We start from the raw sequence: 49,381 nt of genomic DNA, 5'->3' as shown, positions 1-49,381 counted from the left end.
CCACGGAAAATATTAGGTACGGCTTGATGAAATTGTTGTACCACATGTTTTTGCCATTCAAAGCTATAACGACGACGCGTACCAAAATCAGACACCAAAAATGGCGGATCTTCAGGATTTTGCTGCGCTTGATAGCTTTGCATTAAGGCGATTTTATTTTTTAAACGCAGCTGACCTTGTTCTAAGACAGATGCTGAACGGATCTTGTTAAAATATAACTCATTCACAATGGCCAGCACGAAGATTTCAAACATCATCGCCTGTACCATTGGTCCTTCGACCCAGATATCCAAACGACCTTCATGGTCAATACCCGCTTTAATAAAACGACGTTTGAGTTGGAACAATTCTAAATAATCAACAAAGTCGCTTTTAATAAAACGCAAACTACGTAAATAAGTCAGTTCATCTTCTTTAAATTTAAGTTCACATAAGTAGTCAAGCTGTTGTTGGAGTTCAGGCAAAATATCAACCAAAGGATATTCAGTCTGCTCCAAATTACGACAGCGAAAATGATAGACGCTATGCGTTTGAGGAAATTTGTGTAATACCACCTGTAGCATGGTAAATTTATACAGGTCAGTATCCAGCAAGGATTGAATGATGGGTTGCATATTCTGCTCGTGAAGAATTCCTATCTTCACTATAAAAACTTAATTGACAGTTGCAAATCAAAAAAAACGATTCTGGGGCATTTTTTACATTTTTAATGTATATCTGTCATCATTTGGCGCATAAAGTCATGTTAGTTTTTAATTAATCAGTTTAACTTCACTTAGCATTTAGACTGTTCTTATTATTTTTGATAACCACATCACAAAACATTAACATATTATGTTAATTTAATGATGATTAAATATTTTTTTAATTATATTTTATTGCAATAGATAAGCTTTTTAATTAGCATAGTTCTTAGCAAAAAATGTATTGTTTTGCTAAAAAAAGTAAAATCTTTACTCTATTTTTATACCACCCAGGGGACCCACCATGGCTAAATTGACTTTAGATGAATTAGCAGAAATTGACGGCTTTGTAGCAGCTGCACTTGTAGACAGCTCAAGTGGCCTTGCACTAGCAACTTTAGGTAGTGGTTTAGACTTAGAATTAGCAGCTGCTGGTAACACTGAAGTAATTCGTGCAAAAGTAAAAACTGCAAAAGCACTACAACTAAATGACAAAATTGAAGATATTTTAATTACTTTAGGTAAACAATATCACTTAATGCGTCCGCTTGACCGTAACGATGAGTTGTTCTTGTACCTTGTATTAGACCGTCAAAAATCAAACCTTGCAATGGCACGTCATGAATTACGTGGCTTTGAAAAAGGTCTAGATTTCGCTTAATTGTGAAATGACATAAAAAAATCTGTCAGCAATGACAGATTTTTTTTGCCTCGACAGCGCACTTATTCAGTACGTTCAGATGCATTGGATTGTTGTATTTTAGTGGCATAATCGACACCATGTTGCTTTAAATAATCCCGAATCAATTGACGCACCACTTGCGAAGGCTTGAGATCTTGCTGAGCACAGAGTTCTTCAAAAGCTTGCTTCTTTACAGGATCAATGAGTACAGTTAAGCGAGCAGTTTTATTTTCCATAATTCAAAATATATCGTAATTTTACATAAAATTATAATAGGATTAACATCTAATTTTCTCAAGTAGTTTATTGCTTGTTTTTTAACTTAAGCTTAAAAAGGGTCAACCTTAATTGACCTTCATCATTCTTTTAAAAGCTGTTGAAGCTTTTCATCTTGCCCAATGACTTTAGCAAATTCAGTCACAGTTTTGTGACCCGTTTGTTTGGCATTTACATCACAATCCACGTTTTTAAGTTGCTTTGCAATTGACCATTCCAATTTAAAAATTGCGCCCATTAACGCTGTATTGCCTTTATTATCGCGTAGACAACGATCAGCCCCTTGCTCAATTAAAGTGGTCACAATGTCTTGATGTCCATAATAGCTTGCCATCATTAAAGCTGTGTAACCATCGTGATTTTTAATATCAACGGGGAAGCCATGCTTTAAAAATTCTTGAATGACTTCATGCTTGCCTGTGCGAGCCGCGGCAAAATAAAGATCAATCAGTTCTTGCTGAGCAGGTTGTTTGACTGCTGTATGGATTGGTTGTGCTTGGCTTGATACAGCAAACAAGCCTAAAGCTACAGTCAGCAGCATGCTTTTAAATAAATTCATGGTTGTTCCTATAGATAGATTGAATGATGTCAAACCAATAGTGCCTGTAAAACTCCCCTAGGGTGCAGGAAAGGAATTGAGTTTTACAGGACTTAACGGAGGTGATTTCCGAGATGCACCAATCACCAATCTCAACGACTAATTAAAATTAGTCTTTTAATTGAGCAGCTTTTGCTTTTACAGTTGCAAGGTTACCCTTCACAGCTGCTGTTAAACGCGTACCGTAGTCAGCGTCAGCTTTGTAGAAGTAAGACAACATGATGTGCTTGGTTTCTGCATCTTTTACTGCGCCAAGGTCTGCAGCTAAGTTACGGATCAAGTCAGTTTTTTCTTGAGCTGAGTATGAACGGTATAACTCACCTGCTTGCTTAAATGGTTGTTCTTTCTTAATTGCTTGTTGAAGAACAGTACCGTCAAGTGGTGTGTTTACAGCTTTGGCTTTAGCTGTTGCAGGTTTTGGCTCCATACGGCTTGGTTCGTAATTTACATTAGAATCAGGCTCAGACATATTCATGAAACCTTCTTGATTGTTGTTGTTTACAGCAACAATTGGACGGTTTACAGGAAGTTGCTGATGGTTGGCACCTAAGCGGTACATTTGCGTATCTGAGTAAGAGAAGATACGACCTTGTAATAGACGGTCTTCTGATGGCTCGATACCCGGTACTAAGTTCGCAGGTGCTAAAGCTGATTGCTCAGTTTCATTGAAGAAGTTCTTCGGCATGCGATTAAGCGTTAAAGTACCTACTTTTGTTTCTGGTACTAAGTTTGTTGGCCAAATCTTAGTTGCATCAAGTGGGTTAAAATCAAACTTGTCTAAATCTTTTGGATCTAATACTTGGATGTAAAGATCCCATTTAGGAAATTTACCCGCGTTGATGTTGTTGTAAAGATCGTTAGTTAAGTGGTTGAAATCTTTACCTTGCATCATTGCAGCTTGTTCAAGGTTAAGACCTTTTACGCCTTGCTTAGAACGGAAGTTAAATTTCACATACTTGTATTCGCCTTTATCGTTGTAAAGTTTGAATGCATGTACGCCAAAACCGTCTTGTTCACGGTAGCTGGTTGGAATACCGTTGTTTGAGTAAACATAGGTCAACATGTTCACTGCCCACGGCTGACTTTGTAAGAAGTCAAATACGCGGTTTGGATCTTGAACATTGTTTACTGGAGATGGCTTCATTGCATGAATGAAATCAGGGAATTTGATTGCATCACGAATAAAGAATACAGGTAGGTTGTTACCCACTAAGTCCCAGTTACCTTCTTTGGTGTAGAATTTAACTGCAAAACCATGCGGGTCACGTAAAGTTTCTGGTGAACCTTTAGGGTGAATTACTGTAGAAAAACGTAAGAAAACAGGCGTTTTAGTCCCTGCTTTAAACATTGAAGCAACAGTTAAATCAGATAAATCTTTAGTGGTTACAAATTCACCGTAAGCACCTGTACCACGTGCGTGTACTACACGCTCAGGAATACGCTCACGACCAAAACGCTGTAATTTTTGTACTAATTGCACATCTTGTAGTAAAACTGAACCATATTCACCAGCGGTGATAGAGTTTTGGTTGTCGCCAACCGGTGCGCCATTGTCTTTAGTTAATGGCGCAGCTTGAACACCAGCAGTAACTGCTGCAAGCATAGCTACGAGCAAAGAACGCTTAAACATGAATGTCATCTCTCAATAAATACCTTTCCTGCAGAGCATAAGGTACTAAAATTTAGTTTAGAGGTAAAAATGATAATTTTTATTAGCTCCATCGTTTTCTCAAATTGATCTTTAATAAATCAAAAATATTTTTCTATCAAAGATTTAAAGGCTAATATTTTTTATCATTACGAGGGATTATGTAGTTTTGCTACAATTGAAAACAAGCTGAGAAATATATGATTTTGGTTAATTTATGCGCGCATTATTACAAAGAGTTTTAGAAGCAAAAGTTATAGTTGATGGTCAAATCACAGGTGAAATTGAACACGGTATTTTGGTTTTTTTAGGACTGGGCAAAGACGATAATTTAGACAAAGGCAAAAAGCTGATTGATAAGATTTTAAAGTATCGTTTTTTTGATGATGAGCAAGGCAAAATGGGTTGGAACATCAGCCAAGCCGGTGGTGGTTTGTTGTTGGTGTCACAATTTACCCTGATGGCGCAAACTCAAAAAGGTTTACGCCCTGATTTTGGGCCGGCAATGCCACCTCAAGAAGCTAAAATTTTATATGAACAATTGGTTGAATATGCCAAAAGCCAATTTTCGCATGTACAAACCGGTATTTTTGCCGCCGATATGAAAGTGCATTTGGTCAATGATGGACCGGTGACTTTTAACTTAGACATTGAATAAAAATAAAGCCCGCGATTGCGGGCTTTATCTTAACGACCCATTTTTTGCTGGATCAAACGGCGCACTTGCTTAACTTTAGTTTTCACTTGTTTAGGCACGACCAACTGTGCACTACGGCTAAGCCAAACCAACAAACTAAAATCACCTTCCATTTTAATCGAACCGTTTTGTACACCGCTCATAATGGCTGAAGTATCGCCTTTGATTAAAGTTTTTACCGCTTGTTCGCTGTTTTCAAATTCTAAAACAAAATCTGCGGCTGCTTGACGTCCTGAAACTGTTGAAACTCTGCCATGATCTACCACAATTTGACGGACCATGCCCTGCTGCGTTGCAATCTCTAAACGAAATTGACGCTCTTGAATCAGGTCAATAAATTTAGGATTGCTGCGGGCAAGTTGCTTCATGCGTAACACTAAACCACTGACCAATAAATCAAGCGGATCGGTACTGACATCAACCAGCGGTAACTTCACCACAGGGAGTTTTGGAAATTTCATGTAAACAGCCTATTTTTAATTGTTTATAAATTATGCATGCTAGCACAATTTAAATTTTATTTTGTATAACAAGCGCTAAGCGAGCGCCAAGACAATAAAAATCAAAACTTATGTGCAAGATAATGGCTGTCACTCTCTAAAGGCGTATGTTCAATAGGCTGCTGTGGCGACTTATTTTGTTGTTGTAAATGACGATCTTCACGCAACAATAATACAACTAAACCTAACATCAACAAGGCAAATCCTAAACCATAAGCCATCAAGCTAGATAAATTAAATAGCCACATCATGCTTAAGGTAAACAGTTCAATCATCAATAAAGTGAGTGCCGCCAACACATAACGGCGATCAGGCGCGGCAAAGTACAATACCACCACGTTTATCAACAGTAATACAATCATTCATCAGCTCCGCAATGTTCGCTTTCGCTAAATTCGTCGCTGCTATTATGCGCAATTGAAGCTATAAAAAAACGTAAGCGAGCACTCAAAACGACATACCTTGTCGTGAAAAAAACGCAGCCTTAAGCTGCGTTTTTTAATTGATGCTCAATAGTTATGCATCACGATTTAAGTCTTTATCATGCACGCCAAGCAAGTACAACACACCATCTAAACCAACGCTTGAAATGGCTTGTTTGGCATTTTCACGTACCAATGGCTTAGCACGGAAAGCCACACCTAAGCCTGCAATTGAAAGCATAGGTAAGTCGTTGGCACCATCGCCTACCGCAATGGCTTGCTCGAGTGAAATACCCATTTCATCAGCAATTTGCTTGAGTAATAAGGCTTTACGCGCGCCATCAACGATATGACCTTTGACTTCGCCTGTGACTACGCCATCTTGAATATCTAAGATATTGGCATGCACTTCATCAATGCCTAATTTTGCTTGTAGATATTCGGCAAAATATTGAAAACCACCCGATAAAATCGCAGTACGGTAACCCAGTGCTTTTAAGGTTGAAATCAGACGTTCTGCACCATCGGTAATGGTTAAACGCTCAGCAATCTTAGAAAGCACTGAAGCATCCATACCTTTGAGCAGCGCAACACGGGCACGGAAACTCTCTTGAAAATCAAGCTCCCCTTGCATAGCACGCTCGGTGATTTCAGCCACTTGCGCACCTACACCTGCTTCAATGGCAAGCTCATCAATCACTTCTTGCTCAATTAAAGTTGAATCCATATCAAAGCAGACTAAACGACGATTACGGCGGTAAGCATTGTCTTCTTGTACTGCAATATCCATATTGAGTTCATTAGACAAACTCAAACACGCTGCACGCATGGCTGCTGCATCGAGCATTTGGCCTTTTAAACCAAACTCAACACACGCACGTTTACTTTGTTCTGGCTCATTGAGTACTGGACGCCCTGAAAGACGGGTTACAGTTTCAATGTTAAAGCCTTGCTCTGAAACAATCTGAGTTACGGCTTGTAAATGAGAGGCTTCAAGCTCAGGGGCAAGCGCGGTGACAATATAACGTGTACGCCCACCTTCACTGACCCACTGCTCATATTGCACTTGAGTAATCGGTTTAAAGCGCACAGTTAAGCCAATTTCGTGTGCTAAAATCAGAATTTCCTTCATCGCAAGCGCGGTTGCGGTTTGGTCTTCTGAAGCAACCACAATGCCTAAAGTGAGCTGGTTGTGAATGACGGCTTGACCGACATCAAGAATTTGTAAGGAATGAACGGACAACACCTGCATTAATCGAGTAAACTGATTAGGTTGGTCTGGCCCTAAAAATGAAATAAGAATGATTTCTCGCATGAATTGACTCGGGTCTGAGCTACAACTATTGTTAGAATCATAATCGAAATTGAATCGAATTGCCTTGGAAGTTTACGTTGAATGCGCCTAGACAAGGGCTATTTGCTAGCCTACTCATTGTAAGTTTTGCCCTACACACCTTTTTATTGGTGTTAGCCACAACTCATCAACTGAATGAAAACCGTGCCAATCAAGGTCAGTTGATGACCAGCCAATTGGTTACAGACAGTTTAACTGAGCTTGAGCCCGCCAATACGGTGTCTTTAGCGTTGTTAGCGAATCGTTATGCCACCAATCCAAGTGTGGCTTCAATTCGTATTTTAGATGCCAATCAACAGGTCTTAGCCACAGGTGGCTTAGCCAAAACCCGTGAAGGTGAAGTCTTCGTTCGCGATGCCATCCAAAATGAACAAAAAATTGGCAGCATTGAAATTACCCTCGTGCAACCAAGTACAGGCGAGATTTTGCGTAACCAATGGCTCATGATTTTGGTGTCTTTAATTGCCCATAGCGTGTTGTGGCTGATTTACCGTGCCATTGCCCGCCCAAGCCGTAAAGAATATTTAGAACGTATTAATCACGAAGCGCGTCTAAAACATGAATTACAAACCCTAAGCCAAGCTTTAGAGCAAGAAAAGCACAATACAGCTTTAGCATTGGCACAAATTGAGCAACAAGCGCAAAACAAACCTAAGCTCAAAGAGATTAAACCTGTAGTGCTTGATCAATCTGCGGTGGCATTAAGTATTCAATATTATGACCCGAAACAATTACTCAATTCGGTCAGTCCAACTGTGGCGGTGCCATATTTTAATTTGTGTCAGTTGTTCTTAAACAAAAGTATCGACTTATGTTTACAGCATTACAAACTCAATAGTCCTGATGTGGTGTTGGTACAGAACTTTAATGAACACGGCGCGATGCTGAGCGTGTCTTCTGAAAAAGCCGATGCAGTGAAATGTTTGGTGATGATTAGCAACGTGTTCCAATTGCTGTCTGAGGTGCTGTATAAGCGTTACCGTGAGGATAAACGCTTTGTGCTACAAACACGCACCGCTTTATCGACTGCCGTGCCTGCTATGCACTTGTCTGCGGCACAAGCAGCAGAGCGTTTAGTGCAACAGCTAGTAGCCAAAGAAAGTGCCTTGCAATTGGCCAATGAATTACTCAAACAATTGAGTGATCATTACGAATTGGTGGCCCTGCCTAATCCAAGCAATGCCCTGACTCGTCATGCCTTTATGATCAGTGGTATGGACGCGCAAACTGCTGAAGTCGCTCAACAGATCCGTAGTGAGATTTTAAAGAGTAAATCTGCAAGCAATGCATAAGAATGAAGGGATGCATCGCATCCCTTTTTTTTAATCTTGATGACGACTCGCCCAATAGGTGGCAAGTGCAGGTCCTGAGATATTGTGCCATAAACTAAAAATCGCACTTGGTACAGCCGTAATTGGTGATGCAGCAAAATGCACCGCGGCTAAAGCTACTCCTAAACCTGAATTTTGCATTCCCACTTCAATGGCAATCGCTTTACCATCGGCATAAGGTAATTTAAACAGACGACTTGCCCAATAACCAAGTAAGTAGCCTAAACCATTATGCAGCATTACCACGGCTAAAATTAATAATCCTGACTCTAAGATTTGTCCCTTACTGCCAGCAATAATGGCTGCCACGATGGCTACAATCGCCACCACTGAAATCAATGGCATCGCCGGCATATAATATTGAATATTGTGTTTTAAAATACCACGTACAATAAGCCCCAATACAATCGGTAACAGCACCACTTGTAAAATTGAAGTCAGCATCGACCATGCATTAATTTCAATCCATTGACTGGCAAGCAAGTAAAAAATTGCTGGTGTCAGTAACGGTGCTAGTAAAGTCGACACCGACGTACATGCCACCGACAGCGCTGTATTGCCTTTTGCCATATAGGTGATGACATTAGATGCCGTACCACCGGGGCAGCAACCCACTAAAATTACCCCAATGGCAATTTCAGGCGCTAAATTAAACAGCTTACATAACATAAAAGCCAAACTTGGCATTACGATAAACTGTGCCGCCACCCCAATCAACACCGCTTTAGGACTTTGCATCACACCTTTAAAATCAGCCAAAGTCATGGTCATGCCCATACCAAACATAATAATGCCGAGCATCCACGGAATATAGCTTTTAAGCCATATAAAAGTATTTGGACTGAGCATTGCAAGTAAGGCAAAGAGCAGTACCCAAAGCGCAAACGTCTTTTGTATAAAATTAGAAAAACCTAAAAATTTATGCATGGTTTTGATCTGCATTTAGAATTTGCGCAACATCTGCTGCCTGAATTTTATGTACCCCTGCGTGTTGCATTGCTTGCCATGCTTGCGCCAGCGAACCATTTAGATCTATCCCTTGGCAGGCATCTTCAATCACGTAGGTTTCAAAGCCTAAATTGGCACTATCTATGGCACTCCACGCTACACAAAAGTCGGTGGCTATTCCCACTACAAATACACGTTGAATGCCACGTTCACGTAAGTATCCAGCCAAACCTGTCGTAGTCTTTCGATCTGCTTCTTGGAAGGCAGAATAGCTGTCAATGTGTGGATTAACGCCTTTACGAATAATCAGTTGGGCATGATTGATATTTAAATCGGGATGAAAATCGGCATCATGCGTGCCTTGTACACAATGTGTTGGCCATAGCACTTGATTGCCATAATCCAGTTGCACACTGTCATAAGCCTGTTTATCTGGGTGTTGTTCGGCAAAGGAAATATGATCAACAGGATGCCAATCTTGGGTCAGCACAACCTGTTGAAATTGCGCTGCCAATTGATTAACTAACGGAATAATTTGATCGGCAGCAGCCACTGCTAAATGACCACCCGGTGTAAAACCATTTTGTACATCAACCACCAATAAGACACTTTTGTTGTTCATGTTCGTTATCCATCAACATTGCATTTTGTTAGCATCCTAGCGGATCTATAGATGGTTAAGCTACGTTTTTTAGGCAAAAAAATAGCCCACATCATGTGGGCTATATCAAGGTTGAAACTTATTGCGCGTCTTGAGTTTGCATACGTTTCACTAAGATCAGCATAAATACTGCTGAAATAATAATACATGGGATAGCAGCTGAGATTACACCTGTAGCGCCAAAGCCTGCTGTCAATAATGAACCAGCGATGGCAGGTCCAAGCATTGCACCTACACGACCTACCGCAGAGGCAACACCAACACCGGTTGCACGTACTTCAGTTGGGTAAACAATACCACCAAAAGCATATAATACGCCTTGGCAACCAATCACGAACGCACCCACTAAAGCAGAAGCAAGATACATTTGTGTTAATGAACCTGCCGCATTTAAAGCGATAAGACCTGCTAAAATACCACCGTACATTAAGATAATAACGTAAGATTTTTTCCAACGGTCAGTTAACATACCAAGAATAATCGTACCAATCGTTGCAGTGACCATGAAGTAGAACTGTGCAGTTGCACCTTCTTTACGGCTAAAGCCAAGCTCTTGGAACAATGAAGGTAACCAACTTAACATGATGTAAACCACCATCAATGTAAAGAAGTAACTTACCCAAATAAATAAGGTACGCAGCAGATTTTGCGAGTTAAATAGATCTGCAAAAGATCCACCTTGAGCTGCTGAACCTACTGGCGCTTGTGCAGCTAAATCTTTGGCTTTTAAGTATTCCTTAGATTCAGGTAATAACCACATCATCACTGGAATTACAATAATCGGTAATAAACCACCTAGATAGAAAATATTTTTCCAATTCGCACCAAATTCTGTACTTGCAATTAACGATAAAATTGCAGCACCCACTGGCATACCACAGTACATAAGACCTACAGCACGACCACGGTTTTGTGGAGATACCGCTTCCGATGCAAGAGTAATTAAGATTGGCATCGCCGCACCTAAACCTGCACCTGCTAAGAAACGTACTGCAAGTAAACTGTTAAAGCTATTGACCCATACAGTACATAAAGTAAAGACAGCGAAAATTGCAGTCGACCAAATCAATACCGTCTTACGACCAATACGATCGGCAATACGACCACCAACAAGTGCACCGGGTAATAAACCCAGAATCCCTGCACTAAAGAACACACCGAGTTGAGAGCTATTTAAGCCGAAACTTTCACGAATACCGGCAGCTGCAATACCTGCAGCTTGAATATCTAGACCTTCAATCACGGCAATAAGGAAACAAATCGCGACTGTAGTCACCGCGTGTTTGTTATCTGATCTTTGCATTGGATACTCCTTTGTTGCAATCAGTGGCCAATTTAGCCAGCAATCATGGCGAAGAGTGCATCTCTATACGAGCTATCAATAAGTTTAAGAAAATGCGCATTTAGAAAGGGTATATTGATAATTTATTGGAAAGTTATTTTTTTTCTGAGTGATTTTGATAGTCTTAAAATCAATTAATATGATTTAATTTTAGTCAAAAAATCCGAGTAAATTAGTATTAATTACTCAAGTTATTGATTTTTACAAAAAAATCCCTAGAAAGCGATTAATAGTTAAAAGCAATTATTAACCTATTCTAAACAGATCATTTACAGTTATTTATTATCCGTTAAATATACATTATAGATATATGATAATCGCTATTTAATCTTAAATTGATTAAAAAACTAGCATAAAGCACCACAAAATAACTTTTTGCATGAGTTTTTATGGCTTAAGTCTTATATAAATATTCAGAAAATTACTAGTGTTTAATTACAATTTGCTTTACCTTTAACATGTCTAATGCAGAGAAAGTAAAAGTTTAACGACCCCATCTTTTCTCAACTTTAGCTATTGTTTTTATCGACGATGAAAAAAGTATATTGTTCTTATGCGTTTCATCAGTCATAATTTAGCTAAGTAGACTCAGCGTTCAAAAAATCACGTTGATTTACTTACAAATCAAAATACAAATCCATCCAAATTCATGTTTTTCTAACCGTAATCGGATGGACAAATAGGATATTTTTTCAAATGACTCAACAAGCACAGACCATTCAGGGTTCAATTGTCGCAATCGTCACCCCTATGTTTGAAGATGGCAGCGTAGATTGGAAGGGTCTTGAGAAGCTCGTTGAGTGGCACATTGAGCAAGGTACCAACAGTATCGTGGCAGTGGGTACAACGGGTGAAGCCTCAACCTTGAGCATGGCAGAACACACACAAGTAATTAAAGAAATTATTCGTGTTGCCAACAAGCGCATTCCAATTATTGCCGGAACGGGTGCAAATTCAACACATGAAGCAATTGAGCTGACAAAAGAAGCCAAAGCTTTAGGTGCAGATGCTGCATTATTGGTGACCCCTTATTATAATAAGCCAACCCAAGAAGGTTTATATCAACACTATAAAGCGATTGCTGAAGCTGTAGATTTACCTCAAATCCTTTATAACGTACCAGGTCGTACTGGCGTTGATATGCACAATGACACTGTGATTCGTCTTGCAGATATTCCACAAATTGTGGGTATTAAAGATGCAACAGGCGATGTTGCGCGTGGTACAGCATTACTTGCAGGTTTACAGGGAAAAAATATGTCTGTGTATTCAGGTGATGATGCCACAGCCTATCAACTGATTGAACAAGGTGCCTTAGGTAACATTTCTGTGACTGCTAACATTGCACCAAAAGCAATGAGTGAAATTTGTGCCGCAGGTTTGGCAGGTCAGCACCAAGAAGCTGCTGCTTTAAATGCAAAAATTGCAAATCTTCACAATATTTTATTTTGTGAATCAAACCCAATTCCTGTGAAATGGGCACTTCATGAAATGGGCTTGATTGAGTCAGGTATTCGTTTACCGTTAACTCCACTTGCCCCAGCATATCGCGCGCCACTTCGTGAAGCACTTAAGGAAGTGGGCCTCATTTAATAAGAGCAAATTATGATGCAGTTACGTTTTGGTTTTATTCTCGCATTTTCCGCGATCAGCTTAGTTGGTTGTAATTCGGTTGTACTTGACAATGGTTCATTAGACTATAAAAAAGCAACTGAACTGAGCCCTTTGCAATATCCTGAAGGTGCGATGGTACGCCCATCAACGCCGCTGTATCCTGCGCCAACAGTTGACCCTTTAGCCATTGAAAATGCACCTGCATTTGAAAATAGCAAAGGCAATCGTTTTGATTTGCCACGCCCACAGTTGGCTCAAGCAACGCCCGCTCAAACAATGACAACAACGACCTCACGCCCAACCCCGTTGGTCGATGGTAATCAAAATCCATTACTTAAAATGGAAGGTGAAAGCAATGAAGTTTGGCAGTATACCCTTGCCACTTTAAGTAGCCTTAATTACCCCGTGACAAGTTCAAGCAAATATCGTTATCAAGCCTCTGTCCAACTTGATGGCAAAGCTGTTGTCATCAAATTGACCTCTTTAGGTTCTACGCAAACTTTAGCTGTATTCAACACAGATGGCAGTTTTGCAAATCAAGAGCTTGCCGCGCAGTTGTTAACCCAGATTTACCAAAATTGGCCAGCCTAGTCGTACTAGGCATTTTTTATGCAAAAGGTTCCCCTCATGTTAAAACAAACCTTGCTCTATACTGGTAAAGCTAAATCTGTTTATGAAACAGATAGTGCTGATCACTTAGTCTTAGTCTTCCGCGATGATGCTTCTGCATTCAATGGTGAAAAGATTGAACAGCTCGCGCGTAAAGGTAAGGTGAACAACCGTTTTAACGCCTTTATTATGGAAAAGCTTGCTGCTGCCGGCATTGAAACTCACTTTGAAAAACTTCTTACGCCAACTGAAGTTTTAGTGAAAAAATTACAAATGATTCCTGTTGAATGTGTCATTCGTAACTATGCTGCAGGTTCGCTTTGCCGTCGTCTAGGTGTAGAAGAAGGTAAAGAGTTAACTCCGCCAACATTTGAATTATTCTTTAAAGATGATGCTCTTGGCGATCCAATGGTCAATGAATCTCAAGCGATTGCATTGGGTTGGGCAAATGCAGAGCAACTTGCTCGCATGAAAGAACTCACTTACCAAGTGAACGATGTTCTTAAAGCACTATTTGCTGAAGGTAACATGCTTCTTGTTGACTTTAAACTTGAATTTGGTGTGTTCCACGACCGTATCGTACTTGGTGACGAATTTTCTCCAGACGGCTGCCGTCTATGGGATAAAGACACTAAGAAAAAGCTTGATAAAGACCGTTTCCGTCAAGGTTTAGGCGGTGTGGTTGAGGCATACGAAGAAGTTGCTACACGTATTGGTATCGACTTATCTGATCTTTAATTCAGAGCAAGTTTAAAAAAACCGAAGCTGATGCTTCGGTTTTTTTTATAAAAATACTGTTCCTGGTTGATAGCCCACGTATTTGGCGTATAACAATAACAACCATATACACATAACCACACATAAAACTAATCGCGTAATAATATTTAAACAGAACATGCCTGTGCCGTTTTTTGACATCCTTGTCACCTCATTTTATTTATTGTTGTTCTTCACTCCAGCGTCTTTGCTGTAAACGCTCAGCTTCTACTTCGCGTTTATTACGAGCCGATGTATATAACTTAGTCCCTTTTAATTCAGGCGGCAAATAATCCTGTGTGACAAAATGTTCAGGATAATTGTGTGGATATAGGTAATCCACGCCATAGCCTTCTTGCTGCATCATTTTGGTTGGTGCATTGCGTAAATGCAAAGGCACACTTAAATTAGCAGTCTTTTCAGCCAATTCCATGGCCCGATTAATGGCTAAATAGGTACTGTTACTTTTGGCACTGGTGGCCAAATACACAGCCGTTTGCCCTAAAATAATTCTCGCTTCTGGCATACCAATCGCCTGTACCGAGCGAAAACATTCACCAGCCAATAGCAGAGCATTGGGATTGGAGTTACCAATGTCTTCAGATGCTGCAATTAACATACGCCGCGCAACAAACACTGGATCTTCACCGCCTTTAAGCATACGTGCTAGCCAATACAAACTGGCATCGGGATCACTGCCACGAATGGATTTAATCAAGGCTGAAACCAAATCATAATGCTGCTCACCAGATTGGTCATAGCGCGCAATATTTTGCTGCGCCACACGTACTACCACAGCATTATCAATCACATTTTCAACATCAGGTTCAAAAGTATTGGCAATTAAATCGAGTAAATTAAGTGCTTTACGTGCATCGCCTGCTGCAAATTGAATTAAAGCATCAAACTCGCCAATTTGAATATGGCGTTCTTTTAAAAACTGATCTTGCTGTAATGCATAACGTAATAGCTGTTCAATTGCCTGTTCATCTAAGGCATTTAAACGATACACCTGACAACGTGATAACAATGCATTATTGACTTCAAAAGATGGATTTTCTGTGGTCGCGCCAATTAAGGTAATTTTGCCCTTTTCAACCGCGCTCAATAAGGCATCTTGCTGTGATTTATTAAAGCGATGTATTTCATCAATAAATACCACAGGCGTCAGTAAATCACCGCTGTCGGCAATAATTTCACGCAACTCTTTTACCCCAGTATTGAGCGCGGATAAACTAATAAAAGGACGGTCTACCGCTTGCGCCAATAACAATGCAATGGTGGTTTTACCAACTCCTGGTGGCCCCCAAAAAATTAACGAAGGTAGATGACCTTGGTCAATCATTTGTCTTAAAGGTGCTTGCTCACCGAGCAAATGTGCTTGTCCAATAATTTGGCTTAAGTCGCGTGGTCTTAAGCGTTCAGGTAGTGGAATTAAAGTCTCTGACATCGTCATATTCTTGTAGTGATCTTAATTCAAAGTCTACTATGTAATTTTAAGCTATGGCTAGTTGTCGCTGAATATCACTAAAATACTTCGCTTACATACGATGATAATAAAATATTATTTTTGTTGAAGATGCGTAAAAATGGAAAGTTTCAATATTTAGCATTCAGATGTTTATTGCTATACTTCAAGCTTAGTCTGTGATCTCTTTCACGATTTAATATTTTTTCAAGAGTGTAATCAAGAAAAAAATGCAATCCTCGCTCAAAAATAAGCACTCCATTTCTCATGCTCAGGATTGCAGTATACCAACGCATATCTCGAGGCTTCTTGCCGCTTCTGCATCGGAACGTACTTTAAATATTTTAAACTTGATTCCGCAATTGCTGTGTATTAAGACCAAATCCCAACATTATTTTTGTAATACAGCCTTAAATCAATACTTAGGCAAAAATTTAAATCATTCTGCTCGTCAGCATATAGGCTATTTCATTCATCCTGAAGATCGTGAAAATCTAACTGCATTATGGGATGAAGCTTCTATTTTAAATCAAGATTTTCAAAAAGAATGTCGTATTAAAAACTTACAGCAGCGTTATCAATGGTTTCGTATTAATGTGCAATTTAAACCACATCCCGATCTGGATTGGATTGCCACTTTAGATTGCATCCACAATTATGTGGTAGAGCGAAAACTTTATAAGCAGCAACAGATTAACCAAAAAAAGTTTTTAGATAGTAGTGCCGACTGTATTAAAGTCTTTAGCCCAGATGGTCGAATCACCTATATTAATCAATTTGGTCGTAATGTGTTACTTGAGCCTGAACAAAAATTAAATAATTTATTTTGGCTAAACTTACTCGATAAAACGGTACAACCTCAAGGTGTAACAGCCTTAACCAAAGCCCAAAAAGGCCATCAAGCACGTTTTTCAAGTATGACACAACGTAGAGATGAACCTATTTATCACTGGGATAATCTGTTAACCCCTTTATTAGATGAAAAAGGGCAAGTCAAACATATCTTATGTATTTCAAGAGATACCAGTCAGCAGATTCTTGCCGAAAAACGTCTTGAACATGCCTATACCTTTGATGATCTCACGCAATTGTATAATCGACGTGCCTTTCATCAACTCCTTGAACAATCCATTGTACAAGCACAAGCTGATGCTATATCGGTAGGTTTGGTCATGCTAGATTTAGATTGTTTTAAAAATTTAAATGATACGCTGGGTCATATGGCAGGTGATCATTTACTCAAAGTGTTTGCCTATCGTTTAAAAAAAGCTTTTCCTGAGCCTATGGTAGTTGCACGTTTTGGTAGCGATGAGTTTGCGATTATTATTCCTGATTTAAAATCTAAACAGGAGTTAATTGATTACGCGCAGCGTGCCGCTGAACAACTTGACACCCCAATTTATTATGAATCACAATACATCAATGGTGGGATCAGTATTGGTTGTGCCAGTTACCCTGAAAATGCCAGTAGCGCTGCACATTTAGTTCGCTGTGCGGATACCGCCTTAAATGATCTTAAAAAAACCGGTGGCGGTGGGGTTTTACCTTTTAATCATGACATGCTGCAAGCGCTAGAGCGTACTGCACAGAAGCTTAACTTAGCGCGTAAAATTTTACTTCATGATAGTGTAGTACCGTATTACCAACCAAAAGTGAATTTAAAGACAGGAAAAATTGTCGGCTTTGAAGCTTTATTACGTTGGTATGATCAAGGCGGTGGAGTCCAATCTCCGGTAGATATAGAACCTGCTTTTGAAGACTTTGCTTTAGCCACGCGCATGAGCGAAGTAATGCAACGTAAGGTGTTTAGTGATATTCGCTACTGTCTAGAGCACAATATCCGCTTACATCCTGTGGCGATTAATGCAGCACCAGTTGAGTTTTTACGCGACAATTATGCCGAGAGTTTACTGGCTCATTTAGATGAATATAATATTGCACCACAATTCATAGAAATTGAAATCACTGAGCAAAGTTTAGAAGCGCGTGGTGCAAGTTATGTACTCAGAGCCTTAAAAAAGCTCAAACATGCTGGCATCCGTATCGCTCTTGATGACTTTGGTACTGGGCATTCTTCTCTAACGCGTCTTAAAGACTATCCAATTGATATTCTTAAAATTGATCGTAGTTTTATTGAAAAAATGCACACTGATCCAAGTATTTTAGCCATCGTGACTGCAATTGGACAACTCGGTCCATCTATGCAAATTGAAATCTTAGCTGAGGGCATAGAAACCGCAGAACATGTTGCCAGCTTAGAACAACGTCAATGCGTCACGGGGCAAGGCTTTTACTTCCACAAGCCAATGCCAATTGATGAAGTCGTTACTTTAATCAACAGCCTTTAACGCACCCACCGTACAATATAATCTTCAATATCATCTTCATGAATATCAAGCTCTGATACACAGCGCCCTGCCACAGATTTTCGCGCTTGAATGACATTATCACGCGAGCCTGTATTTAAATAATGCCATGTAGGCAGTGGTTTATTTTCATGTAAACGACGATAGGCACAGCTGTTAGGTAACCAATGAATCGTGTTTAATTTTTCTGGGCTTAATTGAATACAATCAGGTACATGTGCTAAACGATTGCTATAGTCGCTGCAATGCCCAGTTTGGCAGTCGAGTAATTTACATGCCACTTTGGTATAGGCAACCTCATTACTTTCATCGTCTTCAAGTTTAATCAAGCAGCATAAACCACAGCCATCACACAGTGCTTCCCACTCTGCACCAGTTAATTGATCAAGGCTATAATTTTTCCAAAACTCAGGACGTAATTCAGTGCTCATCACATAGATACTAATTATAAACGCGCGATTATAGCAGCTTCACATGCTAAATTTTGGGTCGTTCATCCAAGTTCTCCCTATGCTTTAATATGTAATTTGAACACTTTATCAACAAAAGCCTAACAATCTTGGCGCTACTGACTTCTATACTTTAATTGGTATAACAACAATATGAGGGAGAAAACCATGTTCCGTTGGGCGATTATTTTTGCCGTTATCGCTTTAATTGCCAGTTTGCTTGGCTTTGGTGGCGTAGCCGGTTTATCTAAAGATTTTGCCGTTATTTTATTGGTTGTGGCTGTAATTTTAGCCATTGTTGGTTTCTTTTCTCGCAAAGTCTAAAGCAACATAATCTGTATAAAAAAGAAGAAGCACGCTTCTTCTTTTTTTTTGCGTAATAAGGTACAACTAAAGCTAAAGAGAAACTTTTATAAAAAGGGATAAATTTTCATGGCCTTAAGCATTCAAACACGCGAAATTGAATATACTGCACCAGATGGCACTCAATTGATTGGCTACTTTGCAGCACCAGAACATGCACAAAATCTAGCAGGTGTTTTGGTTGCACCAGAATGGTGGGGACGCAACAGTTATACCGAACAACGCGCGCGTGAATTGGCACAACAAGGCTATGCAGCTTTCGCCATTGATATGTATGGCGATAAAAAATCAACCACAACTGCAAGTCAAGCCAATGAATGGATGACGCAAACCTTTCAAAATCCACATACCATTGTAGAGCGCGCCAATGCAGCTTTAGCCACTTTAGCCGCCCAAGACCAAGTGGATGCTAACAAATTAGGCGCAATTGGCTTTTGCTATGGCGGTAAGGTGGTACTTGATTTAGCCCGCTCAGGTGCAGCTCTTCAAGCAGTGGCCACTTTCCATGCCGCTCTTGCAGCCAATGCCCCAGCTGAAAAAGATAAAGTTCAAGCAGAAATTTTAGTGTTACACGGCGAGCTTGATAGCATGGTAAGCCTTGATGACGTGGCTAAATTTAGAGCAGAGATGCATAATGCCCAAGTTGAGCATCACGTCATGATCTTTAAAGACGCGAAGCATGGCTTTAGTAACCCACAAGCCGATGAGCGTGCCAAAGCCAACGGTGTCGATTTAGGCTATAACCCACAAGCCGAAGCTGAAAGCTTAGATGCGATGTATGCCCTACTGGCGCGCCGTTTAGCTTAAATTTTTCCCATTTTATAACAATAAGGAGCATCACCATGACATGTACTTACTGCGATTTTGACGAATACGACGTGATTGCTAAAAATGATTTTGGTGTGGTTTTACCTGAACCAAAACCTCTTTCTCAAGGTCACTGTGTGATTATTCCGCTGCGCCATGTGTCTTCTTTTTTTGAAGTCACGGACAAAGAGCGTAAAAGCCTGATGTCATTGCTTGAACTGGCGCGCAACGAATTGGTATTACGTCATCAACCGGCAGGTTTTCATGTGGGCTTTAATGATGGTGATATTTTTGGTCAACATGCTCAGCATCTGCATGTGCACATTATTCCACGTTATGAAGGTAAAAATTTGCAACTTGATGAACGTTGGGGCATGCAGGCTTCGGCTTAATACGACCTAATTTGACGCAATCAAGATGATGCTTCGGCATCATCTTTTTTTATGCGATATACTCATGCGCTCATTTTGAGTCTGAGTTGCTATGAGTGAATTTCGTTTTTCTGATGCGTTATTAAGCTGGTTTGATGTGCATGGTCGACATGATTTACCGTGGCAAGTGGCTGATGACCCTTATAAAGTTTGGGTCTCTGAAATTATGTTGCAACAGACTCAAGTGAAAACGGTATTGCAGTATTTTGAGCGTTTTATTCAACGCTTTGCAACGGTCAACGATTTAGGCACAGCAAATTGGGATGATGTCGCACCCTATTGGGCAGGGCTTGGCTATTATGCGCGTGCACGTAATTTACATAAAGCGGCAGGCATAGTAGCAAGCCAAGGACATTTTCCAACTGATTTAGAAGGTTGGATGGCACTGCCCGGTATTGGGCGCTCAACCGCAGGCGCTTTGATGTCGCTGGGTTTACGTCAATATGGCGTGATTATGGATGGTAATGTCAAACGTGTGTTGGCGCGTTTTTTTGCCATTGAAGATGATTTATCTAAACCAATACATGAACGCAACATGTGGAACATTGCAGAAGATCTGTGCCCCACCAAGCGTAATCATGACTATACCCAAGCAATTATGGATTTAGGTGCAACGGTATGTACACCTAAAAAGCCCTTGTGTTTATATTGCCCTATGCAGGCACATTGTCAGGCGCACCAACAAGGTTTAGAGCAGCAACTTCCGTTTAAAAAAACCAAGAAGCCCGTTCCCGTTAAATCAGCGCAAGTGTTACTCATTAAAGATCAACAACATTGGCTATGGCAACAACGTCCGCATAGTGGCTTATGGGGTGGCTTATGGTGCTTACCTATTATTGAAGAACCTGAGCAATTTGCAGATTTATGTCAAAATTTAGGTTTAAGTCAGGTCATTCAACGCGCTGAAATTACCCACAGCTTTACGCATTTTACTTGGCAACTTGAAGCCTTATGTTTTGAAGTGCCTGCTGATCAACAACAACAGATATTAAATCAGTTGGGTGGTCAGTGGTTAAAACCAGAAATGGCACATGACATGGGAATTCCCACTGCAATGAAGAAATTGATTTCAGCTGTTCAGGTATGACATAGTCATCCCCATAATAATAAAAACCCAAGGGGTGATCTATGCCGTATCAATTGCTTGTTTTAACACTGTTCAGCCTCATTTTAGTGGCGTGTACTACACGCCCACCTGCCCCGCCAGCGATTCCTCAAGATCCAAGTACACACCTGAAAAACACCCCTTTACCACAAAAATTTACCCTACCTGTTGTAGGTATTCAAAGCCATGAACTACGTGACACTTGGGGTGCGGCACGCGGTCAAGGACGTCGTCACGAAGGTATTGATATTATGGCGCCACGCGGTACAAAAGTATTAAGTGCCACAGAAGGTGTCATTGCCGACTTACGTAATAACAATTTGGGTGGTAAAGTAATTTGGATACTCGGCCCTAGTTCTAGCTGGCATTATTATGCGCATTTAGATGTCCATCGTAGTGACTTAAAAGTTGGGGACTATGTTCGTCGTGGGGAACATCTTGGTTTTGTAGGCAATACAGGTAATGCCAAAGCCACCGCTCCTCACTTGCACTACGGTTTATATTTACAAGGTAAAGGGCGTGGTGCAGTCAATCCATTTTTATATTTACGTTAATTTTAGGAAGTTTTCATGTCAGAAGCGTTGATCAATCGTCTGGTAGAGTTTGCTGAATCAGGCAATCAACAAAAAATTGTGTTGGCAGGTCAAAGCCATCAAGGCTGGATCATGGAAATTAGCGACGAAGCCTTACAAATTAGTACAGGTTTTGCTGAAAAAACCGGTAAAGATATTTGGATCGATTTTAATGAGCTACAACAAGCTGAGCTTTGGTTTTGGGATAACCAACAAGATCAATGGGTAGAATTTAAACTCTAATTGAGTATATAAGGAGGAGCAAACCATGCTGAGCCGCTGTTCGTGGTGCTCCACCGACCCTATGTATCAAGATTATCATGATCAAGAATGGGGGCGTCCTGTGCATGAACCACATTTGCTGTTTGAAATGCTGTGTTTAGAGGGGCAACAGGCTGGGTTGTCATGGCTCACCGTTTTAAAAAAACGCAGCGCTTATCGTGCGCATTTCTTTCAATATCCTATTGCCTATATTGCTAATCTTTCAGACGCTGAGCTTCAGAAAAAATCACAAGATTCAGCTTTGATTCGTCATTTAGCTAAACTTAGCTCTATTCGTGATAATGCAATCGCATGGCAAAATATGCAAAGTAAAGGCTTTGAAATGCAGCAATGGTTATGGCGTTTTGCCGAGCATTCTACTCAGCCAGTTCAGCGTCCTGAACACCCCATTCCACAATATACACAAGCCAGTATGTTAATGTCTAAAGCCTTAAAGCAGCGTGGTTTTAAATTTATTGGACCTACAATTTGTTATGCATTTATGCAAGCGGTGGGTATGGTCAACGACCATGAAGCAAATTGTGCTTTTAGATATGTACATTAAAAGCTATCTAATTGATTGATTTAAAATAATATGTATAAAAAGTGTGTTTGCACCTAAAAAGCGTCTAGCTTATTTAACTTGATCAGCATATATTTAGAGCTATTGTTTAATCCCATCATCTTTATGGTGACACGGTACACTTGCGCCCGACGTATTTGACCGAAGAATTTTTGAGAAAAACTTATGAGTAAAGCCTTACCCATCGCTGTTGCAGTGCTTTTAGGCGGTGCTGCTCTTGTACCTGTTTACTATGCATCACAAAATCCGGCAACACTAACTGCTAAAGCTGACCCAAATGCCAAGCCAATTGCAAAAATTAGCTATGCATTAGGCTATGAAGTGGCTCATCAAACTCCACCTGAATTAGACGTAAATAGTTTTGTAGCTGGTATTCGTGACGGTCATGCGCGTACTGCACCCGCTTATACAGAACAACAATTACAACAGGCTTATGAGCAATTCCAAAAAGAGATGCTAGCCGAGCAAGAAGCGCAAACAACACAAGCCGAAGCTTCAAGTGATGCTTTCTTAACGGAAAACAAAACCAAGCCGGGTGTGCAAACTACTGCATCAGGTTTACAGTATAAAGTGACCCAAGAAGGGACAGGTAAATCACCTACTGCAACTTCAGTTGTAAAAGTGCATTACACGGGTAAATTGGTTGACGGTAAAGTCTTTGATAGTTCAGTTGAACGTGGTGAGCCAATTGAATTCCCACTTAATCAAGTCATTCCGGGTTGGACCGAAGGTTTACAACTGATGAAAGAAGGTGGCAAAGCGACACTTTATATTCCAAGTCACTTAGGTTATGGCGAACAAGGTGCTTCAGGCATGATCCCACCAAACAGCACGCTGATTTTTGATGTTGAATTAATTGAAGTTAAATAATTCAACACTGTATTTAAGGAGAGCCAAATGCTCTCCTTAATTTATTTTGAGATCATGTTATGAAAAAAACCTTATCTGTACTTGCTTTAACTTTTTGTAGTACCAGTTTTGCTGCTGACATTAACAATAAAAGTAGCTTAGAAAAACAAGTCGGTTATAGTCTGGGTTACAGCATGGCTGACAATAATAGTGACGTCTTTAAAAATATTGATATTGATGCATTTTTACAAGGCTTTAAAACGGCACTTGCAGGCAAAAATGCCAGTTTAAGCACAGCCGACATGGGCACAGCAATTAGCCAATATCGTCAAGCCAGCGAAAGTAAAGCCCTGGTTGAATTTCAAAAACAAGCGGCTGATAACCTTGCACAAGGTCAGGCTTTTTTAGCAGCCAATGCAAAAAAATCAGGTATTCAAGTCACCGCTTCTGGCTTACAGTATCAAGTGCTAAAGTCAACGCAAGCTAAAAAACCCAAAGCATCTTCTACAGTGCGTGTGCATTATGAAGGTCGTTTACTCGACCAAACCGTATTTGATAGTTCAATTGCCCGCCAACAACCGGCTGAGTTTGCGCTTTCGCAAGTGATCCAAGGTTGGACTGAAGGCGTACAATTAATGCCTGTGGGTAGCCAATATCGTTTTTTTATTCCAGCGCATTTAGCTTATGCTGAAACTGGTTCAGGCGATGTTATTGGTCCCAATAGTACTTTGATTTTTGATATTGAATTACTAGCAATTTTAGATTAAAAAAAGACCGCCTCGGCGGTCTTTTTAATTATGGGCGTAAATGACGTGGGCGGATGCCTGTTAATATTAAACCTACAGCATAGGTCACCGCGCCTACCATGCATAAGCCCAGTACTTGCGCTACGCGTAACCACTCTGCAACATCTCCGTTATACCAAGTTAAGGCATAGGCTAAGGCGAGTACCATTAAGCTATTGGCAATCAAAAATTGCAGCATGAGCTTTTTCCAATGTGTGCCAAAGCGGAAAATATCGCGTTTGTGTAAATAAAAATATAACAGGCCAGCATTGACTAAAGCCGAGCCGGAAGAAGCTAAAGCCAATGCCATGTGCTCTTCTTGCCATCCCATAAACTTAAATACACCAATCAAGATTAAGGTCAGTACCGCATTGACTGCCACAGTCATTAAGCCCACCCGCACTGGTGTTTTCGTGTCTTGTTGGGCGTAAAAACCTGGCGCAAAAACTTTAATCAGCATAAAAGACAATACCCCCGCACTCATACATTGCAAGGCAAGTGCCGTCATTTGCGTATCAGCTAGGGTAAATTGACCACGTTGGAAAAGCGTTTGAATAATTGGGGTCGAGAGCATAAATAAAGCCAAACTCGCAGGCACACCGGCAAGTACAATAATTTTAGCGGCCCAATCCATCATATTGCGATATTTGGTTTGATCTTGTTCGGCATGACGCGCTGACAATGCCGGTAAGATTACCGTACCAATCGCTACACCAATTAAACCCAATGGTAACTCTGTCATACGTTCAGCACTGTATAACCATGACACCGAACCATCTTGCATAAACGAAGCCCAAATAGAATTGAGCAATAGGTTAATTTGCGTGACTGAAACACCAAATAATGCCGGTAGCATCAGCTTTAAGATACGTTCTACACCCTCATGTTTAAAATCAATTTTAGGTGGAATCAGCAGCTTTTTGCGCCATAGCTCAGGAATTTGTAAGGCAAGTTGTAAAAAGCCCGCCACAATCACCGCCCAACCCAAAGCCATAATTGGCGTTGCCATATAAGGCGTGAGCCACAATGCCCCTGCGATCATGGACAAATTCAGCAATACAGGTGCAAATGCAGGCGTCGTAAACGAGCCATAACTGTTTAAAATGCTGCTGGCAAATGCAGTGAGTGACATAAAAAGTAAATATGGAATCGTGAGACGAAACATATCTGTAGCTAAGGCAAATTTCTCTGCATCATCATGAAAACCCGGCGCATAAACATACATAATGGCAGGAGCTGCGATCATGGCAATCAAAGTCAATAAAGTCATGAATGTGGCTAAACAGCCAAAGACTCGACTAATTAAAATTTGCACTTCAGCATGGGTACGCGTGGTTTTGTATTCAGTTAAAACCGGAATAAAAGCTTGTGAAAATGCCCCTTCAGCAAACAAACGCCGAAAAAAGTTCGGAATTCGAAACGCAATGACAAAAGTGTCAAAGTCTTTGCCTGCACCAAACACCCCAAGCAACACTACATCACGGACTAAACCCATGACACGTGAGAGCATGGTCATTGCACTCACAATAAAGGTCGATCGCCACAGCGCCATCAGAAGCACCTACAGATTAAATTGAACGCTATTGTAAAGAAAGGCATGCCCTATCGCATGCTTAAAATCATTCAAAATGTGTCGAATCACGTAACAAGTCACGAAATTTTTGCCACTGAAAATACGGGCCCGGATCGGTTTTACGTTGTGGTGCAATGTCAGAATGACCGGCAATATGTGAGGAAATTTTTGGATAAGCTTGACGTAAAGCATGCGTAACTTGACTTAAAGCCTGATATTGCAGGTCACTAAACGGCTGATCATCACTTCCCTCAAGTTCAATGCCAATCGAATAATCATTACATTCTGCTTTGCCTAAATAACTTGAACGGCCTGCGTGCCAAGCTCGGTCATTGAAATTCACAAATTGCAAAACTTCGCCGGTGCGCAAAATCAAAACATGTGCAGAAACTTGCATGCCTTCAATGGTCTTAAAATAAGGATGCTCACTCCAATCCAATTGATTTTGAAAAAATTTTTCAATATAGCCACCGCCAAATTGCGATGGTGGCAAACTAATATTATGAATCACTAACAGTTGAATTTCAGTGCCTTGTGGGCGCTGATTATAGTTTGGCGATGGCACCTGCCTTGCCCCAATCAGCTGACCATGTTCCACAACAAAAGTAACAGCCTGTGACATGATGCACGTCCTTAAAAATAATTAAAATAAAATAAAAACTGGGCTCCATGCTAAAACTTTCTTGGTAAAATCTCAAACCTTGCAAAGAAATTGGATAAAAAATCAGTCATTTTAAAGTAACAATGCTAATATAAGCCGCAATTTTTGATAGACGTTATAAGATACGGAACTTCGCATGAGCATCTCTCAATCTTTGTTAGAAGAATCAATTCAAATCAATATTCAGCATGCCTTGCAAGAAGATATTGGTGACGGTGACATCACGGCTTTATTAACACCTGAAGATGAACAAGCTACGGCAACCATTATTAGCCGTGAACAGATGATTCTTGCCGGTCGTCCTTGGGTCGATGCGCTGATTCAAGCTTACGATGCTACAGTAGAAGTGACTTGGTTAAAGCAAGAGGGCGAAACTGTTGCAGCCAATGAAGCCTTTTTAAAGCTCGCAGGCTCAGCACGTAGCTTACTTACCGTAGAGCGCCCTGCCCTGAATTTTATTCAAACTTTGTCGGCTGTAGCGACCAAAACGGCACTATATGTCAAAGAGTTAGATGGTTTACATACCAAACTTTTAGATACACGTAAAACTCTACCGGGCCTGCGTATTGCACAAAAATATGCAGTGGCGATTGGTGGTGGTCAAAACCATCGTTTAGGTTTATTTGATGCCTTTTTAATTAAAGAAAATCACATTATGGCCGCAGGTGGCATTGCGCAAGCGATTGCCAAAGCCCATCAAATTGCACCGGGTAAATTGGTTGAAGTTGAAGTTGAAACTTGGGATGAGCTCAATCAAGCGTTAGAAGCCAAAGCCGATATTGTGATGCTGGATAACTTTAGCCAACAACAAATGATTGATGCAGTGAAACATGTTGCAGGACGTTGTAAATTAGAAGCATCGGGTAATATTACTATTGCCAATTTACGTGAAGTGGCGACTACAGGTGTCGATTACATCTCAATGGGTGTTTTGACTAAAGATGTAACAGCCATTGATTTATCTATGCGCTTTAATGGTTAAGCAAAAACAGCCAAAATATGAAGGGTGCTATAAAGCACCCTTTTTTATGCTTTAATCATCGTCACGATTTTGCTCACGGTCATCACGGTCATCACGGTCATCACGGTCATCACGGTCATCACGGTCATCACGGTCATCACGGTCATCACGGTCATCATGATCGTCTTTTTGTTCACTGCGTTGTTGTTCTCGTTCTTCGCCACGATCCATACAGGCGGTCATACTAAATGCCATTGCCATAATGATTAAGCCTAAAAAAATTGTTTTCATCAGCAGTTTCCATGTTGTGGTCTTATTTTATTTAAACAAAGAATGCGGCTTGGCTGTGCTGCAAAATGTAAAAACGCACCCGAAGGTGCGTTTTTGAGCTCAGCTTGAATGCTTACCAACCTAAAGCTTCTTGTTGTTTTTTCACTAATTCTTGAATGCCTTTTTCAGCCATTTCTAACATGGCATTGGATTGCGCACGGGTAAATGGTTTTTCTTCGGCTGTGCCTTGAATTTCAATAAACTCACCGGCTTGGGTCATCACCACGTTAAGGTCAGTTTGGCAGTTTGAATCTTCTTCATAGCAAAGATCAAGTAACACCTCATCTTGATACATACCTACAGAGATTGCCGCCACTAAGCCTTTTAGTGGATCTTGTTTAATGCGTTTTTTCTCAAGCAACACATTCATGGCATCCACTAAAGCCACCGCTGCACCTGTAATTGAAGCAGTACGCGTACCACCGTCAGCTTGAATCACATCACAGTCAATGGTAATGGTATGTTCACCCAATTTTTTCAAATCCACCATAGCACGTAAACTACGGCCAATTAAACGTTGGATTTCTTGCGTACGACCACTTTGTTTACCACGTGCCGCTTCACGGTCGCTACGCGTATGGGTCGAACGTGGCAACATGCCATATTCAGCAGTAATCCAACCTTGACCCTGACCTTTTAAGAAACGTGGTACAGAGTTATCAATACTTGCAGTACAAAGGACTTTGGTATGACCGAATTCAACCAATACTGACCCTTCTGCGTAACGTGTATAGTTACGGGTAATTTTCACGTCACGTAATTGATCTGCTGTTCGTTGGTCGATACGCATCATAGAAGCTATCCTAAGGATTTAAAATTGAAGAGCTTGAGTATAGCAGATTAAAACTCACGTTTTGCCTGCAAAATGGAGGCTGTTTTTTGCTAGACTACAGACAAATTTTCTCAGATAAACACTATGCCTATTCGTGAAGAACAAAAACAACAAACCCATCAAGCTTTGCTTAATGCAGTGCTGAGTTTAAGTTGTCAGGGTCGCACGTTTAGCAGCATGAGCTTGCGTGAGATTACCGGTGAGGTCAATCTTGCACCTGCAACTTTCTACCGTCATTTTCAAAATATGGATCATTTGGCTTTAGAGCTGATTGATCATATTGGTATTTTCTTAAAAGCCTGTTTTGGCAATATATGTAAAATGGCAGTCAAAGAACCTTATGATCACGAACAACGTTTAAATTATTTATTTGATGTGGTCAGTAAGCATCCTGAATATTGGTCTTTTTTTATTCATGAGCGTAGTAGTGGCTCAACAATTATTCGTCAAGCCATTAAACGTGAAGTGAAGTTTTTAGTGCAATACACGGCAAGCACCATACAAAATATGCAAAATTTTGCTGCCGTCAAAGATACCGAAGAATTACCCATTTTTGCTGATATATTCGTCAACATGACTTTTTGTTGGGTGATCCAATGGTTGGATTTACGTTATGTAGAAGATGTCATTCAACAAAAAATTGCACAAGACAAGGTCAAGGTTAAAGCCTTATTACAAACTCAGCTGATCTATGGCGGTATTCAAACTTGGCAATAAAAAGCTGCCCTTAGGCAGCTTTGATAAGTTGCAATTACTTGGCTTTACGTTCTTTTTCAACGAGGTAATTGATGACCTGTACTACCTTGCCATCATCACCTTGCACCACATATTTACCGTTAACTACCACAGCAGGTACGCCTGTCAATTGGTATTGCTTGGCCAATTGATTAGCTTTGCTGACTTTAGCGGTAATTGGGAACGAATTATATAAACTATTAAATTTTGCTTCAGGCACACCATATTTTACAAAAAATTGTGCTTGCGATTTTTGATCAAAAATTTGCTGACCTTTATCATGAATGGCATGGAACAAAGGTAAATGGATTTTGCGACGGATTTGCAGTGCTTCTGCCACGTAATAACCGCGCGCGCTTTGCTCCCAAACAGGGTTCATTGCCGCCGGTGTACGCACAAAGTTTACATCTTTTGGTAGTTTACGTAACCATGCCTGCATATGCGGTTCTAAAGTAAAACAGTGACCACAGCCATACCAAAAGAATTCACGGACTTCAATCTTGCCTTTTACATCCACGACACCCGGATTTGGCAGCACCGTGTAGTCTTTCCCCGCGACAAAATTAGCAGCCATAGCGCTACCTGAAATCGCAAACATTGCCGTTGCAATACTGCCCAACACAAATTTTTTCATTGAGTGGTTTATCCTCGAAATAATTCTGCTTAGTTTAGGCAAATACTATAAAACAAATATGCAAATTTAGTTTTGATTGTGTGAAGTTTTTTAGTGCTTTTATCGCTTTTTTCCAAATAGTCGCTACACTAGGATTATTTAAATTATAACGACTTAAATTGAGGTGGCACCCATGTCGCAACTGAATGTTGACCCGCAAGAAATTGCTAAATTTGAAGCATTCGCAGCCATATGGTGGGATCAGCATTCTGAGTTCCGCCCGCTGCATATGATTAACCCGCTACGTTTAAATTGGATTGATGAACACGCAGGTGGGTTAAGCGGTAAAAAAGTGCTTGATGTGGGTTGTGGTGGCGGAATTTTAGCCGAAAGCATGGCGCGCCGTGGTGCCAATGTTTTAGGCATTGATATGGGTGAAGCGCCGCTCAATGTGGCACGTTTACATGCCGAGCAAGAAAATGTCAGCAATATTGAGTATCGCCAAGTGCCCGTTGAGCAACTTGCCGAAGAACAAGCGGGTCAATACGATGTGGTGACTTGTATGGAGATGCTAGAGCATGTCCCTGACCCTGCATCAATTATTTTAGCCTGCCAAAAGCTAGTAAAACCGGGTGGTCATGTGTTTTTCTCCACCATTAACCGCAATCCAAAAGCATATTTATTTGCCATTATTGGTGCCGAATACGTTTTGCGGATGTTGGCTAAAGGCACACATGACTATAGCAAGTTTATTAAACCATCCGAGCTTGCACGTGACATCCGAGCGGCTAATTTAAAGCTCAAAGATATGACCGGTTTACATTATAACCCATTGACCAAAAACTATTGGTTAGCCCCAAATGTCGATGTCAATTACATGGTCTATACCGTCAAAGAAGAGGCTTAAATGAAAGCGGTTTTATTTGATCTAGATGGCACGTTAATTGATACCGCAGCCGATTTTGTACGCATTATTCAAAATATGTGCCGTGAGAAAGGCATGAAGCCTGTCGCAAGCGAGTTGATTCGTGCCCAAGTATCGGAAGGTGCACGAGCGATGGTCAAATTGGTTTATCCTGAATTAGATGTGAATGACCCAGAATTTTTACAGCATCGTCAACGCTTTTTAGATATCTATGGCACTGATATTGCAGTCGACACTGACTTATTTGCAGGCATGTATCCCCTATTAGATGAGCTAGAAGCTGCACAGATTCCTTGGGGCATTGTCACCAATAAACCACGTTGGTTAAGTGAAGCATTACTCAAGGCGTTAAACTTAACCGAGCGTTGCGGTGTCTTGGTCTGTCCTGAAGATGTAACGCACACCAAGCCTGATCCTGAGCCGATGTATTTGGCCGCTCAACAGATCAATATTACACCTGAAGATTGTATCTATGTGGGTGATCATCCACGTGATATTGATGCAGGTCGCGCAGCCAACATGTACACGATTTTAGCCGCTTATGGTTATTTACCATTGGCGCACAAAGATGACTTAACAGCTTGGCAGGCAGACTGTATAGTCAATGATGTAGCTGAATTACATCAAAAAATTCAGCAAATGGTCTTATCCGCTTCAACTTAACAATATAAATAACAAGTCGCTAGGAGGTGTCACCATGAAATACTCACAATACCAACCACGCCCCGATTTACTCAAAGACCGTATTATTTTAATTACGGGTGCCGGTGATGGCATTGGGCGTGCAGCAGCGTTGAGCTATGCATTACATGGCGCAACGGTAGTGTTACATGGTCGCACTTTAAACAAACTTGAAGTGATTTATGACGAAATTGAAAGCTTAGGTGCACCGCAGCCGGCAATTTTGCCGCTGCAACTTTCTAGCGCTTCCCCACGTGATTATGAATTGCTCTATAACACCTTAGAACAACAATTTGGGCGTTTGGATGGAATTTTACATAATGCTGGAATTTTAGGTGAACGTACCGAATTGGCCAATTATCCAATTGAAACTTGGGATGATGTAATGGCGGTCAATTTACGCGCCCCATTTTTACTCACTCAAGAATTATTGCCATTATTACAACGTTCAGACAGTGCCTCGGTGGTGTTTGCAAGTTCTGGGGTTGGTCGTGAAGCGCGTGAACGCTGGGGTGCTTATTCGGTGTCTAAAATTGCCATTGAAGCCGTTAATCAACTCTTTGCTAAAGAAAATAGCTATCCAAACGTGCGCTTTAACTGCATTAATCCGGGGGCCACACGTACCGCCATGCGTGCCAAAGCTTATCCTGAGGAAGATCCAAAAACTTTGCCTCCCCCTGAATCGATTATGCCGGCTTATTTATATTTAATGGGTGATGACAGTTTACAGCTCAATGGCGCGAGTATTGACGCGCAAGATTAACATTGGTGTTGAATTTTGCAGCATATTTAGCCAAAGGCGCATTGTGTTTCTAAGCATTTACACCATACTTAAACGCTAAATTTACACGTTGAGATTGATATGTCTGACTTTAGCAATATCACAGTCACTGCCCTAGACGATGGTATGGTGTCACTTTTAATTGATGGTCAACCGATTTCTGAAAAATACGGAATGAAGTTTGAAGCCAGTATTGTGGATGACTTACAAGCTTTAGAAAATGGTCAAAATCTTAAGTTATTTGATCAGTTTGTATTTTCTCATACCGATCTAAACTTTGAACACAGCTATAAATACATCACGCATATTGTGAAACAAGATGATGCTTACAAAGTCGCCAAGAACTTTACTTACATCATTAAAATTGAAGGGCAACCTGAGATTGAACATGTGATTACCAAACAAGGGCAACCGATGAGTGCTGAAGATGTTTCAGAATTCATTAATTCACATATTCAAAAGTCACTTAATGAATATACCGACTTAAAATACGCCTATTAATTAAAATAAGACCGCTTGCGGTCTTTTTTTGAGCACAATAATCGCTTTATTAAATTAATTTTACAAAATTATTCGGTTTTACAAATAAATAAGCTCGCCTTATGCTGTATGTATTCAAACATAAACCGTATTAGGTATATTTTCATGGCAGATCAACAACGTAAAATCGACACCATTCGTTCAATTGAAAATCTACAACTACCACGCAGCTTAATTTCAGCTTTAGATGACCGTATGCAAGCCCAAGAGGTTTTAGAAGCCATTTGCTCATTACAGGTGCTCAATCAACAATGGAATTAAGCCCTTAAACAACAGCCTACACATATAGGCTGTTTTTTTGCATTTAAGAATCGACTATTAAAACAACAGCTTTTACCGCATAATATTCTTATTTCCTCTACTTTATTTAAGTTATTTATCTGTGTTCTTCACAGTTTCTCTGCATTCTTTGCGTAGAGTAAACACTATTGAAAAAAGATTCCAAAATGGGGGTTCACAACATGCAAAAGATATTGGCAAGTGTGGCAATTTCTTTGAGTGCCTTGATGGCAAGCAGTGCTTTAACCGCTGCCCCACAAGTTGAATATTTCCCTGAAGCCGATACCCATACACCTTCTACCTATAAACATCGCGATAAACGACATACGGAAGATGCTCAATACCGTTCACATGAACAGCGTGGTATGAAGCGTCTAAAACAAATGAAATGGCAAACCGGTTACGTGATGCCACAGCATTATCGTAGCGATGGTTATAAAGTAGAATATAAAGACAATGACTTACCTAAACCAAGCCGTAATCAACAGTGGTATAAAGTGAATAATCATTATATCTTGCTCAATTCCGACACCAACAGTATTGTTAAAATTCAAGATTAAATCTGTGTGATCTCTTTTAAGCCTAAACCCATGTTTAGGCTTTTTTTATGCAATTTTATTGAAATATAGTGATCTTCTTTTTTTCTCCATACATTTCACATTTCACCTAAATTCCCCCCATCGTTTATCTAGTTTTTTGACCTAAATTGAACTCATCGGAAAACATCTGTACACAGTTTAGGTATCAGCAATGAAAAAACTTCTAACAACGATTGCGCTGTCATTAACCGCTGTAATGGCAACTACAACAGCAATGGCAGGTCCGGGTCCTGATCATCGTTTTGACCCTCGTAAAGCACCACCACCGCCTGCCCACATGGTGAAACACGGTCCACAGTTTAAGCATACGCCACCGCCGGTACATGCGAAAAAATATCAAGATGATCGTCGTTTTAGTCAAAGCAATTTACGCGTAGGTCAAACCCTACCCCGTGCTTTTGATTCAAAGCGTTTTGAAGTTAACTCACGTGATGCACGTGGTTTAGCCAAAGCCGGCAAAAATCAACAATGGTATAAAGTGAATGGAGATTATGTATTAGTGAATGAAAAAAATAATCGCATTTTGCGTGTGATTTAAACTTAAGTCATCTCTCAACCTCGTCCCAAACACCTGAGCCCCCTACTCAGGTGTTTTTTGTTGTGTGAATGAATTAAAATAATCTATTGCGACTTCTTTGAGCCTGCTATGTCTAGTTCTGCATCTGATCCTACTTCAAGCACAACCTTGCAATATGTGCACTGGTTTCGTCATTCGGCGCCGTATATCAACGCGCACCGCGGTAAAACCTTTGTGTTGATGTTTGATGGTGAAGCAGTCCAGCATGACAATTTTCAGCATATTATTCATGACATTGCCTTACTGCATTCCTTAGGTATCCGTCTGATTTTGGTGCACGGCGCACGTCCACAAATTAACCAGCAGCTTAAGGTTGCGCAGATTGAAACGCCTTTTTATAAGCAGCGCCGTATTACCACCCGTGAATCTTTAACTGCGGTGATGAGTGCCGTGGGTTCTATTCGCTTACAAATTGAAGCTTTATTGTCGATGGGATTAGCCAACTCACCGATGTATGGAGCACGCATTGATGTGGTATCGGGCAATTTTGTCACCGCCAAACCTTATGGTATTCACGATGGTACGGATTTTCAGCTCACAGGTGAAGTACGCAGCATTGATCATGCCGCTATTCAACGCCATTTAGACAATCACAATATTGTGTTACTTGGACCTACCGGTTATTCCACCACAGGTGAGGTGTTTAATTTACTGGCCGAAGAAGTTGCCACTAAAACGGCCATTCAAATCAAAGCCGATAAATTGATTTTCTTAGGGCAGCAACATGGCTTAATGAATGAAGCAGGTCAATTACAACGCGAAATTAATACAGCCGAACTTGATATTTACATTCAAAGATATCAAAGCACTCAACCTGAACTGGCCTTACATTTGCAAGGTGCTAAACTGGCCTCTACCCAAGGCATTGAACGTGTACATCTGATTTCTTATGCTTACGATGGCGCTTTAGTTGAAGAATTATTTACCCGTGATGGTTCTGGCACCATGCTCACCGATGCACACTATGAAGATGTGCGTATGGCCAATATTCAAGATGTGGGAGGCTTAATTAGCCTATTACGCCCGTTAGAAGAACAAGGGATTTTGGTTTATCGTTCGCGTGAACGTTTAGAAAATGAAATACATCAATTTGCGGTGATTGAACGTGATGGCACTATCTTAGCCTGTGCTGCGTTATATCCAATTCCTACCCAAAACAATGAGATTCCATCGGCTGAAATTGCCTGTGTTGCGGTGCATCCAAGTTATCGTAAATCAAATCGCGGTAGTCAAATTTTAGAATATTTGGAACACAAAGCACGCAGCATGGGCATTCAGCAATTGTTTATTTTAACCACGCGTACTGCACATTGGTTTTTAGAACATGGTTTTGAAAATGCCAGTGTGGATGATTTACCCAACGCACGCCAAGCCTTATATAACTATCAACGTAGTTCGATTGTTTGCAAAAAGTCACTTTAACAGTGGCTTTTTTTAACTCCGCCATAGCTCAATTTTAGATATAGATATCTTAAAAAATCGTCATGAGGCTGATCTTAAATGCATCTGTTTAGCTGCAATTATTAAGCACACTGTGTGGCTATTTATTTTTTAATATATTTTTCAATACTATAAAGATAAAAACAATTTTCCACTCTCGCTGAAATTCAGCACTTTTTTACATAAGTTTTGCACTTTTTTATTTATCTTTTTTTTTCATGTTGAATTCCTGAATCGTTATTTTTTTCGAAAAATATTTTTGTTTAGTTTATGCGGTGATGACTTCATTTCACTTACACATTCAGGAGCACTTTTATGTCACGCCGTTTTGCTAAAAGCTTAGTTTTATCTACAGTCGTAGCAAGCGCTATGATGTTAAGTGCTTGTGCTCAGCCAAAAGAACAAGTGACTTTAAACATTGGCTTTCAAAAATATGGCGTTTTGCCACTGGTCAAAGCGCAAGGCACATTAGAACAAAGCCTTAAAGCACAAGGTGTCACGGTGAAATGGGTGGAATTTCCTGCCGGACCTCAGCTTTTAGAAGGGCTAAACGTAGGCAGTGTGGTATTTGGTGAGGCCGGTGAAGCACCGCCTATTTTTGCCCAAGCTGCCAATGCCAAGTTGGTCTATGTGGCTCACCAACCTGCTGCACCCTTAGGTGAAGCTTTGGTCGTACCAAAAGATTCAAGTATTCAAACCATCAAAGATTTAAAAGGTAAACGCATTGCCCTGAATAAAGGTTCTAATGTGCATTACTTATTATTAAAAATCTTAGAAAACAATAACCTGAACCTAACTGACGTTGAAGTGGTGTATTTACCGCCATCCGATGCACGGGCTGCATTTGAACGCGGCTCAGTTGATGCTTGGGTCATTTGGGATCCATTCTTAGCCGCTGCTGAACATCAAATTGGGGCACGTAGTTTAGTCACAGGTAAAAACTTAGTCAGAAATCATCAATTTTACTTAGCTGATCGTAAATTTGCTGAGGAAAATCCCAAGATCCTGCAAACCATAGTGCGCACCTTAAATACCACCACACAATGGGTCAAACAGCACCCAAGCGATGCGGCCAAATTATTACAACAACCCACAGGTCTTGAATTTGAAGTGCTGCATCAATCTATTCAACGTATGGGCTTTGCTATAACCCCCCTTTCCAATGACGTGATCGAAGCCCAACAAAATGTGGCTGATGCTTTTTATCAGCAAAAATTAATTCCACACAAACTGGATATTCAAAGTGCAATTTTACCGCAAGCGAAATAAGCCATAACTGCTTATCCGCTTGGTTATAAGCCAAGCATTTGGCTGCATCACATTTAAACGCCAATCAGTCGTTAAGACACTATTTGGATCTATCCATAATTAAGGATCAATATAATGAAAATCTTTTGGTTTATTCCCACTCATGGTGATAGTCGCTATTTAGGTACGAGTAAAGGCGCGCGCCAAGTAGATCATGCCTATATGAAACAGATTGCAGTTGCAGTCGACAACTTAGGTTATGAAGGCGTTCTGATTCCGACCGGACGTTCATGTGAAGATCCTTGGATTACCGCAGCAAGCTTAATTGATGCCACGCAAAAGCTTAAGTTCTTGGTGGCTTTACGTCCGGGTGTAACCACGCCTGCACTCGCTGCACGTATGGCAGCCACTATGGATCGTTTATCGGGTGGTCGTGTATTGCTTAACTTGGTAACTGGTGGTGATGAGCAAGAGCTTAAGGGCGATGGTGTGTATGAAGATCATCAGACTCGTTATAAAACTGCTGCTGAATACACCACCATTTGGCGTGAGATTTTAACGCGCTCACATACGGGTGAAAGCTATAGTTTTAAAGGTGAACGCTTACAAGTTGAAAATGCCAAATTACTTTATCCACCTATACAAAAACCGTATCCACCACTTTGGTTTGGCGGCTCATCTGATGATGCTGTAGAGCTGGCAGCCGAGCAAGTCGATACTTATCTCACTTGGGGTGAACCACCTGCAGCAGTCAAAGAAAAATTAGAGCTGGTACGTCAAAAAGCCGCAGCGCGTGGTCGTACCTTAACTTATGGTATTCGTTTACATGTGATTGTACGTGAAAGCAATGAAGAAGCATGGGCGGCAGCGGAGCAACTGATTCAACATATTGATGATGCAACCATTGCTGCAGCACAAGCTAAATTTAAACAAATGGATTCTGTGGGTCAGCGTCGTATGGCTGAGCTACACAATGGTGATCGAACTAAATTAGAAGTTTCACCTAACCTTTGGGCAGGTGTTGGTCTGGTGCGTGGTGGTGCAGGCACAGCTTTAGTCGGTGATCCTGAAACTGTAGCTGCACGTATTCAAGAATATGCCGATTTAGGCATTGATACCTTTATTTTCTCAGGCTATCCACATTTAGAAGAATCTATTCGCTTTGCTGAGTTGGTCTTCCCACTGTTGCCTTTAGCCACTCGTGAAAAATTAGCACAACCTCACTTGACCGGCCCATTTGGCGAGATCGTAGCCAATAACTACGTGGCAGATGCGGCCAAGCAAGAGGTTAAAACGCAGGAGCCAGCTTAATGTCTAATCAGGTGATTCCTATACCGTTCTCCAAAAGCAAAGTTTCACGTGGAACACAACTTAGGCAGCGTTTGCTGCCTTGGTTAGTGCCTGTTGTACTGATTGCAATTTGGCAACTGTCTGCCACAACAGGTCTGTTAGAAAGTCGGATTTTACCAGCACCTACAGCAGTAGTGAGTGCATTTTGGCAATTAATGGTCAGTGGTGAGCTGTGGCAACACGTCCAAGTGAGTGCTGGTCGTGCCCTCATGGGTTTACTGATTGGCGGTGGCTTAGGTCTAGCTTTAGGTTTGCTCAATGGCTCATCTAAATTGGCATCTACCCTCCTAGATACCACGCTACAGATGATTCGTAACATTCCTGCTTTAGCGCTGATTCCCTTAGTAATTTTATGGTTTGGGATCGATGAATCTGCAAAATTGTTCTTGGTGGCAATTGGGGTGTTTTTTCCAATTTATATCAATACCTATCATGGTATTCGCTCAGTTGACCCACAACTGATTGAAATGGGCAAAAGTTACGGACTAACACGAACACAATTGTATCGTGAGATTATTTTACCCGGTGCTATGCCTTCTATTTTAGTCGGTTTACGTTTTTCGCTAGGTTTGGTATGGGTACTTTTAATTGTGGCTGAAACCATTTCTGCACAAGCGGGTATTGGTTATATGACTATGAATGCCCGTGAATTTTTACAAACCGATGTGGTTTTAGTGGGTATTTTACTCTATGCCCTACTGGGTAAATTAGCAGATGTCTTTGCAGTGGCTTTAGAGCGTTATTTACTGCGTTGGCATGCAGGTTATCAAAAATAAGGAAAAAATAATGACTGATTTAAGCTTAACTCGTCACGTTGATGATGCAGTAGCTCATCCTGATCTTCATCCCAATGCCAACCTTGGTGCTGAGATTTTAATTGAGCAGCTGTATAAATATTATGGTGAGGTCAAAGTTCTAGAAAACCTCAATCTACATATTCAAGCCGGTGAATTTATTGCCATTGTGGGGCGCAGTGGCTGTGGTAAAAGCACCCTATTGCGTTTAATTGCCGACCTTGAACAACAAAGCTATGGTGAAATTAAGTTTAAATCAGCCCGTCATTTACGTGAGGGAATCACGAGCGATGATATTCGCGTCATGTTCCAAGACCCACGACTCTTGCCATGGCGTAACATCGAACAAAATGTGCAATTGGGTTTAGCCAAACCACAACATACAACAGCGTTAAACATGCTGGAAAAAGTCGGCTTAAAAGAAAAAGTAGCGCTTTGGCCCACGCAACTGTCTGGTGGACAACGCCAACGTGCTGCCCTTGCGCGTGCCTTATCACATACACCGCGTATTTTATTATTAGATGAACCATTGGGCGCACTGGATGCCCTGACCCGTTTAGAAATGCAAAACCTGATTGAACAATTATGGCAAGAGCATGGCTTTACTGCCATCTTGGTGACGCATGATGTCAGTGAAGCGGTACAGCTTGCTGATCGGATTATTTTGCTTGATCGAGGTCATATTGCCGCACAATTTAAAGTGGATTTGGCCCGCCCTCGTATTAAAGATCACAACTTTACTGCACTTGAACAACAGGTACTTCATGCCGTGCTTTCAACTTAAATTTTTAATCTAAAACTGAGCTTTTTTGCCAAGACTCAGTTTTGATGATTATTGCTTAAAGAGCTTAAATGAAAGCTGTACTTGAACAGCATAAAAAGGAATCTGTGATATTTTTATTGATATTTTCGGCAAAATTTAATTTCAATATCATTGAAAAAACTAATAAAATTGATCGGTAAAATAAAAAATTAAATTATCAGTCAAATTTATATAATTTTGACTAGATCACACATTCAGGCTTTTTTTTATAATAAACGGTAAAAATTGTCTAAAAATTAATCTATCTTCCTGCCAATATTTGCTGATTTGTCGTACAATTTGCCACTCCCTTACCGAATTTTTAAATCTGCCAATGGAACAGAAAAAGAGTACGCAAAAACGCCATCAACTGCTCAATGCAGCTTTAGATGTTTTCTCGCTGTATGGTTTTAATGGCGCGAGCCTTGATGAGATCGCGCAGCTTGCAGAAATGCACAAATCCAATATCTTTTATTACTACGAAAATAAAGAAGCGTTGTATGTAGAAGTGCTCACCACTGTATTGCAAAAATGGTTAGCACCATTGCAAATGATTGAGGCAGATTTAGAGCCAGAAGAGGCTTTGGCCAATTATTTAATGCAAAAAATTGAAGTGTCACGTACTCAGCCTAAGGCATCGCGTTTATTTGCTTTAGAAGTGATTCAAGGTGCACCTCGTATCTTGTCAATTTTAAAAGGACCACTCAAAAAGTTAGTAAAACGTAAGGCCAAAGTGATTAGTAATTGGCAAGAGCAAGGCAAAATTTCTAAAGATATTGATGCTGAATTACTGATTTTAAACATTTGGGCATTGACCCAAAACTATGCCGATTTCTCAACGCAGATGGAAATGGTCACCGGTAAAACCTTACGTAACCGCAGCATGCAACAGCGTATTATTCAACATACCATTCACATGATGCTATACGGTATTTTACCGCGTGATGGGCAGACTTCTATCGCAGCATCTTTGACAGCACAAGATTAACAGCTTGCTACAAGCTGCTGGCATACGACCATAGCGTTCTATGGTCGCAAAAATTAGATGGATTGATACAACTTTAATAATTTCTGAGCACCTAATAATAAATTCTCTTGCCAATCAAGGTGCGCAGCTCCATCTGCTCCATCGGTAATATATTTCACCGAAATTAAACGTACATTGAGTTTTTTACACACTTTAGCCAATGCATAGCCTTCCATATCCACCAAGTTACACGCAACTTTAGGTGTAGCTGTCTCAAAGCTATCTCCTGTACCACATATGCCTTGGCTTAAATGCTTAAAATAAGGCACTAAATCAATTGCCGCAGGATACTCTTGATCCATTGGCGTGACACCTACTTCAAAACCCAATGCCGATACATCCATATCACGTTGCACAAAACGTGTGACTTCGACTAATTCATGCGCCTGAAAATGCGAACTGCCTGCTGTACCTAAATTTAATAAAGTTGTGCAACCAGTCTTTTGAATCACCTCAAATGCTTTAAACGCTGCATTTACTTTACCAATACCGCTGTAATGCACATCGATGCCTGCTGCTTCAAACAAACCTTTGGATTCATTGGGCAAAGCCATGATTAACGCCATATCGGACATCATCGTTCTCTATCAACTCAAAAGAGCTGTATTAAAGAACAAATGCTCTTCTGTGGCAAATCATGGCTTAAGTCAAATTCCATTGCGCCTTATGTTTAGCTTTTGACTGAGCTTTGTTTTTCTAAAAACTGAACCAAACACGGCGAGAACAAAAGTTTACCTTGATAAAATCCAATCACGGTTTTAAAGGCAACAATGCACCATAACAATATGAGTAAAACCGTCAAGCTATAGCCGATACTGAGCATCCAAGCCAATCCCAAAGTTTTTGCTAAAGTTAAAACTGCCAAACTCAATACGCCTATCGGGAACGTCAGTGCCCACCATCCCAAGTTAAAAGGCAAATCTTGTTGCAGATGATGTACACTGCTAAGCAATGCAATACCCAACCACCACACTGCAAAACCAAGCAAGATCAAGCTACCTAAGATACCTGCTCCTTGCATCAACTCTCCCAGTTGCCCCCAGCCAATAAAACTCATTAAACGTGGTGCTTCATGTCCCAACAACAATAAAGCCAATGCACCCGTCCCAATCGGTCCCAATGTTAACCAACTGCTTAAACCCACTTCTTTGGCTGGTAATTGCTGTAAAGCCAAACGCAGCATTAAAATAGTCAACACTGCAAAAGCAGGTAAGACTGACATGCCCCATAGCACATAACTGGTCAGTAAAATTTGCATAGCTGCTTGTCCTGTTTCTAACTGAGCAATCAAAACACCGCCACTGGCTGCTGCAACCTCACAAGCCACAATGGGCAGCAACCAAACCGCAGTCATGTTTTTTAGGCTGTGTTGCTGATGTCGATACATACAAAATGGAACAATCCATGCAATCGTCACTGCTAAAGCAACATCTAGCCACCACAACTGCTGCGCCCAATCAATCAGATGTTCCCCATACAAAGGCACACCATATTTCAGCATTCCATTAATCAAGGTGGCCAAAGCCATTGGAATTGCACCTAAAAACAAGCACATTATTGGATGTTGAAACACTTGTTTAGCCTCGTGATAAAACAAAGCCCAACGCGCCATGTACAGCACACTACATGCAGCAAATAAGAAAATATTGATGTGCCACAAGGTTTGCCCAATATTCCAAAAAACATCTAAAAACATCGGTAATTCTGAGATAATCAGCGCCACAATGCCTGTTCCCATACACACGGTGAACCAGTTTGGGGTGAAATGACGAATAAAATCGCTAGGTTTTTCAAGATACTGAAATACGCGTGGCATCATCGGCTCCTCAAGTGGAAGATGCCTTTATTTTAAGCAGAACCATATATAAATAAAATTGATTAATATTTATAAAATGAATCAATTTTACTGATTTATAATTCTGCTAGAAAAATTCCTTTTGAATAAAAACACAACAACAAGACGAAACGCCAAGATTATGGCAATATATAGCCTCGTCATATTTCTAAGCTCTTGATTTGCCCATGAAGCTGCTCCGTCTGAATGCTTTAGCGCCTAGCACACAATTGCCAAAAACTGCCGTCACGATTGGTAATTTTGACGGTGTACATCTTGGTCATCAGGCGATGATTCGCCAACTTCAAAGTATTGCCCAAAATAACAACTTAAAAAGTTTGGTGATGATCTTTGAGCCGCAACCACTCGAATTTTTTAAAGGCTATGACGCCCCACCCCGTATTTCATCTTTGCGTGAAAAAGTTGAATATTTAACAGAACTTGGCGTTGACTATATTGTGATTGCCAAATTTGATGAACGCTTTCGTAGTTTAAGCGCCACTGATTTTGCTGACATTTTAAAAAATCAACTCAATGCGCAACATTTGGTCTTAGGCGATGATTTTCACTTTGGCAAAAACCGTCAAGGCAATAGTGAATTTTTACAAAGTTACGGTTTTGAAATTACCAGCTTAGATACCATTGAAGTGCATGGCGAGCGGGTGAGTTCTACCCGCATTCGTCAAACTTTACAAGCGGGCGATTTAGCCTTAGCGGCTCAATTACTTGGGCGTCCTTATAGCATTACAGGGCGCGTGGTCTATGGCGATCAAATTGGTCGTACCATTGATTTTCCAACCATTAATGTGCGCTTAAATCGGCATAAACCGTGTTTAAATGGCATTTATGCGGTTGATGTGTTGTGTGAAACTGAGTCACTTGCACAACGTGTCAAACAGCACCACCCACAAAAATTAGGTATCCAAGGTTATCAAGCTGATGCTTTGTTTGGTGCAGGGCATGTGGGTACACGACCAGCGATTAAACAAGCCCATCCAGAATGGCGTTTAGAAGTACATTTTCCTGATGTTTCTGCTAATCTGTATGGCCTGTTAATGCGAGTAACATTTTTACATTACTTGCACGGCGAAAAAGACTATCCTTCGCTAGAAGCACTCAAGGCAGGCATTGATGATGATGTGGCACAGTTAATCAACTTCCGTCACAGCAACACAATCTTACCGTTTTAAATCCCTTAATTTATTGTAAAACGCCTCAGCTTTGCTGAATGAAAATTGGAAGACAACTTGCATGAGCGATAAGCAAACTCCTGAAAATGCAGTGGACTATAAAGCCACGCTAAACCTCCCAGGTACTGAATTTGCAATGAAAGCAAATTTGGCAGTACGTGAAGCTAAATGGTTAGAAGAGTGGTATGCCGACAACATTTATCAGCAGATTCGTGCGTCGCGTATTGGCAAGAAAAAATATGTCCTGCACGATGGCCCTCCGTATGCAAATGGTCAAATCCATTTGGGTCACGCAGTCAATAAAGTTTTAAAAGACATCATCATTAAAAGCCGTGTCATGGACGGTTTTGATGCACCTTACGTGCCGGGTTGGGACTGTCACGGTCTTCCAATTGAGCTTAAAGTTGAAGAAAAAGTCGGTAAAGTCGGGGTGAAAGTTGATGCTTCAACTTTCCGTAAAGCCTGCCGTGAATATGCATACACCCAAGTTGAACTGCAAAAGAAAGACTTTGTGCGTATGGGCGTGTTTGGTGATTGGGACAAGCCTTATTTAACCATGAACTTCAAGCAAGAAGCTGACATCGTGCGTTCACTTGGCGCAATTGCCAAAGCCGGTCACATCGAGCCAGGTCTTAAACCAGTGAACTGGTGTTTAGATTGTGGTTCATCATTGGCTGAAGCCGAAGTTGAATACGAAGATAAAAAATCTGACGCGATTGACGTGGGTTTTTCAGTTGTTGATTTAAGCGACTTATCTGCACGTTTGGGTGTCGATGTAGCTGATCGTACCGATATCGTGATTTGGACCACCACACCTTGGACCATACCTGCCAACCAAGCAGTGGCTTTACATGCTGAGCTTGAGTACCAATTGGTTAAAGCAACCGGTGAGGAAAAAGCAGCACAAAACTTTATTCTTGCAAAATCTTTGGTTGAATCTGCAACTGAGCGTTATGGCTTTAACCATGTTGAAGTGATTGCAGAATTTGCAGGCGCGAAACTTGAAAACTTAGTGCTGCAACATCCTCTGATTAGCGAGCGTCAAGTACCTGTAATTTTGGGCGAACACGTAACAGATGCAAGCGGTACAGGTGCGGTACATACAGCCCCTGGTCACGGTGTAGACGATTATAAAGTTGGGTTACAGTACAACTTAAAAGTCGACAACCCTGTGGGCGGTAATGGTGTGTATTTACCAACTGCGCCAATTTTTGCAGGCGAACACATCTACAAAGCCAATCCAAAAATTATTGCAGCTTTAACTGAAAGCAATAAGCTTTGGGCACATAAGCCAATCAAACATAGCTATCCACATTGCTGGCGCCATAAGACACCAATTATTTTCCGTGCGACGCCACAATGGTTTATTAGCATGGATGCGCAAGGCTTACGCCAAAATGCATTAAACGCGATTGAAAATGAAATCAGCTTTGTGCCAGATTGGGGTAAAAATCGTATTCAAGCGATGATTGAAGGTCGTCCTGATTGGTGTATCTCTCGTCAGCGTACTTGGGGCGTGCCAATTCCATTCTTCGTACATAAAGACACCAACGAATTGCACCCTCGTACGCCTGAATTGATTGAAATCGTCGCTAAACTGATTGAACAAGAAGGTATTGATGGTTGGTACAACCGCGATGCGCGCGAGTTTATCGGTGATGATGCAGAACAATATAATGCAGTACGTGACACACTAGACGTATGGTTTGACTCAGGTACAACGCACTATGCAGTACTTCGTGAGCGTGAAGAACTCACAGATCCTGCTGATTTGTATTTAGAAGGTTCAGACCAACACCGTGGTTGGTTCCAATCATCATTACTCACCTCAATTGCGATTAATGAACGTGCGCCATACAAAGGCTTATTGACTCACGGCTTCGTGGTCGATGAAAAAGGTCGTAAGATGTCGAAATCGTTGGGTAATATCATTACCCCACAAGACATCATTAAAGATATGGGTGCCGATGGTCTACGCTTCTGGATTGCATCTGCCGATTACCGTTATGAAATGACTGCGGGTAAAGAAATCTTTAGCCGTGCATCAGACGGCTACCGTCGTATCCGTAATACGCTTCGTTTCTTACTTGCCAACTTAAATGGTTTTAAACCTTCAACAGATGCTTTGCCTGTAGATCAATTGATCGCGCTTGATCAATACATCTTACAACGTGCGTCTGAGGTTCAAAAAACCATTCAACAAGCATACGAAGATATGAACTTCCATATCGTGACCAATGCATTGACCAACTTCTGTATCAACGACTTAGGTGGTTTCTATTTAGACATCATCAAAGACCGTCAATACACTACTAAAGCCGACTCTCAAGCACGTCATTCAGCGCAAACTGCGTTGTATCATTTGGTACAAGCATTTGTACGTTGGATGGCACCGATCTTAAGCTTTACTGCTCAAGAAGCTTGGCCACTGATTCCTGAACAATCAGAGAAATACGTATTTACCGCTGAATGGTATGACATTCCTGTCGCGTCGACTGCAAACCTTGTGTCTGAAGCTGAATGGCAAACCTTGATTTCTGTAAAATCTGCGGTCAACAAGTTTATTGAAGCGGCACGTACTGCAAAAACAGTGGGTTCAAACTTATCTGCTAAAGTTGAACTTTGGGCAAATCCTGAACTCAAAACTGTGCTTGATAAACTCAGCGACGAACTTCGTTTCGTACTTATCACCTCGCAAGTAATTGTGAATGAGTTTGATGCAGCACAAGGGGAAGCTTCTGATTTAGACGGCTTAAACGTGCAAGTTTCAGCAGCAGATGGTGAAAAATGTGTCCGTTGCTGGCATGTACTACCTGATGTAAATACACATATTGAACATCCAGGTTTATGTGGTCGTTGTATTATTAACTTACCATCAGGCCAAGGCGAAGAGAGAAAATATGCCTAACCCACACAATAAAAAGGGCTTATTCCAATTCAAGGCACACAATTTAGTGTGGCTTGGGTTGTCGGTGATTGCGATTGTTTTAGATCAATGGACCAAATGGATTGCAGTCAACAGTCTCAATTATGCAGACCCTGTTCCTGTACTGCCCTTTTTAAATTGGACATTACTACATAACTATGGCGCTGCCTTTAGTTTCTTGTCCGATGCTGGTGGATGGCAACGTTACTTCTTTACCTCATTGGCAGGAATTGTTTCGATTGTTTTTGTATTTTGGCTGATGCGTATGCCAAAAACACTAAAAGTCTTGCCCCTTGCGATTGCCCTAATTTTAGGCGGTGCAGTGGGTAATCTGATTGACCGTGTGTTGCTTGGTTATGTGGTGGACTTTATTCATGTGTATTACAACAACAGCCACTTTCCTGCTTTTAATATTGCAGATAGTGCCATCACGCTTGGCACCATCTTGCTGTTGATTGATAGTTTTTTCTTAGAGAAAAAACGTATTCAAGCTGCGGAACAACAACATGACTGATTTTATTAATCCAAACGAAGAAACCCGTGTTGAAGAAGGTTCAAAAGTTGAACTGCATTTTTCTGTCGCGATTGAAAATGGCGTAGAAATTGACAATACACGTAGCCGTGAAAATCCTGTCAGCCTCGTCATGGGTGATGGCAGCTTATTACCGGGCTTTGAAAAAGCACTGTTTGGTTTGCGTGCAGGCGACCGTCGTACTGTTAGTCTTCCGCCTGAAGATGCTTTTGGACCATGGAATCCAGAAAACGTACAAAAATTCGATACCGTAAAATTTGGCGAACGCCCAATTGAAGGTCATATGATCGAGTTTGAAGACAAAGCTAAAGCAACGTTGTATGGTGTTGTAAAATCAGTCGGTGATGATATCACTGAAGTTGATTTTAACCACCCACTGGCTGGCAAAGATATTACCTTTGAAGTTGAAATCTTTAAAGTCACACCTGCAGGTCAACAAGGTGTTAAACTCATGTAATTGCAAAATTACTATAAAAAGCGCCACTTAGGCGCTTTTTATTTAGATAAAATTTTTGCTGAAACATATAAGATTTCATTTACTCTTGAGAAACAAACTAATGAATATTCAAATTATTGTCGGCAGTGTCCGTGAAGGTCGTACTGCAATCAAACTTGCTGAATGGGCAAAGCAGTCTATTCAAAACCTTAACAGCCAATTAGATGTTGAAATCGTAGATCTTAAAGCTTGAGATTTGCCATTTTTTGCAGGTGCAACCCCACCTATGATGGGCATTTATGACCAACCAAAACAACAAGAATGGGCAGCAAAAATTGCGAAGGGTGATGCTTTTATTCTTATCAGCCCTGAATATAACCACGGTTACAGCCCTGCGCTTAAAAATGCTCTCGATTACTTAGGTAAAGAATGGCAAGGTAAACCTGCTGCATACATCAGCTATGGTGCAACCAATGGCTCACGTTCAGTAGATCAAATTCGTCAAGTGGCAACTTATATGGGTCTTGTGGATAGCAATGCAACCATTGAAATTCGCGACATTTTCTCACGCAATCAAACAGAAAGCTTTGAAGCAAATGAGTTTGATGAAAAAGCCTTGAAAGCTGCTGTAGATAAGCTGATCAAATACGCAAAATAAAGCTTACAAAGCCCTTATCTTGCTAAGGGCTTTTTTATACATCGTGATTTGTTACATAGCAGAATAAATAAATTACATAACTAAAATATCGAACCCAATTAAAACAAAAATTTAGAATTTTTTGTAATCTTATGCCTACAAAGGCTAGTGACGATAACGGCTATTTTCTACACTAAGATTTTACTATTCTAACTACATCGGGAACAGGAAGTTTCCAAAACTTTAAAAGAACAACAAGTTAGTAAAAAACTAAACAATAAAAAAGGATTTAAATAAAATAGTGACAGGAAAGTTGCTTGTCTCACATGAAATATCCATAACCCTCGACAGGATGTCGGGGGTTATTTATTTGTGCGTATAACGTTGTCCATATAGGAAACTCTTAGCTAGTGTTTCCTATCAATTCCTCAATATGGAATATGCTATTTAAGCAAAATGCATATTCCTGCATAAACCTACCACCTATTCCTATTCGTTCCCTACCACTCATTCCTATTCCAAGTCGGCCACTTAGGGTTTATTCAGTAATAGAATTACAAGAAGAATGAACCTCATAAAAAGTATTCAAATGCCAATATTGCACAACAGCGCTACTTATATCATTTAGCGATGAACTGATTTACGATTACGTTCGATGATCGATTAAAAAATCGAACTTACACAAAATAATTTACAGGCTCTAAAATACGTTTAGTACTTTTAGCAGTATCAATAACAATACCACCACCTCACTGCTGTCCCATAGTTTGATTTAAATAAAAAACCTGAGTCCAAATCGTTAAAATATGAGTGCAAACAAACACTTTAACGACCAGGATTCAGGTTTTGTCACATCAGAATACCGTATTTCATCAGCTTATTAAACCCGTCGTGCGACAGGATTTTGAGCAACTTGCT

At 40.7% G+C, this 49,381-nt stretch carries 53 protein-coding genes and 2 pseudogenes; 36 read left to right on the top strand and 19 right to left on the bottom strand.

Annotated features, from left to right (window positions below; all coding sequences use genetic code 11):
• Window positions 1-614: pseudogene (locus Q0017_RS06010) on the bottom strand (nicotinate phosphoribosyltransferase); the annotation flags it as partial.
• Window positions 615-987: 373 nt separating this feature from the next.
• Between Q0017_RS06010 and Q0017_RS06005 the strand changes: the two are divergent.
• A complete protein-coding gene (locus Q0017_RS06005) occupies window positions 988-1,344 on the top strand; it encodes a roadblock/LC7 domain-containing protein (RefSeq protein ID WP_297427195.1) in 357 nt (118 codons plus the stop codon).
• A 62-nt stretch (window positions 1,345-1,406) separates the two neighbouring features.
• Here the strand turns inward: Q0017_RS06005 and Q0017_RS06000 are convergent, their stop codons facing one another.
• From Q0017_RS06000 to Q0017_RS05990, 3 genes are all read right to left on the bottom strand, one after another.
• Complete coding sequence (locus Q0017_RS06000) at window positions 1,407-1,601, bottom strand: CopG family transcriptional regulator (protein WP_298144024.1); 195 nt, start codon at window positions 1,599-1,601, stop codon at window positions 1,407-1,409.
• 122 nt (window positions 1,602-1,723) lie between these two features.
• Window positions 1,724-2,200, bottom strand: a complete 477-nt coding sequence (locus Q0017_RS05995) for an ankyrin repeat domain-containing protein (protein ID WP_298144022.1) — start codon at window positions 2,198-2,200, stop codon at window positions 1,724-1,726.
• Between the two features lie 148 nt (window positions 2,201-2,348).
• A complete protein-coding gene (locus tag Q0017_RS05990) occupies window positions 2,349-3,869 on the bottom strand; it encodes a catalase (RefSeq protein WP_298144019.1) in 1,521 nt (506 codons plus the stop codon).
• Between the two features lie 235 nt (window positions 3,870-4,104).
• Between Q0017_RS05990 and dtd the strand changes: the two genes are divergently transcribed.
• The gene (dtd, locus tag Q0017_RS05985; protein ID WP_298144016.1) at window positions 4,105-4,545 is read left to right on the top strand and encodes a D-aminoacyl-tRNA deacylase; all 441 of its coding nucleotides are present in this window, start codon (window positions 4,105-4,107) and stop codon (window positions 4,543-4,545) included.
• Window positions 4,546-4,574: 29 nt separating this feature from the next.
• Here the strand turns inward: dtd and Q0017_RS05980 are convergent, their stop codons facing one another.
• The 3 genes from Q0017_RS05980 to serB form a co-directional block, all read right to left on the bottom strand.
• Window positions 4,575-5,045, bottom strand: a complete 471-nt coding sequence (locus Q0017_RS05980; protein WP_297427183.1) for an SCP-2 sterol transfer family protein — start codon at window positions 5,043-5,045, stop codon at window positions 4,575-4,577.
• A 101-nt stretch (window positions 5,046-5,146) separates the two neighbouring features.
• Window positions 5,147-5,446, bottom strand: a complete 300-nt coding sequence (locus Q0017_RS05975; protein ID WP_297427180.1) for a hypothetical protein — start codon at window positions 5,444-5,446, stop codon at window positions 5,147-5,149.
• Window positions 5,447-5,600: 154 nt separating this feature from the next.
• A complete protein-coding gene (gene serB, locus Q0017_RS05970) occupies window positions 5,601-6,821 on the bottom strand; it encodes a phosphoserine phosphatase SerB (RefSeq protein ID WP_297427177.1) in 1,221 nt (406 codons plus the stop codon).
• A 77-nt stretch (window positions 6,822-6,898) separates the two neighbouring features.
• Between serB and Q0017_RS05965 the strand changes: the two genes are divergently transcribed.
• On the top strand, window positions 6,899-8,152 hold the full coding sequence (locus Q0017_RS05965; protein ID WP_297427173.1) for a hypothetical protein: 1,254 nt from the start codon (window positions 6,899-6,901) through the stop codon (window positions 8,150-8,152).
• Window positions 8,153-8,182: 30 nt separating this feature from the next.
• Here the strand turns inward: Q0017_RS05965 and Q0017_RS05960 are convergent, their stop codons facing one another.
• The 3 genes from Q0017_RS05960 to mhpT all read right to left on the bottom strand — a co-directional run bounded on the left by Q0017_RS05960 (window position 8,183) and on the right by mhpT (window position 11,103).
• The gene (locus Q0017_RS05960) at window positions 8,183-9,118 is read right to left on the bottom strand and encodes a bile acid:sodium symporter family protein (protein ID WP_297427170.1); all 936 of its coding nucleotides are present in this window, start codon (window positions 9,116-9,118) and stop codon (window positions 8,183-8,185) included.
• Entirely contained in the window at window positions 9,111-9,761 is a 651-nt protein-coding gene (gene pncA / locus Q0017_RS05955) for a bifunctional nicotinamidase/pyrazinamidase (RefSeq protein ID WP_297427166.1), read from the bottom strand. The genes Q0017_RS05960 and pncA overlap by 8 nt, the downstream gene beginning before the upstream one ends.
• A 118-nt stretch (window positions 9,762-9,879) precedes the next feature.
• The gene (mhpT, locus tag Q0017_RS05950) at window positions 9,880-11,103 is read right to left on the bottom strand and encodes a 3-(3-hydroxy-phenyl)propionate transporter MhpT (RefSeq protein WP_297427164.1); all 1,224 of its coding nucleotides are present in this window, start codon (window positions 11,101-11,103) and stop codon (window positions 9,880-9,882) included.
• A gap of 735 nt (window positions 11,104-11,838) precedes the next feature.
• Here mhpT and dapA point away from each other — a divergent pair.
• From dapA to purC, 3 genes are read left to right on the top strand one after another with little or no spacing between them, the layout of a single operon-like run.
• Window positions 11,839-12,735: a 4-hydroxy-tetrahydrodipicolinate synthase gene (dapA, locus tag Q0017_RS05945; protein WP_297427162.1), complete on the top strand. Its 897-nt coding sequence runs from the start codon at window positions 11,839-11,841 to the stop codon at window positions 12,733-12,735.
• Window positions 12,736-12,750: 15 nt separating this feature from the next.
• Entirely contained in the window at window positions 12,751-13,347 is a 597-nt protein-coding gene (locus Q0017_RS05940) for a lipoprotein-34 precursor (NlpB) (protein ID WP_297427237.1), read from the top strand.
• Between the two features lie 36 nt (window positions 13,348-13,383).
• Window positions 13,384-14,103: a phosphoribosylaminoimidazolesuccinocarboxamide synthase gene (gene purC, locus Q0017_RS05935; protein WP_297427159.1), complete on the top strand. Its 720-nt coding sequence runs from the start codon at window positions 13,384-13,386 to the stop codon at window positions 14,101-14,103.
• A 199-nt stretch (window positions 14,104-14,302) separates the two neighbouring features.
• Here purC and Q0017_RS05930 read toward each other — a convergent pair whose 3' ends face one another.
• Window positions 14,303-15,571 (bottom strand): replication-associated recombination protein A, encoded by a 1,269-nt coding sequence (locus Q0017_RS05930; RefSeq protein ID WP_297427156.1) that lies wholly within the window; start codon window positions 15,569-15,571, stop codon window positions 14,303-14,305.
• A 248-nt stretch (window positions 15,572-15,819) separates the two neighbouring features.
• Between Q0017_RS05930 and Q0017_RS05925 the strand changes: the two genes are divergently transcribed.
• The gene (locus tag Q0017_RS05925; RefSeq protein WP_297427153.1) at window positions 15,820-17,937 is read left to right on the top strand and encodes an EAL domain-containing protein; all 2,118 of its coding nucleotides are present in this window, start codon (window positions 15,820-15,822) and stop codon (window positions 17,935-17,937) included.
• Here Q0017_RS05925 and Q0017_RS05920 read toward each other — a convergent pair.
• Complete coding sequence (locus tag Q0017_RS05920) at window positions 17,934-18,386, bottom strand: YcgN family cysteine cluster protein (RefSeq protein ID WP_297427150.1); 453 nt, start codon at window positions 18,384-18,386, stop codon at window positions 17,934-17,936. The genes Q0017_RS05925 and Q0017_RS05920 overlap by 4 nt on opposite strands.
• 186 nt (window positions 18,387-18,572) lie before the next feature.
• Here Q0017_RS05920 and Q0017_RS05915 point away from each other — a divergent pair, with 186 nt between their 5' ends.
• From Q0017_RS05915 to Q0017_RS05875, 9 genes are all read left to right on the top strand, one after another.
• Entirely contained in the window at window positions 18,573-18,728 is a 156-nt protein-coding gene (locus Q0017_RS05915; protein ID WP_122900757.1) for a DUF1328 domain-containing protein, read from the top strand.
• Window positions 18,729-18,836: 108 nt separating this feature from the next.
• Window positions 18,837-19,574 (top strand): dienelactone hydrolase family protein, encoded by a 738-nt coding sequence (locus tag Q0017_RS05910; RefSeq protein WP_297427144.1) that lies wholly within the window; start codon window positions 18,837-18,839, stop codon window positions 19,572-19,574.
• A 35-nt stretch (window positions 19,575-19,609) separates the two neighbouring features.
• Window positions 19,610-19,966 (top strand): HIT family protein, encoded by a 357-nt coding sequence (locus tag Q0017_RS05905; RefSeq protein ID WP_297427141.1) that lies wholly within the window; start codon window positions 19,610-19,612, stop codon window positions 19,964-19,966.
• 91 nt (window positions 19,967-20,057) lie between these two features.
• The gene (gene mutY / locus Q0017_RS05900) at window positions 20,058-21,092 is read left to right on the top strand and encodes an A/G-specific adenine glycosylase (protein WP_297427139.1); all 1,035 of its coding nucleotides are present in this window, start codon (window positions 20,058-20,060) and stop codon (window positions 21,090-21,092) included.
• A gap of 41 nt (window positions 21,093-21,133) precedes the next feature.
• Window positions 21,134-21,664, top strand: a complete 531-nt coding sequence (locus Q0017_RS05895; protein ID WP_297427135.1) for a M23 family metallopeptidase — start codon at window positions 21,134-21,136, stop codon at window positions 21,662-21,664.
• Between the two features lie 15 nt (window positions 21,665-21,679).
• Complete coding sequence (locus Q0017_RS05890) at window positions 21,680-21,925, top strand: hypothetical protein (RefSeq protein ID WP_297427133.1); 246 nt, start codon at window positions 21,680-21,682, stop codon at window positions 21,923-21,925.
• Window positions 21,926-21,950: 25 nt separating this feature from the next.
• Window positions 21,951-22,508 (top strand): DNA-3-methyladenine glycosylase I, encoded by a 558-nt coding sequence (locus tag Q0017_RS05885; protein ID WP_297427130.1) that lies wholly within the window; start codon window positions 21,951-21,953, stop codon window positions 22,506-22,508.
• Between the two features lie 183 nt (window positions 22,509-22,691).
• Window positions 22,692-23,396 carry an FKBP-type peptidyl-prolyl cis-trans isomerase gene (locus Q0017_RS05880; RefSeq protein ID WP_297427127.1) on the top strand — a complete coding sequence of 235 codons (705 nt, stop codon included), beginning with the start codon at window positions 22,692-22,694 and terminating at the stop codon, window positions 23,394-23,396.
• A 59-nt stretch (window positions 23,397-23,455) separates the two neighbouring features.
• Complete coding sequence (locus Q0017_RS05875) at window positions 23,456-24,142, top strand: FKBP-type peptidyl-prolyl cis-trans isomerase (RefSeq protein WP_297427124.1); 687 nt, start codon at window positions 23,456-23,458, stop codon at window positions 24,140-24,142.
• 28 nt (window positions 24,143-24,170) lie between these two features.
• Here the strand turns inward: Q0017_RS05875 and murJ are convergent, their stop codons facing one another.
• Window positions 24,171-25,721, bottom strand: a complete 1,551-nt coding sequence (murJ, locus tag Q0017_RS05870) for a murein biosynthesis integral membrane protein MurJ (protein ID WP_297427121.1) — start codon at window positions 25,719-25,721, stop codon at window positions 24,171-24,173.
• Window positions 25,722-25,779: 58 nt separating this feature from the next.
• On the bottom strand, window positions 25,780-26,355 hold the full coding sequence (ampD, locus tag Q0017_RS05865) for a 1,6-anhydro-N-acetylmuramyl-L-alanine amidase AmpD (RefSeq protein WP_297427119.1): 576 nt from the start codon (window positions 26,353-26,355) through the stop codon (window positions 25,780-25,782).
• 175 nt (window positions 26,356-26,530) lie between these two features.
• On the opposite strand from ampD, the gene nadC reads away from it, so the two are divergent.
• Entirely contained in the window at window positions 26,531-27,376 is an 846-nt protein-coding gene (nadC, locus tag Q0017_RS05860; RefSeq protein WP_297427117.1) for a carboxylating nicotinate-nucleotide diphosphorylase, read from the top strand.
• Between the two features lie 51 nt (window positions 27,377-27,427).
• Here nadC and Q0017_RS05855 read toward each other — a convergent pair whose 3' ends face one another.
• Together Q0017_RS05855 and rph are read right to left on the bottom strand one after the other, a co-directional pair.
• Complete coding sequence (locus Q0017_RS05855; RefSeq protein ID WP_298144002.1) at window positions 27,428-27,646, bottom strand: hypothetical protein; 219 nt, start codon at window positions 27,644-27,646, stop codon at window positions 27,428-27,430.
• Between the two features lie 112 nt (window positions 27,647-27,758).
• Window positions 27,759-28,475 carry a ribonuclease PH gene (gene rph, locus Q0017_RS05850; protein ID WP_297428786.1) on the bottom strand — a complete coding sequence of 239 codons (717 nt, stop codon included), beginning with the start codon at window positions 28,473-28,475 and terminating at the stop codon, window positions 27,759-27,761.
• 126 nt (window positions 28,476-28,601) lie between these two features.
• On the opposite strand from rph, the gene Q0017_RS05845 reads away from it, so the two are divergent.
• Window positions 28,602-29,234, top strand: coding sequence for a TetR family transcriptional regulator (locus Q0017_RS05845; protein ID WP_297428778.1), 633 nt, complete (start codon window positions 28,602-28,604; stop codon window positions 29,232-29,234).
• Between the two features lie 34 nt (window positions 29,235-29,268).
• Here the strand turns inward: Q0017_RS05845 and Q0017_RS05840 are convergent, their stop codons facing one another.
• Window positions 29,269-29,886 carry a thiol:disulfide interchange protein DsbA/DsbL gene (locus Q0017_RS05840; protein ID WP_297428775.1) on the bottom strand — a complete coding sequence of 206 codons (618 nt, stop codon included), beginning with the start codon at window positions 29,884-29,886 and terminating at the stop codon, window positions 29,269-29,271.
• Window positions 29,887-30,058: 172 nt separating this feature from the next.
• On the opposite strand from Q0017_RS05840, the gene ubiG reads away from it, so the two are divergent.
• From ubiG to Q0017_RS05775, 13 genes are all read left to right on the top strand, one after another.
• The gene (gene ubiG, locus Q0017_RS05835) at window positions 30,059-30,772 is read left to right on the top strand and encodes a bifunctional 2-polyprenyl-6-hydroxyphenol methylase/3-demethylubiquinol 3-O-methyltransferase UbiG (protein WP_297428773.1); all 714 of its coding nucleotides are present in this window, start codon (window positions 30,059-30,061) and stop codon (window positions 30,770-30,772) included.
• On the top strand, window positions 30,773-31,453 hold the full coding sequence (locus Q0017_RS05830) for an HAD family hydrolase (RefSeq protein ID WP_297428770.1): 681 nt from the start codon (window positions 30,773-30,775) through the stop codon (window positions 31,451-31,453).
• Window positions 31,454-31,487: 34 nt separating this feature from the next.
• A complete protein-coding gene (locus tag Q0017_RS05825) occupies window positions 31,488-32,234 on the top strand; it encodes a YciK family oxidoreductase (RefSeq protein WP_297428767.1) in 747 nt (248 codons plus the stop codon).
• A 99-nt stretch (window positions 32,235-32,333) separates the two neighbouring features.
• On the top strand, window positions 32,334-32,753 hold the full coding sequence (locus tag Q0017_RS05820; RefSeq protein WP_297428764.1) for a hypothetical protein: 420 nt from the start codon (window positions 32,334-32,336) through the stop codon (window positions 32,751-32,753).
• Window positions 32,754-32,897: 144 nt separating this feature from the next.
• Entirely contained in the window at window positions 32,898-33,053 is a 156-nt protein-coding gene (locus tag Q0017_RS05815; protein WP_297428761.1) for a hypothetical protein, read from the top strand.
• A 200-nt stretch (window positions 33,054-33,253) separates the two neighbouring features.
• Window positions 33,254-33,631 (top strand): RcnB family protein, encoded by a 378-nt coding sequence (locus Q0017_RS05810; protein ID WP_297428758.1) that lies wholly within the window; start codon window positions 33,254-33,256, stop codon window positions 33,629-33,631.
• 190 nt (window positions 33,632-33,821) lie between these two features.
• Entirely contained in the window at window positions 33,822-34,208 is a 387-nt protein-coding gene (locus tag Q0017_RS05805; protein WP_297428755.1) for an RcnB family protein, read from the top strand.
• A 108-nt stretch (window positions 34,209-34,316) separates the two neighbouring features.
• Window positions 34,317-35,669, top strand: coding sequence for an amino-acid N-acetyltransferase (gene argA / locus Q0017_RS05800; RefSeq protein ID WP_297428752.1), 1,353 nt, complete (start codon window positions 34,317-34,319; stop codon window positions 35,667-35,669).
• A 333-nt stretch (window positions 35,670-36,002) separates the two neighbouring features.
• Window positions 36,003-36,956, top strand: coding sequence for a sulfonate ABC transporter substrate-binding protein (locus Q0017_RS05795; protein ID WP_297428749.1), 954 nt, complete (start codon window positions 36,003-36,005; stop codon window positions 36,954-36,956).
• Window positions 36,957-37,070: 114 nt separating this feature from the next.
• The gene (gene ssuD / locus Q0017_RS05790) at window positions 37,071-38,246 is read left to right on the top strand and encodes an FMNH2-dependent alkanesulfonate monooxygenase (RefSeq protein ID WP_297428746.1); all 1,176 of its coding nucleotides are present in this window, start codon (window positions 37,071-37,073) and stop codon (window positions 38,244-38,246) included.
• 20 nt (window positions 38,247-38,266) lie between these two features.
• Window positions 38,267-39,061: an aliphatic sulfonate ABC transporter permease SsuC gene (ssuC, locus tag Q0017_RS05785; protein ID WP_297428783.1), complete on the top strand. Its 795-nt coding sequence runs from the start codon at window positions 38,267-38,269 to the stop codon at window positions 39,059-39,061.
• A gap of 10 nt (window positions 39,062-39,071) precedes the next feature.
• Complete coding sequence (locus Q0017_RS05780) at window positions 39,072-39,863, top strand: ABC transporter ATP-binding protein (protein ID WP_297428743.1); 792 nt, start codon at window positions 39,072-39,074, stop codon at window positions 39,861-39,863.
• A gap of 352 nt (window positions 39,864-40,215) precedes the next feature.
• The gene (locus Q0017_RS05775; protein ID WP_297428740.1) at window positions 40,216-40,869 is read left to right on the top strand and encodes a TetR/AcrR family transcriptional regulator; all 654 of its coding nucleotides are present in this window, start codon (window positions 40,216-40,218) and stop codon (window positions 40,867-40,869) included.
• Between the two features lie 53 nt (window positions 40,870-40,922).
• Here the strand turns inward: Q0017_RS05775 and Q0017_RS05770 are convergent, their stop codons facing one another.
• Window positions 40,923-41,486, bottom strand: a complete 564-nt coding sequence (locus Q0017_RS05770) for a 5'-nucleosidase (RefSeq protein ID WP_297428739.1) — start codon at window positions 41,484-41,486, stop codon at window positions 40,923-40,925.
• A 92-nt stretch (window positions 41,487-41,578) separates the two neighbouring features.
• Entirely contained in the window at window positions 41,579-42,724 is a 1,146-nt protein-coding gene (locus Q0017_RS05765) for a TDT family transporter (RefSeq protein ID WP_298143994.1), read from the bottom strand.
• A gap of 206 nt (window positions 42,725-42,930) precedes the next feature.
• Here Q0017_RS05765 and ribF point away from each other — a divergent pair, with 206 nt between their 5' ends.
• The 5 genes and pseudogenes from ribF (at window position 42,931) to Q0017_RS05740 (ending at window position 48,484) form a co-directional block, all read left to right on the top strand.
• Window positions 42,931-43,932, top strand: a complete 1,002-nt coding sequence (ribF, locus tag Q0017_RS05760) for a bifunctional riboflavin kinase/FAD synthetase (protein ID WP_297428733.1) — start codon at window positions 42,931-42,933, stop codon at window positions 43,930-43,932.
• A gap of 61 nt (window positions 43,933-43,993) precedes the next feature.
• Window positions 43,994-46,840, top strand: a complete 2,847-nt coding sequence (ileS, locus tag Q0017_RS05755; RefSeq protein ID WP_297428730.1) for an isoleucine--tRNA ligase — start codon at window positions 43,994-43,996, stop codon at window positions 46,838-46,840.
• Window positions 46,833-47,372, top strand: a complete 540-nt coding sequence (gene lspA / locus Q0017_RS05750; protein WP_297428726.1) for a signal peptidase II — start codon at window positions 46,833-46,835, stop codon at window positions 47,370-47,372. Before ileS ends, lspA begins: the two co-directional genes overlap by 8 nt.
• The gene (locus tag Q0017_RS05745; RefSeq protein WP_297428724.1) at window positions 47,365-47,847 is read left to right on the top strand and encodes a peptidylprolyl isomerase; all 483 of its coding nucleotides are present in this window, start codon (window positions 47,365-47,367) and stop codon (window positions 47,845-47,847) included. Before lspA ends, Q0017_RS05745 begins: the two co-directional genes overlap by 8 nt.
• A 100-nt stretch (window positions 47,848-47,947) precedes the next feature.
• Window positions 47,948-48,484, top strand: a pseudogene (locus Q0017_RS05740) (NADPH-dependent FMN reductase).
• The last annotated feature ends 897 nt before the right edge of the window (window positions 48,485-49,381 follow it).

It is taken from the genome of uncultured Acinetobacter sp., assembly GCF_947624825.1.
Taxonomy (GTDB): Bacteria; Pseudomonadota; Gammaproteobacteria; order Pseudomonadales; family Moraxellaceae; genus Acinetobacter.
The sequence above is the reverse complement of the archived record's forward strand: the minus strand, read 5'-3'. Positions and strand labels throughout refer to the sequence as shown.

Coding starts and splice junctions, on each gene's coding strand:
- Q0017_RS06005 (WP_297427195.1), top strand. CDS start 988: ATGGCTAAATTGACTTTAGATGAATTAGCAGAAATTGACGGCTTTGTA.
- Q0017_RS06000 (WP_298144024.1), bottom strand. CDS start 1,601: ATGGAAAATAAAACTGCTCGCTTAACTGTACTCATTGATCCTGTAAAG.
- Q0017_RS05995 (WP_298144022.1), bottom strand. CDS start 2,200: ATGAATTTATTTAAAAGCATGCTGCTGACTGTAGCTTTAGGCTTGTTT.
- Q0017_RS05990 (WP_298144019.1), bottom strand. CDS start 3,869: ATGTTTAAGCGTTCTTTGCTCGTAGCTATGCTTGCAGCAGTTACTGCT.
- dtd (WP_298144016.1), top strand. CDS start 4,105: ATGCGCGCATTATTACAAAGAGTTTTAGAAGCAAAAGTTATAGTTGAT.
- Q0017_RS05980 (WP_297427183.1), bottom strand. CDS start 5,045: ATGAAATTTCCAAAACTCCCTGTGGTGAAGTTACCGCTGGTTGATGTC.
- Q0017_RS05975 (WP_297427180.1), bottom strand. CDS start 5,446: ATGATTGTATTACTGTTGATAAACGTGGTGGTATTGTACTTTGCCGCG.
- serB (WP_297427177.1), bottom strand. CDS start 6,821: ATGCGAGAAATCATTCTTATTTCATTTTTAGGGCCAGACCAACCTAAT.
- Q0017_RS05960 (WP_297427170.1), bottom strand. CDS start 9,118: ATGCATAAATTTTTAGGTTTTTCTAATTTTATACAAAAGACGTTTGCG.
- pncA (WP_297427166.1), bottom strand. CDS start 9,761: ATGAACAACAAAAGTGTCTTATTGGTGGTTGATGTACAAAATGGTTTT.
- mhpT (WP_297427164.1), bottom strand. CDS start 11,103: ATGCAAAGATCAGATAACAAACACGCGGTGACTACAGTCGCGATTTGT.
- dapA (WP_297427162.1), top strand. CDS start 11,839: ATGACTCAACAAGCACAGACCATTCAGGGTTCAATTGTCGCAATCGTC.
- Q0017_RS05940 (WP_297427237.1), top strand. CDS start 12,751: ATGCAGTTACGTTTTGGTTTTATTCTCGCATTTTCCGCGATCAGCTTA.
- purC (WP_297427159.1), top strand. CDS start 13,384: ATGTTAAAACAAACCTTGCTCTATACTGGTAAAGCTAAATCTGTTTAT.
- Q0017_RS05930 (WP_297427156.1), bottom strand. CDS start 15,571: ATGTCAGAGACTTTAATTCCACTACCTGAACGCTTAAGACCACGCGAC.
- Q0017_RS05925 (WP_297427153.1), top strand. CDS start 15,820: ATGCAATCCTCGCTCAAAAATAAGCACTCCATTTCTCATGCTCAGGAT.
- Q0017_RS05920 (WP_297427150.1), bottom strand. CDS start 18,386: ATGAGCACTGAATTACGTCCTGAGTTTTGGAAAAATTATAGCCTTGAT.
- Q0017_RS05915 (WP_122900757.1), top strand. CDS start 18,573: ATGTTCCGTTGGGCGATTATTTTTGCCGTTATCGCTTTAATTGCCAGT.
- Q0017_RS05910 (WP_297427144.1), top strand. CDS start 18,837: ATGGCCTTAAGCATTCAAACACGCGAAATTGAATATACTGCACCAGAT.
- Q0017_RS05905 (WP_297427141.1), top strand. CDS start 19,610: ATGACATGTACTTACTGCGATTTTGACGAATACGACGTGATTGCTAAA.
- mutY (WP_297427139.1), top strand. CDS start 20,058: ATGAGTGAATTTCGTTTTTCTGATGCGTTATTAAGCTGGTTTGATGTG.
- Q0017_RS05895 (WP_297427135.1), top strand. CDS start 21,134: ATGCCGTATCAATTGCTTGTTTTAACACTGTTCAGCCTCATTTTAGTG.
- Q0017_RS05890 (WP_297427133.1), top strand. CDS start 21,680: ATGTCAGAAGCGTTGATCAATCGTCTGGTAGAGTTTGCTGAATCAGGC.
- Q0017_RS05885 (WP_297427130.1), top strand. CDS start 21,951: ATGCTGAGCCGCTGTTCGTGGTGCTCCACCGACCCTATGTATCAAGAT.
- Q0017_RS05880 (WP_297427127.1), top strand. CDS start 22,692: ATGAGTAAAGCCTTACCCATCGCTGTTGCAGTGCTTTTAGGCGGTGCT.
- Q0017_RS05875 (WP_297427124.1), top strand. CDS start 23,456: ATGAAAAAAACCTTATCTGTACTTGCTTTAACTTTTTGTAGTACCAGT.
- ampD (WP_297427119.1), bottom strand. CDS start 26,355: ATGTCACAGGCTGTTACTTTTGTTGTGGAACATGGTCAGCTGATTGGG.
- nadC (WP_297427117.1), top strand. CDS start 26,531: ATGAGCATCTCTCAATCTTTGTTAGAAGAATCAATTCAAATCAATATT.
- Q0017_RS05855 (WP_298144002.1), bottom strand. CDS start 27,646: ATGAAAACAATTTTTTTAGGCTTAATCATTATGGCAATGGCATTTAGT.
- rph (WP_297428786.1), bottom strand. CDS start 28,475: ATGCGTATCGACCAACGAACAGCAGATCAATTACGTGACGTGAAAATT.
- Q0017_RS05845 (WP_297428778.1), top strand. CDS start 28,602: ATGCCTATTCGTGAAGAACAAAAACAACAAACCCATCAAGCTTTGCTT.
- Q0017_RS05840 (WP_297428775.1), bottom strand. CDS start 29,886: ATGAAAAAATTTGTGTTGGGCAGTATTGCAACGGCAATGTTTGCGATT.
- ubiG (WP_297428773.1), top strand. CDS start 30,059: ATGTCGCAACTGAATGTTGACCCGCAAGAAATTGCTAAATTTGAAGCA.
- Q0017_RS05830 (WP_297428770.1), top strand. CDS start 30,773: ATGAAAGCGGTTTTATTTGATCTAGATGGCACGTTAATTGATACCGCA.
- Q0017_RS05825 (WP_297428767.1), top strand. CDS start 31,488: ATGAAATACTCACAATACCAACCACGCCCCGATTTACTCAAAGACCGT.
- Q0017_RS05820 (WP_297428764.1), top strand. CDS start 32,334: ATGTCTGACTTTAGCAATATCACAGTCACTGCCCTAGACGATGGTATG.
- Q0017_RS05815 (WP_297428761.1), top strand. CDS start 32,898: ATGGCAGATCAACAACGTAAAATCGACACCATTCGTTCAATTGAAAAT.
- Q0017_RS05810 (WP_297428758.1), top strand. CDS start 33,254: ATGCAAAAGATATTGGCAAGTGTGGCAATTTCTTTGAGTGCCTTGATG.
- Q0017_RS05805 (WP_297428755.1), top strand. CDS start 33,822: ATGAAAAAACTTCTAACAACGATTGCGCTGTCATTAACCGCTGTAATG.
- argA (WP_297428752.1), top strand. CDS start 34,317: ATGTCTAGTTCTGCATCTGATCCTACTTCAAGCACAACCTTGCAATAT.
- Q0017_RS05795 (WP_297428749.1), top strand. CDS start 36,003: ATGTCACGCCGTTTTGCTAAAAGCTTAGTTTTATCTACAGTCGTAGCA.
- ssuD (WP_297428746.1), top strand. CDS start 37,071: ATGAAAATCTTTTGGTTTATTCCCACTCATGGTGATAGTCGCTATTTA.
- Q0017_RS05780 (WP_297428743.1), top strand. CDS start 39,072: ATGACTGATTTAAGCTTAACTCGTCACGTTGATGATGCAGTAGCTCAT.
- Q0017_RS05775 (WP_297428740.1), top strand. CDS start 40,216: ATGGAACAGAAAAAGAGTACGCAAAAACGCCATCAACTGCTCAATGCA.
- Q0017_RS05770 (WP_297428739.1), bottom strand. CDS start 41,486: ATGATGTCCGATATGGCGTTAATCATGGCTTTGCCCAATGAATCCAAA.
- Q0017_RS05765 (WP_298143994.1), bottom strand. CDS start 42,724: ATGCCACGCGTATTTCAGTATCTTGAAAAACCTAGCGATTTTATTCGT.
- ribF (WP_297428733.1), top strand. CDS start 42,931: ATGAAGCTGCTCCGTCTGAATGCTTTAGCGCCTAGCACACAATTGCCA.
- ileS (WP_297428730.1), top strand. CDS start 43,994: ATGAGCGATAAGCAAACTCCTGAAAATGCAGTGGACTATAAAGCCACG.
- lspA (WP_297428726.1), top strand. CDS start 46,833: ATGCCTAACCCACACAATAAAAAGGGCTTATTCCAATTCAAGGCACAC.
- Q0017_RS05745 (WP_297428724.1), top strand. CDS start 47,365: ATGACTGATTTTATTAATCCAAACGAAGAAACCCGTGTTGAAGAAGGT.